Source organism: Undibacterium sp. GW821-FHT11H02 (assembly GCF_058808015.1).
Genome location: NZ_JBXARG010000012.1, coordinates 1 through 57,671 on the forward strand (window position 1 = coordinate 1; position 57,671 = coordinate 57,671).

44 protein-coding genes and 1 tRNA gene (1 of these 45 running past the window's edge) are annotated in these 57,671 nt (G+C 46.0%); 22 read left to right on the forward strand and 23 right to left on the reverse strand.

Translation table 11 applies throughout. From position 1 onward, the window contains the following. Positions 1–506 precede the first annotated feature (506 nt). The 4 genes from pgmB (at position 507) to AC1RR2_RS12920 (ending at position 6,496) form a co-directional block, all read left to right on the forward strand. Positions 507–1,229: a beta-phosphoglucomutase gene (gene pgmB / locus AC1RR2_RS12905; RefSeq protein ID WP_493222672.1), complete on the forward strand. Its 723-nt coding sequence runs from the start codon at positions 507–509 to the stop codon at positions 1,227–1,229. Between the two features lie 47 nt (positions 1,230–1,276). Next, positions 1,277–3,589: a family 65 glycosyl hydrolase domain-containing protein gene (locus AC1RR2_RS12910; RefSeq protein WP_493222673.1), complete on the forward strand. Its 2,313-nt coding sequence runs from the start codon at positions 1,277–1,279 to the stop codon at positions 3,587–3,589. A gap of 385 nt (positions 3,590–3,974) precedes the next feature. Next, positions 3,975–5,609 carry an alpha-amylase family glycosyl hydrolase gene (locus tag AC1RR2_RS12915; protein ID WP_493222674.1) on the forward strand — a complete coding sequence of 545 codons (1,635 nt, stop codon included), beginning with the start codon at positions 3,975–3,977 and terminating at the stop codon, positions 5,607–5,609. Positions 5,610–5,806: 197 nt separating this feature from the next. Then, complete coding sequence (locus AC1RR2_RS12920) at positions 5,807–6,496, forward strand: thiol:disulfide interchange protein DsbA/DsbL (RefSeq protein WP_493222675.1); 690 nt, start codon at positions 5,807–5,809, stop codon at positions 6,494–6,496. 188 nt (positions 6,497–6,684) lie between these two features. Here the strand turns inward: AC1RR2_RS12920 and AC1RR2_RS12925 are convergent, their stop codons facing one another. Genes AC1RR2_RS12925 through glk form a run of 3 tightly spaced genes read right to left on the reverse strand, consistent with a single transcriptional unit; the run spans position 6,685 to position 11,085 of the window. After that, positions 6,685–8,049 carry an alpha-amylase family glycosyl hydrolase gene (locus AC1RR2_RS12925; protein ID WP_493222676.1) on the reverse strand — a complete coding sequence of 455 codons (1,365 nt, stop codon included), beginning with the start codon at positions 8,047–8,049 and terminating at the stop codon, positions 6,685–6,687. A gap of 56 nt (positions 8,050–8,105) precedes the next feature. After that, complete coding sequence (locus AC1RR2_RS12930; protein WP_493222677.1) at positions 8,106–10,064, reverse strand: glycoside hydrolase family 13 protein; 1,959 nt, start codon at positions 10,062–10,064, stop codon at positions 8,106–8,108. A gap of 4 nt (positions 10,065–10,068) precedes the next feature. Next, entirely contained in the window at positions 10,069–11,085 is a 1,017-nt protein-coding gene (glk, locus tag AC1RR2_RS12935; protein WP_493222678.1) for a glucokinase, read from the reverse strand. A gap of 781 nt (positions 11,086–11,866) precedes the next feature. On the opposite strand from glk, the gene AC1RR2_RS12940 reads away from it, so the two are divergent. The 3 genes from AC1RR2_RS12940 to AC1RR2_RS12950 all read left to right on the forward strand — a co-directional run bounded on the left by AC1RR2_RS12940 (position 11,867) and on the right by AC1RR2_RS12950 (position 15,281). Beyond that, complete coding sequence (locus AC1RR2_RS12940; protein WP_493222679.1) at positions 11,867–13,825, forward strand: glucokinase; 1,959 nt, start codon at positions 11,867–11,869, stop codon at positions 13,823–13,825. 307 nt (positions 13,826–14,132) lie between these two features. Further along, a complete protein-coding gene (locus AC1RR2_RS12945) occupies positions 14,133–14,405 on the forward strand; it encodes a hypothetical protein (RefSeq protein WP_493222680.1) in 273 nt (90 codons plus the stop codon). A 612-nt stretch (positions 14,406–15,017) separates the two neighbouring features. Further along, a complete protein-coding gene (locus AC1RR2_RS12950; protein WP_493222681.1) occupies positions 15,018–15,281 on the forward strand; it encodes a hypothetical protein in 264 nt (87 codons plus the stop codon). Positions 15,282–15,535: 254 nt separating this feature from the next. Here AC1RR2_RS12950 and AC1RR2_RS12955 read toward each other — a convergent pair whose 3' ends face one another. From AC1RR2_RS12955 to mutL, 11 genes are all read right to left on the reverse strand, one after another. Continuing rightward, complete coding sequence (locus tag AC1RR2_RS12955; RefSeq protein ID WP_493222682.1) at positions 15,536–16,426, reverse strand: hypothetical protein; 891 nt, start codon at positions 16,424–16,426, stop codon at positions 15,536–15,538. Between the two features lie 222 nt (positions 16,427–16,648). Continuing rightward, positions 16,649–19,768, reverse strand: coding sequence for a bifunctional diguanylate cyclase/phosphodiesterase (locus AC1RR2_RS12960; RefSeq protein WP_493222683.1), 3,120 nt, complete (start codon positions 19,766–19,768; stop codon positions 16,649–16,651). A gap of 206 nt (positions 19,769–19,974) precedes the next feature. Beyond that, complete coding sequence (locus tag AC1RR2_RS12965) at positions 19,975–23,154, reverse strand: type I restriction endonuclease subunit R (RefSeq protein ID WP_493222806.1); 3,180 nt, start codon at positions 23,152–23,154, stop codon at positions 19,975–19,977. A 106-nt stretch (positions 23,155–23,260) separates the two neighbouring features. Continuing rightward, positions 23,261–23,950: an RloB family protein gene (locus AC1RR2_RS12970; protein WP_493222684.1), complete on the reverse strand. Its 690-nt coding sequence runs from the start codon at positions 23,948–23,950 to the stop codon at positions 23,261–23,263. Further along, a complete protein-coding gene (locus AC1RR2_RS12975; protein ID WP_493222685.1) occupies positions 23,940–25,220 on the reverse strand; it encodes an AAA family ATPase in 1,281 nt (426 codons plus the stop codon). Before AC1RR2_RS12975 ends, AC1RR2_RS12970 begins: the two co-directional genes overlap by 11 nt. 289 nt (positions 25,221–25,509) lie before the next feature. Beyond that, positions 25,510–26,982: a hypothetical protein gene (locus AC1RR2_RS12980; RefSeq protein WP_493222686.1), complete on the reverse strand. Its 1,473-nt coding sequence runs from the start codon at positions 26,980–26,982 to the stop codon at positions 25,510–25,512. Then, on the reverse strand, positions 26,975–28,363 hold the full coding sequence (locus tag AC1RR2_RS12985) for a restriction endonuclease subunit S (protein WP_493222687.1): 1,389 nt from the start codon (positions 28,361–28,363) through the stop codon (positions 26,975–26,977). The genes AC1RR2_RS12980 and AC1RR2_RS12985 overlap by 8 nt, the downstream gene beginning before the upstream one ends. Next, positions 28,353–30,035, reverse strand: coding sequence for a class I SAM-dependent DNA methyltransferase (locus tag AC1RR2_RS12990; RefSeq protein ID WP_493222688.1), 1,683 nt, complete (start codon positions 30,033–30,035; stop codon positions 28,353–28,355). Before AC1RR2_RS12990 ends, AC1RR2_RS12985 begins: the two co-directional genes overlap by 11 nt. Positions 30,036–30,364: 329 nt before the next feature. Beyond that, positions 30,365–30,441, reverse strand: a tRNA-Met gene (locus tag AC1RR2_RS12995). A 101-nt stretch (positions 30,442–30,542) separates the two neighbouring features. Continuing rightward, entirely contained in the window at positions 30,543–31,481 is a 939-nt protein-coding gene (gene miaA, locus AC1RR2_RS13000; protein WP_493222689.1) for a tRNA (adenosine(37)-N6)-dimethylallyltransferase MiaA, read from the reverse strand. Between the two features lie 166 nt (positions 31,482–31,647). Continuing rightward, positions 31,648–33,543 (reverse strand): DNA mismatch repair endonuclease MutL, encoded by a 1,896-nt coding sequence (gene mutL / locus AC1RR2_RS13005; protein ID WP_493222690.1) that lies wholly within the window; start codon positions 33,541–33,543, stop codon positions 31,648–31,650. Between the two features lie 99 nt (positions 33,544–33,642). Here mutL and AC1RR2_RS13010 point away from each other — a divergent pair, with 99 nt between their 5' ends. The 5 genes from AC1RR2_RS13010 (at position 33,643) to AC1RR2_RS13030 (ending at position 37,423) form a co-directional block, all read left to right on the forward strand. Then, complete coding sequence (locus tag AC1RR2_RS13010; RefSeq protein ID WP_493222691.1) at positions 33,643–34,293, forward strand: VTT domain-containing protein; 651 nt, start codon at positions 33,643–33,645, stop codon at positions 34,291–34,293. A gap of 28 nt (positions 34,294–34,321) precedes the next feature. Beyond that, the gene (locus AC1RR2_RS13015; RefSeq protein WP_493222692.1) at positions 34,322–34,651 is read left to right on the forward strand and encodes a hypothetical protein; all 330 of its coding nucleotides are present in this window, start codon (positions 34,322–34,324) and stop codon (positions 34,649–34,651) included. A gap of 176 nt (positions 34,652–34,827) precedes the next feature. Beyond that, complete coding sequence (locus AC1RR2_RS13020) at positions 34,828–35,916, forward strand: methionine ABC transporter ATP-binding protein (protein ID WP_493222693.1); 1,089 nt, start codon at positions 34,828–34,830, stop codon at positions 35,914–35,916. 1 nt (position 35,917) lies between these two features. After that, on the forward strand, positions 35,918–36,577 hold the full coding sequence (locus AC1RR2_RS13025; RefSeq protein WP_493222694.1) for a methionine ABC transporter permease: 660 nt from the start codon (positions 35,918–35,920) through the stop codon (positions 36,575–36,577). 24 nt (positions 36,578–36,601) lie between these two features. Next, positions 36,602–37,423: a MetQ/NlpA family ABC transporter substrate-binding protein gene (locus AC1RR2_RS13030; protein ID WP_493222695.1), complete on the forward strand. Its 822-nt coding sequence runs from the start codon at positions 36,602–36,604 to the stop codon at positions 37,421–37,423. 284 nt (positions 37,424–37,707) lie between these two features. Here the strand turns inward: AC1RR2_RS13030 and AC1RR2_RS13035 are convergent, their stop codons facing one another. Together AC1RR2_RS13035 and tsaE are read right to left on the reverse strand one after the other, a co-directional pair. Continuing rightward, on the reverse strand, positions 37,708–39,060 hold the full coding sequence (locus AC1RR2_RS13035) for an N-acetylmuramoyl-L-alanine amidase (protein ID WP_493222696.1): 1,353 nt from the start codon (positions 39,058–39,060) through the stop codon (positions 37,708–37,710). Next, positions 39,060–39,545: a tRNA (adenosine(37)-N6)-threonylcarbamoyltransferase complex ATPase subunit type 1 TsaE gene (gene tsaE, locus AC1RR2_RS13040; RefSeq protein WP_493222697.1), complete on the reverse strand. Its 486-nt coding sequence runs from the start codon at positions 39,543–39,545 to the stop codon at positions 39,060–39,062. The genes AC1RR2_RS13035 and tsaE overlap by 1 nt, the downstream gene beginning before the upstream one ends. A 164-nt stretch (positions 39,546–39,709) precedes the next feature. Between tsaE and queG the strand changes: the two genes are divergently transcribed. Next, positions 39,710–40,792, forward strand: coding sequence for a tRNA epoxyqueuosine(34) reductase QueG (gene queG / locus AC1RR2_RS13045; RefSeq protein ID WP_493222698.1), 1,083 nt, complete (start codon positions 39,710–39,712; stop codon positions 40,790–40,792). 2 nt (positions 40,793–40,794) lie between these two features. Here the strand turns inward: queG and AC1RR2_RS13050 are convergent, their stop codons facing one another. Together AC1RR2_RS13050 and AC1RR2_RS13055 are read right to left on the reverse strand one after the other, a co-directional pair. Beyond that, complete coding sequence (locus AC1RR2_RS13050; RefSeq protein ID WP_493222699.1) at positions 40,795–41,385, reverse strand: response regulator transcription factor; 591 nt, start codon at positions 41,383–41,385, stop codon at positions 40,795–40,797. Between the two features lie 26 nt (positions 41,386–41,411). Continuing rightward, positions 41,412–43,478, reverse strand: a complete 2,067-nt coding sequence (locus tag AC1RR2_RS13055; protein WP_493222700.1) for a two-component system sensor histidine kinase NtrB — start codon at positions 43,476–43,478, stop codon at positions 41,412–41,414. Between the two features lie 243 nt (positions 43,479–43,721). Between AC1RR2_RS13055 and AC1RR2_RS13060 the strand changes: the two genes are divergently transcribed. The 5 genes from AC1RR2_RS13060 (at position 43,722) to xerD (ending at position 48,745) form a co-directional block, all read left to right on the forward strand. Continuing rightward, positions 43,722–44,681, forward strand: a complete 960-nt coding sequence (locus tag AC1RR2_RS13060; RefSeq protein ID WP_493222807.1) for a TRAP transporter substrate-binding protein — start codon at positions 43,722–43,724, stop codon at positions 44,679–44,681. A gap of 108 nt (positions 44,682–44,789) precedes the next feature. Continuing rightward, entirely contained in the window at positions 44,790–45,341 is a 552-nt protein-coding gene (locus AC1RR2_RS13065; protein WP_493222701.1) for a TRAP transporter small permease, read from the forward strand. Continuing rightward, positions 45,338–46,618 (forward strand): TRAP transporter large permease, encoded by a 1,281-nt coding sequence (locus AC1RR2_RS13070; protein WP_493222702.1) that lies wholly within the window; start codon positions 45,338–45,340, stop codon positions 46,616–46,618. The genes AC1RR2_RS13065 and AC1RR2_RS13070 overlap by 4 nt, the downstream gene beginning before the upstream one ends. A gap of 568 nt (positions 46,619–47,186) precedes the next feature. Further along, positions 47,187–47,756, forward strand: a complete 570-nt coding sequence (locus tag AC1RR2_RS13075) for a methylated-DNA--[protein]-cysteine S-methyltransferase (protein WP_493222703.1) — start codon at positions 47,187–47,189, stop codon at positions 47,754–47,756. 74 nt (positions 47,757–47,830) lie between these two features. Beyond that, positions 47,831–48,745, forward strand: a complete 915-nt coding sequence (xerD, locus tag AC1RR2_RS13080; RefSeq protein ID WP_493222808.1) for a site-specific tyrosine recombinase XerD — start codon at positions 47,831–47,833, stop codon at positions 48,743–48,745. Between the two features lie 123 nt (positions 48,746–48,868). Here xerD and AC1RR2_RS13085 read toward each other — a convergent pair whose 3' ends face one another. Together AC1RR2_RS13085 and AC1RR2_RS13090 are read right to left on the reverse strand one after the other, a co-directional pair. After that, positions 48,869–49,780, reverse strand: a complete 912-nt coding sequence (locus tag AC1RR2_RS13085; RefSeq protein WP_493222704.1) for an aspartyl protease family protein — start codon at positions 49,778–49,780, stop codon at positions 48,869–48,871. Between the two features lie 111 nt (positions 49,781–49,891). Further along, a complete protein-coding gene (locus AC1RR2_RS13090; protein WP_493222705.1) occupies positions 49,892–50,278 on the reverse strand; it encodes a hypothetical protein in 387 nt (128 codons plus the stop codon). 485 nt (positions 50,279–50,763) lie between these two features. Here AC1RR2_RS13090 and AC1RR2_RS13095 point away from each other — a divergent pair, with 485 nt between their 5' ends. Together AC1RR2_RS13095 and plsY are read left to right on the forward strand one after the other, a co-directional pair. Then, positions 50,764–51,267, forward strand: a complete 504-nt coding sequence (locus AC1RR2_RS13095) for an aminoacyl-tRNA deacylase (RefSeq protein ID WP_493222706.1) — start codon at positions 50,764–50,766, stop codon at positions 51,265–51,267. A 91-nt stretch (positions 51,268–51,358) separates the two neighbouring features. Further along, positions 51,359–51,973 (forward strand): glycerol-3-phosphate 1-O-acyltransferase PlsY, encoded by a 615-nt coding sequence (gene plsY, locus AC1RR2_RS13100; RefSeq protein ID WP_493222707.1) that lies wholly within the window; start codon positions 51,359–51,361, stop codon positions 51,971–51,973. A 77-nt stretch (positions 51,974–52,050) separates the two neighbouring features. On the opposite strand, the gene tsaD is transcribed toward plsY, so the two are convergent. Beyond that, positions 52,051–53,091, reverse strand: a complete 1,041-nt coding sequence (tsaD, locus tag AC1RR2_RS13105) for a tRNA (adenosine(37)-N6)-threonylcarbamoyltransferase complex transferase subunit TsaD (RefSeq protein ID WP_493222708.1) — start codon at positions 53,089–53,091, stop codon at positions 52,051–52,053. Positions 53,092–53,191: 100 nt separating this feature from the next. Then, complete coding sequence (locus AC1RR2_RS13110; protein ID WP_493222709.1) at positions 53,192–55,321, reverse strand: bifunctional diguanylate cyclase/phosphodiesterase; 2,130 nt, start codon at positions 55,319–55,321, stop codon at positions 53,192–53,194. Positions 55,322–55,603: 282 nt separating this feature from the next. Between AC1RR2_RS13110 and AC1RR2_RS13115 the strand changes: the two genes are divergently transcribed. Then, entirely contained in the window at positions 55,604–55,915 is a 312-nt protein-coding gene (locus tag AC1RR2_RS13115) for a hypothetical protein (RefSeq protein ID WP_493222710.1), read from the forward strand. A 272-nt stretch (positions 55,916–56,187) separates the two neighbouring features. On the opposite strand, the gene AC1RR2_RS13120 is transcribed toward AC1RR2_RS13115, so the two are convergent. Continuing rightward, positions 56,188–56,868 carry a MarC family protein gene (locus AC1RR2_RS13120; RefSeq protein ID WP_493222711.1) on the reverse strand — a complete coding sequence of 227 codons (681 nt, stop codon included), beginning with the start codon at positions 56,866–56,868 and terminating at the stop codon, positions 56,188–56,190. A gap of 246 nt (positions 56,869–57,114) precedes the next feature. On the opposite strand from AC1RR2_RS13120, the gene AC1RR2_RS13125 reads away from it, so the two are divergent. Continuing rightward, positions 57,115–57,671, forward strand: partial view of a GNAT family N-acetyltransferase gene (locus AC1RR2_RS13125; protein ID WP_493222712.1) — the 5' portion only. Its footprint extends 211 nt past the window's final position; 557 of the gene's 768 nt are visible here — the first part of the coding sequence; its start codon is at positions 57,115–57,117; its stop codon lies beyond the right edge, outside the window.

Below are 57,671 nucleotides of genomic sequence, written 5' to 3' on the forward strand. Positions count from 1 at the left end.
GACCGATGGCTACATTTCTGAAACAGCACCCACCGCTAACCAATTGAATTTATTCGATTTTTAACCGGACACTAGTGAGCAAGAACATATGTTCACATGCGTAGCACCAAGCTTGAAGATCGCGAGGTTCAGAGCTGCTCTCGACAAAACCAAGTGGCGCTCCATTGTTATTAACCAAATGACAGCACACAGTAGCGCCAAATCCTTTCCCGTGCTTCTCACAATCCATGCCCAATTCGTCGCTTTTCATACGTGAAGACACCTAGTTTGATTTATTGTGGAACGAGCCGAAGTTAACATATAAGTATAAAGATAACAATGATATTTCGAATAGTGGGTAAGCCTTATTAAACTTATGTTTATGGTTTCAATAGTGTATTGGTATTGTCCATGGCCGAAGGCGAACATCATCCCTCCAATCCCACAAAACAACAAAACTTCACGTTTTTTGCTTTACTTTTCAAAGCGCTTTGAATTAAACTAAAAACCAATCCAAAGCGCTTTGAATGAATCAATTAAAAAGTAATAAAAAGTCATTCAATACGCGCTTTTTAAATTTTCTGAATATGAGTAAGCCTATGAAACCAGCCTGCATTTTTGACCTCGATGGTGTGATTGTGGATACCGCGAAGTACCACTATCTGGCTTGGAAGCGCTTGGCGAATAGTTTGGGTTTCGATTTTACTGAGCATGACAATGAGCAGCTTAAAGGCGTCAGTCGGATTGAGTCTTTGAAGTTGATTTTGCGTTTGGGTGGCAAGCAACTTGATGATGCGGAATTTGATGCGGCCTTGGTGCGTAAGAACGGCTGGTATTTGGAATATATAAATCAAATCGGACCGGAAGAAATTTTGCCGGGTGCGGCAGCATTTTTGAGTTCAGTGCGCGCGCACGGCATCAAAGTAGCGTTGGGGTCGGCGAGTAAAAATGCGGTTTTGATTTTGCAGCGCATACAGTTGCTCGATCAATTCGATGCGATTGTCGATGGCAATAAAGTCAGTAAAGCCAAACCCGACCCTGAAGTCTTTTTGAAGGCGGCGGAAGAATTGGATGTACCTGTTAGCTCGTGCATCGTATTTGAAGATGCGGTGGCGGGTGTGCAGGCGGCGCGCAATGCGGGCATGAAGGTGGTGGGTATCGGTAGTGCAGCGGTGCTCGATCAGGCGCATTTTGTGTTGCCCAATTTCGCGGGTCTGGGCATTGAAGATGTGCTGGCGCGCTTTGCCTGATTAAAGAAAATATTGAATAAAACAAATTAAAGACGGACGAAACAGCAATGAGAGACTACATCAAAAAAGACCCGTGGAATATTATCGAAGAAGGCTTTGATCCTGCTTTGAATCGTATCTCGGAAAGTATTTTTTCCATCGGCAATGGCAAGATGGGCCAGCGTGCCAATTTTGAAGAAAAATACAGCGGCAGCAGTCTGCGCGGTAGCTATGTGGCTGGCGTTTACTACCCAGATAAAACGCGCGTGGGTTGGTGGAAAAATGGTTATCCCGAATATTTCGCTAAGGTACTCAATGCGACCAACTGGATAGGCATTAATGTCAACGTCGACGGCGAAGAACTCGATTTGGCAACGGCGAGCGTAGCGAATTTTAAGCGTGTGTTGAACATGCAAGAAGGCATTTTGCAACGCAGCTTTGTGGCGACCTTAGCTTCCGGTAAGCAAATTGAAGTACAGTCCACACGCTTTACCAGCATCGTCGATACCGACAATGCGGTGATTCGCTATTCTGTGAAGGCGTTGAACTTCAGCGGTAAGCTCACCTTCACACCTTTGCTTGATTTGAATGTGGTGAATCAAGACTCCAATTACGATGAACAATTTTGGGTAGAAATTTCGCGCACTTCGGAAGTCGGCAGCGCGGCGATTACGGGTGAAACGAAGAAGACGGCTTTCCACGTGGCGACAGCCTTTGCTCTGTCATTGGAAGTCGATGGCGCCCCACAGGCTTTGCAAGCAGAACCCGCGTCGAAAGAAAAATGGGTCGCGAATGTCGTGCATGTTGATATCGCGCAAGGACAATCTGTTAGCTTGATTAAGTACCTTGCGGTGGTTTCTTCGCTCTATGCTGAGAAGGCGACGATACAGGCGACCGCGCAAGCAAGTGCTGCTGCGGCGCAAACGAAGGGCTTTGAAAACATGCTGAGCGAGCAGCGCGCAGCATGGGCGAAAAAGTGGGCGGAATGCGATATCACGATTGATGGCGATGTCGCGGCACAGCAAGCAATCCGCTTCAATATTCTGCAGATGAATCAAACCTATACGGGTGAAGATGAACGTTTGAACATCGGTCCTAAAGGTTTCACTGGTGAGAAATATGGCGGCGTGACTTATTGGGATACCGAAGCCTATTGCTTACCGTTTTATCTGAAAACGGCTGATCCAAAAGTCGCTCGTCAGTTGCTAGTGTATCGCTACAAGCATCTGGGTCGTGCGATCGAGAATGCCGCCAAGTTGGGCTTTAAGCATGGCGCGGCTTTGTATCCTATGGTCACGATTAATGGCGAAGAATGTCACAACGAATGGGAAATCACCTTCGAAGAAATTCACCGCAACGGCGCGATGAGTTTTGCGATTTACAACTACATCAATCACACAGGTGATGTCGGCTACTTGGCCGAATACGGCTTGGAAGTCTTGATCGCGATTTCACGTTTTTGGCGTCAACGCGTGCAATGGTCAGATCGTCGCAATGGCTACATCATGTTGGGTGTGACGGGGCCGAATGAATACGAAAATAACGTCAACAACAATTGGTACACCAATTTGTTGGCGCAATGGACTTTGAATTACACCCGCGAATCTTTAGCGCAAGTGAAAGCCAGCGACCCTGTACGTTACGCCGAGATCGTCGCCAAAACGCAATTGGGCGGGCACGAAGACGAAGAAACGATTTGGGCCGATGTCGCCGCGAAAATCGTCTTGCCAGTCGATGCGCCAACCGGTGTATTTATCCAGCATGACGGTTTTATGGATAAAGAATTGTTGCCGATGACGGCGATTCCTAAGGGTGAATATCCGATTCATAAACACTGGTCTTGGGATAGGATTTTGCGTTCTTGCTACATTAAGCAAGCCGATGTCTTGCAAGGGATTTATACCTTTGAAGCCAACTATGATAAAGAAACGCTCAAGAAGAATTTTGATTTCTATGAGCCACTGACCGTGCATGAATCTTCGCTGTCGCCATGTATCCATTCCATCTTGGCATCGTCGCTCGGTTATGAAGATTTGGCGTACAAATTCTATTTGCGTACAGCACGTTTGGATTTGGATGATTACAACCACGATACGGACGATGGCTTACATATCACTTCGATGGCAGGCACCTGGATGTCCGTGGTGGAAGGCTTTGGCGGGGTGCGTGTGCGGCAAGGTGTGTTGCATTTGAATCCGAGTTTGCCTAAGCAGTGGCAAGGCTATTCTTTCCGTATCAGTTTCCGCGGTGCCTTGTTGAAAGTGGCGGTAACGCCCGCTGCAATCATCATAGAAAACGAATCGGATGTGGGTTTGTCATTGCAGCTGGCTGCAGTGGAGAAGCAGCTACCGGCTCGACAAATTTTGACCATAGCACGTTGAGTTCAAAGAGTTGGCGTGCTTAAAGTAAGTCAATTGGTGAATTAATTAATTTGGGAATTGATTTCTGTAGCATTGAGTGATATGGTAAAAGCGAAAGCACGGGATCGCCGTCAATTTATTGGGTATCGTGTTTTTTTCTAGCGAAATGAGGGAAATAGGTAGCCCGCAAAATGCGATGAATGTTGATTCTTAGTTAGAGTTTGGTATTGGATTTCTTGCTCACATCGGAGGGGTAATCAGCTCGGTGATGAGTTTCGGCTCCCTCCTTACGAGAGTAAGTGAGGGGCTTTTTTTGTCCTCATTTTTTCCACTATCTTTCGTCTAAGCTTGAACAAAGTCACATTTCGATGGTCTATCGTGTACCGAGTCTGAGTGTAATCATAAGATGAAAAACCCCGTTCTGAACCATCCTGGATGGTGGCGTGAAGCCGTCATTTATCAAATTTATCCACGTAGTTTTAAAGACAGTAATGGCGACGGAATTGGTGACCTGCCAGGTATTACTGAGAAACTTGATTACATCGCCAGTCTCGGCGTTGATATCGTTTGGATTTCTCCTTTCTTCACTTCACCGATGAAAGACTTTGGTTACGACGTCGCCGACTATTGTGATGTTGATCCCTTGTTTGGCAGCCTGTCTGATTTTGATGCCTTGGTCGCGCGCGCGCACGAACTCGGTTTGAAGATCATGATAGATCAGGTCTTGTCGCATACAGCGGAGTCACATCCCTGGTTTGTGGAAAGCCGCCGCAGTCGCGATAATGCCAAATCGGATTGGTATGTGTGGTCGGACCCTCAAGCAGATGGCACGCCGCCGAATAATTGGTTATCGATTTTTGGCGGCTCGGCCTGGCAGTGGGATACCAGTCGTCGTCAATATTATTTGCATAATTTTCTCACCAGTCAGCCGGATATGAATTTTCATCATCCCGACGTGCAAAGTGCCCACCTGGCGAATATGCGATTCTGGTTGGAGCGCGGCGTTGATGGCTTTCGTATGGACGCTTGTATTTACCATTTTCATGATCAGGCACTGCGCAATAATCCAGTCGCGGCGAAGCAAAATACGGTGAATGTAGCAGCGTCGAATCCCTACGGCATGCAGGCACATATTTACGATAATTCACGCCCTGAGAATTTAGCATTTTTAGAAAAAGTACGAAGCTTACTTGATGAATACCAAGCGATTTCTATTGGTGAAATTGGTGCCGACGATGCGCTGGAAGTGATGGCGCAATATACCGAAGGTGGTAAGCGTCTACACATGGCATATAGTTTTAATTTGCTGACGGCTGAATTTTCGGCGGCGCATATACGTGCCCAAGTTGAAGCTTTTGAGGCCAGAGTGAAAGAGGGCGGTGCCTCATGGTCGGTGGGAAATCACGATGTCGCACGAGTGATGACACGTTGGGGTGGGCAACAGGCCAGTCCGGCTTTTGCCAAGATGATACTGACCCTGCAATTGGCCTTAAAAGGAACGCCTTGTTTGTATCAGGGAGACGAGTTAGCTTTGACTGAAGCTCAATTAGCATATGAGGATTTGCAAGATCCTGTGGGTTTGACTTTTTGGCCTGAGTCGAAAGGACGTGATGGATGTCGTACTCCATTGCCATGGACCAGCGAATCTCCCTACGCCGGATTTTCTAGTGGCAAGCCTTGGTTGCCTGTGCCTGCGGAACATTTTTCTTTAGCTGTTAGTGAACAAGAAAAAAATCCAGATTCAGTTTTGCATTTTGCGCGTCGGGTTTTACACTGGCGCAAAAGTATTCCGCAATTATTGCGCGGCGATATACGTTTTTATGATTTACCAGATCCCTTACTCGGCTTAAGCCGGGATCTACCGGGGGCACCAAGTATGTTTGTCGTATTTAATTTAAGTGCTGAGGCGATTAATGTGGAATGGACGCAAGTTCAAGATGCGATAGCGCTTTCGGGTCATGGACTGCCCGGCCTGAAGGACGGTAGTCAGTTGCAATTGCCTGGCTATGGTGCCTGGTTTGGGCTGAAACGTCATAGTTGATGTAGCGATTTTATTATCGGTCTGCTTCCATAGGAATTAAGCAAAATAGACCTGGCCTTGTTGTGTTCGCCTCCATGCCTAGCCAGCGCCATTCTGCATAAGTCCTATTCGATATACGTCCTTGCTCAGAATTTTCTGTTTCCGTTTATACTGTTTTCTGAAGACTATTTTTCACGACAAATTTACGGACCAAAATCATGCAAATTAGTAAAAGACAGTTTGCCAAAATGCTAGTCGGAACTGGACTCGGTGCTTTAACGAATTCAGTCTTTGCCAGCCTTGCCGCTCCTGAGTTGGGCCATGAATATAGATTGCTAAGTCAACCGCAGCCGGTTGAGGCTGGCCCGAAAATTCAGGTCATAGAATTTTTTGCTTATTACTGCCCACACTGCTATGCATTAGAGCCTATCTTGTCCGATTGGGTGAGAAAGCAGGGCGATAAAATCGCGTTCAAACGTATACATGTTTTGAATCCAGGCGTTGAAACACAGCAAAAGCTATTTTTTGCTTTGGACGCGCTGGGAAAAGCAGAGGAGCTACATACCAAAATATTCGAGGCTTATCATTTGAATCGCAATCGTTTGATGACTGATCAGCAGGTCAGGGCTTTTATTGATACCACCACCGTAGATAAGGTGGCTTTCTACAACGCTTATAAATCTTTCACCGTCATCACTAAGCAAGGGCGTTCGCCGCGCGTGATGGCCGACTATGACATTGATTCATGGCCTACACTTGTGGTCGATGGGCGCTTGCAAACCTCGCCGAGTATGGCGGCACGCAGCATGGGACGAGTCACTGAACAGCAGCAGAATGAAGCGGTGCTGCCAGTCTTAGATTTTCTTGTTAGCAAAGCGCACAAAGAAAAGGCTGCCGCGCATAAATAATCACTGCGCTGGAAAACATCGTCGTAAGTGCGGTCGTGAATACATTAATGAAAGTAACACACATAAAAAATGCCAGGTCTTTGGAACCTGGCATTTTTTTATTTGCTTTTGTAGTTTCTTGGTAAGACTTACTTCATTGCACGTAATGATCGAACACTATGATGATAGCGCTTCATGGTGTTCTCTCATTATTGTACAAATACTTTATATTCCCAAGGTTTCAAGTCGAATTTCACCTTGTCGCCCCGAGGTGCTTTCGCTCCGCTGATGGCGTCGCGTAATTTTCCTTTTGCCAGCGCGGTTTGAATTTCAGCTGTCTGTGCTTGGTTGGAAAGATTGAATACAGCTACTACTTTATGGCCCGATTTTTCGCGGGTAAAAGCAAATACATGCTCATCACTGCCAGTATTCAGGCGTTGCATTTCGCCGCCTTCTACGCCATTCCATAAAGCCTTATTGGTTTTCTTCAATTGAAATAATTTGCTGTACAAGGCTTTGAAAGGATGGGCTTTCCATTCGATAGGATCGCGGTCGAAGAAATTCAATGCCTTGTTGTTGCCAGCTTCCTGACCGCTATACATTAAAGGCATACCCTTCATGATGTTTGATAGTACCAAAAACGCTTCCACGCCATCACCGAGGCGTTCAAACTCAGTACCCTCCCAGCTATTCAAATCGTGATTCGTGATGTGCAGCATACGATAGGAATTAGGATGATAGTGTTTCTCTTCGCCGTTCAAATAGGCGTCCAAATCTTTCACGCTTTTCTTTTGCTTCGCAATATCATTGAACAAGTCTTTGTATTGCCAGCCATAGGTCATATCGAAGGCTTTTTCATGTAATTCAAATTCATGCGCCTCGGCCAGCATGAATACTTTTTTTACTTTATCTAATTCCTTGCGCGCATCGTTCCAGAAATCGGTAGGCACCATAGCTGCAACGTCACAACGGAAACCGTCGATATTGTATTCAGTCAGCCAAAAGCGCATGGCGTCTATCATTTCTTTGCGTACTTGTTGATTGCTATAGTCGAGTGAAATCACGTCGGCCCAATCGGGTACCGGTGGTACGAACTTGCCGTCTTTATCCTTCTTGTAATAGTCAGGATGTTGTGTAGTCCACGCATGATCCCAAGACGTATGATTGGCGACCCAATCAATGATTACGTACATACCTTGCGCGTGTATTGCCTTGACCAGATTCTTAAAATCGGCTGGCGTACCAAATTCTGGGTTGACCGCTTTGTAATCGCGTACGGCGTAATAGCTGCCCAACTCACCTTTGCGATTTTTTTCGCCGATAGGATTGATGGGCATAATCCAGATTACTTTGACGCCCATTTTCTTTAGTTCAGGCAAGTAAGCTTGGAATTTTTGAAAGCTACCTTCTTTGGAATGCTGGCGAATATTGGCTTCATAAATTGTTGCATTTTTCGTCCAGGCTGGATGCACGACTTCTGACTTGGTTTGCGCTGATGCGGGCATGTTAATGCCGACGCTAACCGCGGTGCTTAGACTGGTGCTAATTAAGAGAGAAAAGAGTAGGTGTTTCATGGCATGACCTTGTGTTTTTCGGGGGGATATTTTCTAAACTAATTTCGGAATATTGACTATTTCAGTTCTAAGATCGAGGCCGTTTTTGCCTCGACCTTGAGCTTATCGCTGAGTGAAATAGTTCGATCACTCATCACGTCGTGCGCTGATGTTTTCTTTTGTATCACTTCCTGAAAACGCTGCAGATCGAGTTCCGTGGCTTGTTCATTGCGATTAATAATGACCATGACTTTGCGTTCGTCTTTGCCATTTTTGAGCAGGCGGAAATAGACATAGCAATTATTCTCAGGTAGGAAGTGAATCAATTTGCCTTGATGAATAGCGGTCTCGTTCTTGCGCCAGTTAAATAGTTTGCGTACAAAATTCTGCATTTCTTTTTGCGCGATATTCAAATTTTCAGCGGTAAATGCATTTGTCTTGTCGCCCGCCCAGCCACCTGGAAAATCGCCACGCACTTTGCCGTCATCGCGCTGTGTCGGACTGGTCATTAGAATTTCAGTACCGTAAAACATTTGCGGAATACCGCGCAGCGTGGCTAGCATGACCATAGCCAATTTGTTGAGAGCGAGATCTTGATTGAGGGCAGAAAAAATTCGCGGTGTATCGTGATTACCTTCAAAAATAGTCAGATTCTCCGGCTGCGGATAGATGAAGTCGTTGGCGATTGCTTCATACATCGTCATCATGTCTGCGGGTTTGCCATTTTCACCAATCAGGCTGGTATGCAAAGCCTGATACACAGAAAAATCCATCATGCTCGGCATATAAGAACGATAGCCATCATGGTTCTGTCTGCCTCGCTGCCAATAAGCGACGATATTGGGATTCATGCTCCATTCTTCGCCGACTATGTTTAAGTTGGGATATTCCTCGGTGATGCGTTGTGACCAACGTGCCAGAAAATCTCTATCGGAGTAAGAATAAGTATCGACGCGCAATCCAGATAGATCGGCGTACTCTATCCACCATAAAGTATTTTGAATTAAATAGTTTGCCAAGAAAGGATTGCGTTGATTCATATCTGGCATGGTTTTGACAAACCAGCCATCCGCGAATTTTTGCTTGTCGCTTTGTGCTGCATGGATATCTTGCAAAGTGCTGCGTATGTGATTGGTCTCGGTATATTTCTCAGGGAAATTTAACCAGTCACTACTGGGTACATCCTTCATCCACCAGTGATTTGAGCCTATATGATTTAAGACGATATCTTGAATCATGCCCACACCTTTTTGTTTCGCCGATGCCACCAAGTCTTTATAGGCGAGGTTGCTGCCAAAACGCGGATCTATTTTATAAAAATCGGTTGCTGCGTAGCCGTGATACGAATTGACCGGCATCGCATTTTCCATTAATGGCGTTGGCCACAGCATGGTAAAGCCCATGTTGGCAATGTAGTCCAGATGTTGTTGCATGCCTCGTATATCGCCACCGTGGCGACCACCAGCGATATCACGCGCCAGTTTGTCGCTGTAATCTGCATGACTATCATTACTAGGATCACCATTCGCAAAGCGGTCTGGCACCACCAGATAAATCGCGTCACGAGGTGTAAAGCTAGCTCTTTGAGCTGAGTGAGGGCGACGATTTTCTAATCTAAAATCATGTGTTAAGACGAATTTATCACCTCGTTTAAACATGATTTTGACGGTACCTGCGATGCTGCTTTCAGCGATGTGCAGATCGATAAATAAGTAATTGGGATTGTCACTGCGTTTCACTTGGCGAATGCTGACGCCGGGATAGTCTATGTGTGGTGTAAGTTCGCTGATGCTTTGTCCGTGCACCATGAGCTGAACGTCGGGCTGCTTCATGCCTATCCACCATGAGGATGGCTCCAAATGTTGGATTTGATGCGTACTATTTTGCCCCGAAGCTGATGCTGATTGTGCGCCGTGAGCCAAGCTTAAAATATCGCCCATGACGGTGGCAACGAAAAAAAATACAGCGCCACCTAACAAACTACTTCGTGGCGTAAGTAGTTTGTGAGTTCTTGGGGAAAGTAGGCGGCGCTGCATAGGGTTAAGCTTCGCTTTGTTCAATTGCGAAAGCCGCGCCGTTAAGGGCGGCTAAGGTATCGGTAATCAGTGCTGTAGGAATTTGCTGCAAATAAGGCTGCAGACGACCCTTGGCTTCAAATTTTTCGCGGAAACGTGAGGCAAAAAAGAAATCACCGAAACGTGGGACTATGCCGCCGCCTATATACACGCCGCTACGAGCCCCAACCGTCAATGCAATCGAACCGCAGAAACTACCGAGTAGCGCACAAAATGACTCTAAAGTCTGACGGCAAACCACATCTTGATTTTGCAGACCACGTTCCACAATTAATTCTGTACTGAGTTCTTCTGCTGTCTTGCCCATAGTGTGTGCCACGGCGCGGTAAAGTACCGGTAAGCCTATGCCCGATAACAGTCGCTCCGCAGAGACGTGCGAGAATTCTTGGCGTACCCGACTCAGGACTGCAGATTCAAAATCGTCGGTAGCGGCCAGGCTGGCATGACCGCCTTCTCCCGGAATCGCGATCCAACCATGGCGCGTTTCTATGACGGAACCAACGCCTAAGCCGGTACCGGGTCCAACTACGGCCAGCGTGCCGTGATGTTCTGGCAATTTGCCATGAGCGCGAATTTGTCCGGCTTGCAAGCGTGGAAGCGATAGTGCCAGTGCTTCAAAGTCATTAATCACCAGGAAGCGATCTAATTGTAAGGCCGCTTGTACATGAGCTTTTGAAAAACCCCAATGACTATTTGTAAAATTAATCTGATCCTGACCCGCTGCAGTGGCCACTGCGAAAGCAGCACAGCGTGGTGCTTGGTAGGCGCTTCCTAGCTGTTCTTGCAGGCGTGCCAGATAATTTTCGCTGGCTGCAATCGGGGTGTCGAATTTACTTACTGCCAGTGTATGCACGTGGGTAATCGCCTGATTTTCCCCAGCAACCCAGCCAAAGCGCGCATTACTACCGCCTATGTCAGCTACCAGCCAAGGGTAGGGCGCGCTCGCTGGTGTGTGTGAACTTGAAGAAATGGCGTTGGTCATCAGAGTTAAATCCTGTAGTGCAAATCATACAAAACAGCCAAACAGGGCAGGTGATTGGTAATCACACGCTGTCCCAGCGCTTTGTATAACTCTTGGTAATTAAGTTTTTGTAGGGCTATTTATCGACAAATGTAGCAAAACTACAGAATAGTAGCAACGTATTTGTTATTAAGTTTCAGGATTTTTTTTGATTTGTGGTTTTCCATGAAAAATAGTGGTAAAAAGTTTATCGAAATATTTTTTAGTCTGTTTTGTTTTGCTTGTATGGCTTACAAACGGCAAGCATGCTTGCAAAGAAACTGTGCCAAGAGTGGGTGAGGGTTCCTGGCGCTTAGCACTTGAGTCAATAGTTTTGTGCTGCTACAAAGGGCACAACGCGAGGTGGGGCCTGCATATCAGCTACCCAAGTTCAAAGGTGTCCGATACCAATAGTTCGGCGATGCTGAGGTCGCGGTCGGAATGAGCGGCGCTCTTAGTTCATTTGAAAATCAGATGTGCTTCGATAAAATCGGCATAAACCGTGGATAGACTACGGTCTTTTTTTGTAGTCTAGTTACAAATTCGACTTTCTCTGCGACATTGGATTTGCCATTTTTTAAATGGCTAGGCCTAATTTGTAATCAAACGCTTGATATATCCGTAGTGCGTCTAGTCAGACTACAATACCCATTTATATTTTTGATGCCGACTTATGTTGGCATTTGACAATCTTGCGGAACAGTCGCAGCGCAGCATGGACGTGAATAAAGTCAGCTGACGAGCACCTTCTATTTGGAACACTATGGAAAACCAGTCATTACCACGCCCAGTAAACGCCAGCGCACAATATGCCTCACCGCATTTGTTGGCAGATATAGGCGGCACTTATGCCCGTTTTGCTTTGGAAATGGGGCGCGGTGATTTTCAGTATGTTACTTCTTTGCTGTGTGCTGATTATTCCGACTTCTACGCGGCGATGCGTGCCTATCTGGCGACTTTGCCTGATTTTCAAATCGAACATGCGGCGGTCGCCATCGCCAATCCTGTCGACGGTGACATGGTCAGTATGACCAATTATCACTGGCATTTTTCTATAGAAGAAATGCGCCAAAAACTGGGCTTAGACACCTTACTGATCGTCAACGACTTTACCGCGCTGGCGATGGCATTGCCACGTTTGGGGCCGAATGATGTACGGCAAATCGGCGGCGGTAGTCCACGCAAACAAAGTGTCATTGGTTTACTAGGGCCAGGTAGTGGTTTGGGCACATCGGGTTTAATTCCTGCAGGCGACGGGTGGATCTCCCTGGGTTCGGAAGGTGGTCATACCAGCTTTGCGCCCCGTGATGAACGGGAGATTGTGATCTTGCGCTATGTCTGGAAGCATTTTGAACACGTTTCCTTCGAACGTCTGGTTTCTGGTCCCGGCTTGGAATTAATTTATCGTGCTTTGGTCGAGCATGGACAGGGCTTGATGCGTGAACTGAATGCCCCAGAAATCACACAGATGGCGCTCGATCAAAGTGATCCCTATTGCATACAAGCGCTCGATGTATTTTGTTCATTACTTGGTACGGCAGCGGCTAATTTGGCCGTGACTTTGGGGGCCATGGGGGGGATTTATATCGGTGGCGGTATCGTGCCACGTCTGGGTGAGTATTTTGAACAATCGAGCTTCCGCGCGCGCTTTGAACAAAAAGGACGCTTTAGCCGCTATGTCGCGGCGATTCCGACTTTCGTGATCACGGCTGAACAAGCCACATTTATCGGCGCCTCCGCCATCTTAGATGCGCAACTGAGAACTTTAAACACCGACCCCGGCTCAGCGATACTGGGGCAAATACGTCGTATCCGTGCTGATTTGTCACCCGCTGAGTTACGAGTTGCCGAGCACGTTCTGGCTCATGCCCGTGCCGTCGTCAACGATCCTATTGCCGAAATCGCTCGAGCGGCCGATGTCAGTCAGCCTACCGTGATTCGTTTCTGTCGTTCATTGGGGTGTGAGGGACTATCCGATTTCAAATTGCGCTTGGCCTCGGGTTTAACGGGCACAGTCCCTGTCACCCATATTCAAGTGACGGATGATGATTCGGCCTTGGAGCTGGGGGCCAAAGTCTTGGGTAATACCGCGTCAGCCATTCTGCAGGTACGCAGTCAGCTCAATCGCGACATGATAGAGCGCGCGATTGCCTTAATTAATCGCGCCAATCGGGTTGAGTTTTATGCGATCGGTCATTACGGTGTGGTCGCACAAGATGCGCAGTTCAAATTCTTGCGCTTGGGTATTCCTAGCATTGCGCACACTGATTCACGTCTGCAATTATTGTCAGCCAGTGTCTTGAGTGATCAAGACGTGGTCGTGATCAGCAGTAGCAGTGGTCGCTTGCCAGAACTTTTAGAGGTGGCCGAAAAAGCCCGTGAGCGGGGCGCTAAGATTATTGCGATTGCCGCCAGTCATTCGCCGCTCATCCGCAAAGCCGATGTCGCCTTGATCGTGGATCACGTCGAAGACGTCACGACCCATTTACCCATGGTCAGTCGTATTTTGCATTTATTAGTGATAGACATGCTAGCGGTCGGCGTGGCGATGGGACGTAACCCCGGTAGTACGTCCTTGATGCGTGGTGAGGCAGATGAGCGTTTGGACGAAGCCAAAGTAGAAAGCCCCACCGTTAGCGCGAAAAAGACTGGCGCACGTAATCAGGCACCCGGTGTCAGCCTGGCCTCGCCTCTGGCAAAGCTGACTTCGCATAGCCGCTAGTAGCCAATAATAGCCAATAATAGCCAATAATAGCCAAAGGTAACGATTAATAAGGTGCTAAGTGCGACCTATATCTGGCGCACTTAGCACCTTATCGACTTCCTATCCGCAAAATCGCACCACAAATCTTAGCTGGTCGCGCATTTCTACGCTTAAATCCTCGCTTCCTGCACTTCGTCGCATGGCGCTAGTGCTTGACCTTCGGTTTCTTTAAAGTACACCCATCGACGAACCACACAAGGTGGAAATCGATAAAAACCAAACTTCATTCCATCGTGAATAAATCAATTAATTTAGGAGAAATACCATGAAAACAATTACCGCCACCGCCATCGTTTCTGCCGCTTCTGCTTGCGTCAGCTCATTACTTTTTGTAGGCATCGTGAATATGGCAACCAGCACCAATGTTGAAGCATCCGTAACGCCTATACAAACAGTCACTGTTAGCGCAAAACGTATGAGCGACGCTGAAAAACAAGCCTACGATTGGCAATTAGCACAGTCCACCGTGACACAAGTCATTGAAATTCGCGCAAAACGTTTGACTGCCGCAGAAAAAGCGCAGATGAGTGATGAATAAGCTTGTAAATTAGCTGATAAATTAGCTGATCAATTAGCTTGAGTAATTCAGATCTCAGTCGATATTTTCTGCAGTTCAGCTAGACAGTAGGCGCATCAAATTAGTCAAAAAAATTCTTCATGGTTTAGCCCGATTAGTGGTTAAACCCAGTGCTGGTGAGCACTGTCAGAGATTCAGTATTTCATATTCCCTTCGCCATTCCCCCTCGCGACTTTTTTTAATTTCTTCCCTTAGAAATTGAAATGTCATGCCCGCCTCCTTGCGCATTAATTTCCAAACTATTTGGCGAGTAGACCCTTTTTAAGATCAACTTTAGATTTCTGCGCAGCGACGTATCAGTAAGTAATTTGCATCCTACCAACCCGGGAAAAAAGCGCCAGAAAATTTTCACGGACTGTGTTCTCAGCATCGCTGCTGCTTACTCTTAGTCCTCACTTTTCTACACTTGATTCCCGTCATTTTGTATTTCGTCGCATATGACTCGCGCTTGACTAAATGCTTGGATAAAGTACACACATCGAAACACAAATCGATAAAAAAACGAAGTAAAGAAACAGCGAATTTAATGATCCACCAGATAAAAATCTAGTGAACAACTTTAGGAGAAACATCATGAAAACAATTACTGCCACCGCCCTCGTATCAGCCGCTTCTGCTTGCTTGAGCTCTTTGATTTTCGTCGGCATAGTCAACGTCGCAACGACATCGAATGTAGATGCTTCCGTCGCACCTATCCAAACCGTGACCGTCAGTGCAAAACGTATGACAGAGGCAGAAAAGCTCGCTTATGATCATGAAACATCGATGATGCAAACGGTCGTGATCAGCGCTAAACGCTTAACACCAGCGCAGAAAGCAGCAATGGCTGATGAATAAATCGATAAAACTCATTCACTATCTCGCTATCGCTGGTCGCCAGGCTGCATACGCTGAACACATTGAGTGAAGTTGAGTAGAATGAAAAAAAAGAGTTCGAGTGCCGACTCTTGAGGCAGTAAAAAGAGCAGTAAAACCAATCCGCCAGCGCTATCTTAAGCGCGGCAATGAAGAGAAATTAGCAAAGTAAAATCTCCTCAGGCACTCATTTCTTCTTTGTATCTGCGTGTAATCAAGTCTTCCTACGTATTTCCTTACAGGCTCTTACGCCAACCATTATCTAGCCAGTCGTACATCATCAAACTATAGTTGATGGCCAGAAGCAGCGATTTTTGAGTTGCAGGCAAATTTTTGTTTAACCAAATTTTGGGCGTAGCACCGTCGAACGAGGTGGCTGCAAGCGTTTGATTTTTTTGATGCATCTGTAGGCCAGTAAATTGTTGCGGGCCAAAAGTCATGGTTCTCCATTCCCCATTCACCAAGAAACTACTTTCTTTGACTAATTCAAAATGCATATCACTGGGTGTTTGCGAATTTTGTTCTTGCAATTCAATGTGAGGGGGAGCGGCGTCTTCTGTGCTTCCTGTATTGACGGTCAGACGCCATTGCAAGGCATTTTGTTGTAGCTCACAAGCTAAGTAACTATTTAAGCGTTGTCGATATTCTGTCTTGCTGGAGCGTTGATTGCGTGAGAAGCGAACTATATCTAAATGATCTGTCAATACCACACGACGACAGCGCACACGTATTTCCGCCTCTTTCTCGGTATTGACCGCAAATCCAAAATCTTGCTCGCTATTGTAAAGGTAGTGATGACGGGTTTGTTTCCGCATGTCGAGTAAGTCAAGAAACAGTAAACGTAAAAATTTGTCTTTGATTTCAATCCCATCTAGCAGACCTCCAGATTGAGAAAACCAAAGTTCCGTTCGGTCTCCCTTTGCCCATGTCGTTTCGGTGCTATGAATTTCGTAACCTGGCAAATGTTGTCGATAAACGGCATCGTTCAAGCGCCAGGTCGGGCGTTTTACTTCTAAGAGTTCGGCACTTTCGAGAAAATTTTTATGTAAGGGAATCGATTGATTTTGTACTGTCTGACAAGCACCGAGTAAGACGGCGGAGAAAATGAGTATGATTTTTAAACGCATGGTGACAATTTAAGGAGGGAGTGGAGGTTGGCTCTGGTATAGAAATTGGGCTCGGTTCGGCATTATTGGCGAACTAGATACGCATTCTCTGGATTTTAAAAAAAGTGGCGTATAGCTAGACTAAAGGCCTGCTCAGCAAGACTTCGGATTAAGAAAATTCTTGGAAGGAAACTTTCTATGCGTGGCAAATCTTCTAGATTTTAGAGCCACTATGTGTGATCGTTATGGCAGATCGATAGTCGATGTCGCCGCGATAAAGTCGACCAATTGCGCTGCAGGCATTGGTCTGGAGAATAAGTAACCTTGTCCAAAGTCACAGCCCATTTGCTTTAATAGTTGATGTTGCTCTTCGGTTTCTACGCCTTCAGCTATGACTTGAATGCCTAACTTATGTGCCATCACGATGATGGCCTCGCATAGTGCATATTCTGATGAATGCAGGGACAGATTTTGAGTAAATGACTGATCAATTTTGAGGTAGTCAACGTCAAATTTTTTCAAGTAGGATAGCGACGAATAACCAGTACCAAAATCGTCAATCGCGACTTGAATTTTTGCGTCACGGTATTGCAATAATCTTTGCGTCACACGGATATCGTTGTTAATTAAAATGCCTTCGGTAATCTCAATCACAATATTGTCGCCATCGATTCCTGAATCTAGAATTTGATCCAGCCATTGATCCTGGCTGCCTCGTTCGACTAGGAATTGGACCGGCGATTTATTCACACTGATTTGAAATTTTCGTTCTGATAGCGCCTGACAAATTTTCACTTGCTCGATAGCTTGCGAAAATACCCAATTGCCTATCTGATGTATGGTACCTGTGTCTTCCGCGATAGGAATAAAGCTGGCCGGAGAAATAAAGCCCAGCTCCGGATGTTGCCAGCGTATCAGCGCTTCTGCTTTATAGGTTTGACCATTCCTAAGATCGATAATCGGCTGGTAGTAAACCAGGAATTGATTTTGTTTTAGGGCATGGCGCAAGTCGTTTGCCAGGCGCATTCTGTGCGTGGCATCTTCTTGCATAGTTTTGGTGAAGAAGCGGAAGCATCGACGACCATTATCTTTGGCAGAGTACATCGCCTGGTCTGCGTGCCGCGTGAGTTCAATCACGGTCTGCGCATCATTCGGGTACAGTGCGATACCGACACTGGCAGAAACGTAAGACTCAACGCCCGAAATAATAAATGGCTGCGACAATTCGGCAATAATTTTTTCTGCGAGTTTGCCAACGTCGACCGTGTCATGGACATCAGTCAATATGACAGTAAATTCGTCGCCACCTATCCTTGCAACCGTGTCATAGGCACGGACTGTCGATTTAATGCGCATCGCTGCCTGTATCAGTAATTGATCGCCGACGTGGTGTCCCAAGGTGTCATTGACTTCTTTAAACCTATCGAGATCGATAAAAAGTAGAGCGATCGTTTCATGTTCTCGCTGCGCCTTTTTAATATTTTCTTCGACGCGATCATAAAACAAGCGACGATTTGGAAGTTTAGTTAGCGAATCATAATTTGCTTCTGTCCAAATCTTTTCTTCAGCATTTTTCATCGCAGAAATGTCGGTATGCGTACCCACCATTCTAAGTGATTGGCCTGCTTCGTTAACGCTCACCACCATGCCACGTCCAAAAATCCACTTATAACTGCCATCGGCACATTGCATTCTGTATTCTGCAGAAAATTGATTTGACAGGCCATTTCTATGGTTTGCCATTTCAGTGAGGAGATGTGCCCGATCTTCGGGATGTATGAGTGAAATGAGTTCGTGATAGTTGTCTTCGAAACGATGTTCGGGGTAGCCCAACATACTCAGATAAGTCTTAGAAAACCGTCCTTTCTTAGTAATGAGATTGATATCCCATACACCATCACCGGCGCCTTCTAGCGCAAACTGCCAGCGTAATTCAGCCTCTTTGCGTTCGGTAATATCGTTAAAGTTGACGATTATCTGGCGCAGCAGATGCTGTTCATCATTTTCCAAAAATGCACTCACTTGTACCCAGCGGATATCGTGGGCTTTGGGACTGCGAATTCCCAGCACCATTTCTGTGAAGGATTGCTTAGTGGTGAGCGCTCGTTGCACCGGATATTGATCCGGAGCTATCCGTTTCCCGCTTTCATCCACAAAACACCAATTAGGGTCGATGGCAACTTTGCCTATCAGTTGATCTTCAGATAGGCCTAATAATTCGGATGCCCGCGAATTGCTAAAAACGATGCTGGTATCGGGTGCATGTACGACGATCGCGGTGTGGAGTCGTTCTAAGATAGATCGGTGTTTGGCCTCGGAATTGATCAATAACTGGTGTTTGTGCGATAGTTGTTCTGCACTAAGTTTTAAGGTCAGAATCGCTTCATCATTTTTGCGCCAGGCCAGGTCGATTTTGCGCGTCAAATAGAGCAGGGTGATAGCGAATACGAGGAGAATCAGACTAACCACCGTGACTTGTTTTTCCCAAGCTTTAAGAGCCACTTCGGTGGCCAGGCCTATATTGGCCAAATAGCCATATTTGTCGCTGCGCTGATAGGAATAGATGCGTGTTGTGGCATCTGTGCTGCTCGCATCGCTAGTGTAAGTGCCGCGATTGGGACTTATTTTCAGCGTGTTTTTGAATGGATTGGAAACGGAATTGCTACCAATGGGAATGGTGTTATTGCGATCAAATGTTGAGCGTGCAATCAGCGCCAATTTTTGATCTCGCAAAGCAATCGAACCCCCTTCGCCTATATGAATTTTGTTAAAAATATCCTCGATTTCTCTTGTATAGACAGAGGCATACACCATGCCAGCGAAAGTACCATCAGCGCGATTGATGCGACGTGCGAAAGGCCACACCCATTTCTGCGCTATTTTGGCAAACACAGGTTGACTGACTATCAGTTGGGCTTGAGGATCGCTCGCTAACAGTTGAAAAAAAGCGCGATCATTCAGGTTGGTCGTCTTATCTTTATTTTCAACTCCATAAATGATATTGCCCTTATCGTCGGAAATGCGCATAAAGGCCAGATGTGGGACACGTTTAGCCTGCCTCAGCAAAAGCTTGTTAATACTCTCTGCATCTACTGTACCCTCAGTTTGTTGTCTGCTCACTTCATCGACCGCTGCTTGCAAAGCCACGTCTATGGTATCTATCATGCCATCGAAGGTCTGCACCAAAGAACTGGCCAGATTTTCAGACGAATGTTGAATTTGCTTGAGAGCCTCTTGCCGTAAATACAGCAAAGTAAGAAAAGCACTAGAGACAAAAAATAAGATGACAAAAACGACGCCACCATATAAAAGTGCGCGTTTATTGTTCAGAGTCAGTTGGTCTAAACTGTTAGTTATTCTCATTGCACTTGACTGTGTTAGTCGTTAACTGCAAATGTTCCTACAATCAGAAACGTTTGATTAGACGTGTTGAATTTCGTGCGTACTTCCACTGTGGATATTCACCGAAATTATAGAAATTATCCAGATAATTTTGTTGCTTTGAGTAAATTAAACGATATTTTCACAATGTATGTCAAAAAAAAGATCGCGTACAGAATTGTTCTTAGCTAATTTGACCAACTTTGACTCAAGACCTCAGCCTGTTTCAAGCACAAATCAATCGCTTCGTCGGTTTTATCTGGTGGATATTTCCACTTCTTTAAAGCGCGGCGTACCAGATTACGTAATTTTGCGCGCACACTGTCGCGCACTTGCCAATCGACTGTGGTTGATGCGCGCAATTGCTCGGTAACGTACTTCGCTAACTCACGTAAATTATTGTCGCCCAATTCTTTCACCGCCGATTCGTTTTGAATCAAAGCGCGATAGAAGGCGATCTCGTCGGAATTGAGTCCCAGCTTTGTGGCTTGTTCTGCATCGGCAGCCATCTCCTTCGCCATGTTGATCAATTCCTCGATCACTTGGGCGGTTTCAATCGCGCGGTTATGATATTTACGTAGCGTTTCTAAAATGCGATCAGAGTATTTTTTCTCAGACACGACATCGGTTTTCATACGCGCTTTGACTTCATCGCGCAGTAATTTTTCCAGCAGTTCCACCGCCAGATTTTTGTGCGGCATGCGCGCCACGTCTTCCATAAATTCAGGGGAGAGCAGGCCAATATTCGGTTTGTCTAAGCCCACCATTTTAAAAATATCATCCACGCCATCTGCAATGATCGCGTTATCGATGATTTGTTTCAGTGCACTGTTTTTTTCTTCATCGGTGCGGCGTTTATCAATGGTCGTGAACTTGGTGATCGCGTGTTTCACCGCACTTAAGAACGCGATCTCTTTTTTCAAAGGCTCAACTTCGCTCATGGTGCTGCACAGCGTATAGGCTTTGTTGAGCGCAGCCATTACGTCGAGAAAACGCTTCTTCCCATCGAGCTCGCCGCTCGCGCCTTTCATTCCCAATAAATGATTCATTGCCCCGGGCAATAGCTGTAAAGCCTTGGTCTCAAACTCGCTGTAATCAAAGCCATGAAACATCACATGAACGATATCCATTTTCTCCAACAAAATCGCGTAGGCTTCACGCGTATCGTGCGTTGGTTGGCCTTTGCCTTGAGAACCTGTGTAAGTGTGCAAAGCCTTTTTCAATTCGCTAGCGATGCCGATATAGTCCACCACCAAGCCGCCCGGCTTATCTTTGAAAACCCGATTCACCCGCGCAATCGCTTGCATCAAGTTATGGCCTTTCATCGGCTTGTCTATGTACATGGTGTGGCAATTCGGCGCATCAAAACCTGTCAGCCACATATCGCGCACGATCACTAATTGCAGAGGATCGTTCACATCTTTGAAGCGTTTTTCGAATAGTTTTTTCGTGTCTTTGTTGTAGATGTGCGGCTGCAATTTGGATTTGTCTGACGCCGAACCTGTCATCACAATTTTAATCACGCCCTTGTTCGGATCGGCATCGTGCCATTCTGGTTTGATCGCCACAATCGCGTCATACATATCGACGCAAATTTCGCGACTCATACACACAATCATGCCTTTGCCCGGCATGCTGGCGATGCGGTTTTCAAAGTGGGCGACTAAATCTTTGCCCACTTGCTTCATACGTGGTTCGCTGCCGACCAATTTTTCTAATGCCGCCCATTGCGATTTTGTGCTTTCACGCGAGGCGACATCTTCCTCATCTTCGATGACTTCATCGACTTCTTCATTCAGTGTTTCTATCTCATTCTGATTGATGTCGAGTTTTGCAAGGCGTGATTCGTAATAGATAGGCACGGTCGCGCCATCGTCCACCGCGTCTTGAATATCGTAAATAGAAACATAGTCACCAAACACCGCCTTGGTGTCTTTGTCTGCAGAATCAATCGGCGTACCTGTAAAGCCGATGAACGATGCCTCTGGCAAAGCATCGCGCATGTGCTTGGAATAGCCGAACGTGTATTGACCAGTCTTGGTATTGAATTTGGCCTTGTCGCCATATTGACTACGATGCGCTTCATCGCTGATCACCACGATATTGTGGCGCGTCGAGAGAATAGGGTGGCTAGTTTCTTCGCCCAACAAAGCAAACTTTTGCACCGTCGTAAAAATAATGCCGCCTGCCTGACGTGAGCTGAGCAATTCACGTAAATCATCTCTATCACCCGCTTGCACCGGGGTTTGCTTGAGCGCCTCTTGCGCCATGCAAAAGGTATTGTAGAGCTGACCGTCCAGATCATTTCTATCCGTCACCACCACGATGGTCGGATTATTCATCTCAGGCTGCGCCAGCAATTTCGCCGCATAGCACAGCATAGAAATTGACTTACCCGAACCTTGCGTATGCCATACCACGCCCGCTTTACCCGAGCCTGCTACAACTTCATTGGCGTAATTCGCACGCGGCTGCGCAATGCTGCGACTATCGGGACGCTGCGCCGCAATCACCGTCGCACGCACCGCCTCGCGCACGGCATGAAACTGATGATAGCCCGCAATTTTTTTAATGATGTTGTCGCCATCTAGTTCAAACAAAATGAAATAGCGTATGTAATCAAGGAACAAATCAGGTTTAAAAAATCCCTTCACCAAAGTCTCTAAATGAAACTCAAACAGCGGCTTGTCATGTTCATTCGCCACCGTGCGCCAAGGTAAAAAACGCTCTTTGTTTGACGTGAGCGATCCCACCCGTGCAATCAAACCATCACTCACCACGACCGCTTCATTAAAAATAAACAGATCAGGAATTTCTTCTTTATAGGTTTGTATCTGCTGAAAAGCTTGCCAGATATCCGCGTTTTGATCGGCGGGATTTTTCAATTCCAACACCGCCAGCGGAATGCCATTAATAAACACCAGCACATCAGGACGACGATTGCCTTTGCTGCCAGCCAAAGAATATTGATTGACCACTAAAAATTCATTGTTACGAGCGTTAGCAAAATCAATCAATTGCACATAGTCGATTTTGCTCTCAGCATTACCGTTCGCATCAACTTCCTGCGACTTAAATTCCACCTTCACGCCTTCCAGCAAAAGCTGATGAAAAGCTTTGTTATTCTTGATTAGGATAGGTGTTTCGGGTTTGCTAATTTGAAGCGCGACTTGTTCTAAGGTGGCAGTGGGGATGTGAGGATTAATCTTCTGAAGAGCCGACAATAAACGCGTAGACAAAATAATCTGGCGATAGTCACTGCGTTCGGGACTGCTGCCATCCGGCGCAATGTCATAACCGCAGACGTAGTCATAACCAATTTCTTGAAACCAGGTGAGGCAGAGTTGTTCTAGTTGGTCTTCAGTGATCATGCACAGCGTTCCTAGGTTGGCGCGACTTTTGCGTAATTCAAAAGCTTAACAAAAGGAAATGAGTATGATTTAAAAAGCACTTCTGCGCTAGTAGAGCGATCAACTATTTGTTGCTTGTTGTTAATTCTTGGATGTTTAGAACCAAGACATCCACATTCGTTGAAGGATTGGTTGTCCGATTTTTTACAGACTCTTCACGCAATTTCTGCGCATGTTTTATGGCATCCGGTAATTTAGGCTTTAACTGCACATAAATTCCTTGTATGCCTTTGGCGTAGGCAGCAAATCCCGGCTTCTTCTTTAATGCTGCAACGGCGTTATCGCCTACAGACTTTTTACCAGCTTGATGGAAGGCGGAATCGGTATAGCCAAAATGCAGCAATAACCAAAACTCAAAGCAAGGCGTGGATGTAATCGCCTCGAAAGGTTTGGACTTCCTCGAAGACTTTAAGTCCTTTATTCGTTGAAGGGTTTCATCAAAAGTGCTATGCGTATCTCGATCAAAAACGCAATACACCTTATCGTAAGCATCACCACTCACGGCGTCTTCATCATAAAGAGCCAATGCATGATCAAGGATGCGGTCTGGTGTGTTGCCATTATTTTTGGGAATGTAGACTTGTTTAGGATCAATCCCTAAATCGGCTCGCAAATCACGAAAATAATTGAATTCTGTTTTTGATCCTTCACAGATAATCAAGTAGCGCTGCTTACGCGCACGGAAATCTCTTCTACGCTTTAAATCAGCGTTCGTTTTTGCTTTCCGTTTATGGAATAAATCCTCACTCCCCATAAAAATCCAAGTCTTTCAAGAAGGGGATACCGCCATAACGTCCATTTAAATAACCGCGCTCCACAGCTTCATTATCTCTAGGGCTAAAGTCAGATAAAGGATAAAGCCGGGTAGCGCGGTTACTATCTTTTTCCATAAACCAAACCTGATCACGGCGTAAGAGTTTTTGGCTCAGCAAAGTTGTATCGTGGGTCGTAAAAATAAGCTGCGCTTTACTGCCTTCATGATGGAGCTTTTTCACAAGATGGTGCACGAGCAGTGGATGCAAACTTGTATCTAGTTCATCCACCACCAGCACGCGATCATGTTCAATCACATCAAGCCAAGGGCCAGCGAAGGCGAACAATGCGAGCGTGCCATCAGATTCTTCTTCCTCGGCGAATTCAATTAATTCTTGTGTGACCGCATCTTTATGAAAAAAACGAGGCTCTAAATTCTTCTTTCCAGCCAATTCCTTGATGAGTCCTTCGCGCATCGCTGAGGGTAAAGATGGATGCAAAGATTCTGCAGAGAACATGGATTCTTTGACTTGAATATCTGCGATAGATAAATCTGCGGCATTCATAAAGTCAATCACGCGTGTTCTATCTTGTTCATCTTGGCAGCGCATAAGCGTATAGCCTTGGCTAAATCCATGAACCGAGTCAACTACACGTAAACGAGATCGAAACCAATTGAAAGCTGGTTTTAACTGTTCATTATTGAGTTGAATGGCAGTTGAAAAAAACAAGGCATTTGGTCTGGTTTGGCTTTCCCAAATTTGTCGCTGGCGGCCACCCAAAAAATTCGGGCTGAATTTGTACACATCTTTACCCGCTGGCGCATCAAATACACGGTGAAACCATTTTTGTGGACGACCAGAAGGGTAGGCGAATAACCATTCCTCGGTAAAACGCTCCCGGTTGCAACGAAAGCCGTACTCGTAACGCACTTCGTTTTCGATAAAAGTAATTTCAAATTCGCTGTCAGTTTGACGCGATTGGGCAGTTAGCTTGAAAGGAACAACGTCGATAGGATCGTCCGCCTGGCTTTCTTTTTGCGAATTTAAAACCTGCTCTTTCATGAACCGTAAAGCTTGAATCAAGGTACTTTTACCTGATGCGTTAGGCCCATATAAAACAGTAGAGCGTAATAATTTAAGCTCGCTCCCATCTGCGATTGGTGCAAATGTGTTCAAAGATTCAAGCTCTTTGAAGGAAGACGCCGTCATATTGAGCGTTTGACGCTCAAGAATAGATCGGCAATTAGTGACTGAGAATTCGATTAGCATGGCGCTATCTTACACTTATCATTTGATTTTTGCATTTTATGTGCAAGAAAACGACTTAAAAGTGATTTTTATCAGTTTTTTTGGAGTTTATTCGCTATTCGCGAATAGCGAATATGCTGTTTTGTAGCTTAATAACGTACAGTCGAACTGCGCAGTGTTTCGACCGTATCGAGGCGTAAATTAAGCATAGCAGTTATTTAAACAGCTAATAAATGCTATGAAATACAAACAAGGATCTAGTCTGCACAAACGTCAAATTTGCGACTAATAGCATGAGACGGCGCTGAACCTACTTAGTCATGAACACATCTTTCAATTTGCCGATTGACGAAGTAATTGCATCGACTGATTCCTGAATTGGAGGTTTATCACCGTGTTTACCATCTAAAGTTTTCGACGCATTTTCAGCAAATGCATCTAGCGCCTTAGAAATCAAAGACTTCAATAAAACCTGATCTTCCTGCTGCAATTCTTCAATCTGTTTTTTGAAACTCTGATACGACTTAGCAATTGTCTCTTTGTGGGCGTACTCTTGCTGAAGACGCTGTGCTTCACTTCGACGTTTCGATGAAAATGCAGCCAACCAAACTGCTACCCCGATTAATGGCAACTTCCATCCAAGTGAGCTAGCAAATTCACCAAGGGTTTCATAGCGTACGAAGACCCATCCTGATGCGTCAATCTTTGCCACCATTGCCCAAAACCCGATCCCAATTATCGAAGTTAGGGATAAGTAGAACATTACTGTAAAACCTATGATTGAATTATTAAATGACCTTCTCATGTCGTAGAACGCCGTAGCTAAGCCAACACTCGTAGCGCCGGGAACCAATTCTTCAATCTCCTTAAATTGTGCGCCGAACTTCAACTTTTGTTCATCATAAAATTTGTCAAGCTGCGCGATGCGCTGATCAATTTCACCGCGCAAGCCATATTTCGTCTTTTCATCGCTCGAATTTTCATTGCCAAAGACTTTCAAATAAAGCTCTTCTAAATCCTTCCGCTCTTGCGAAATCGATTCAACATATTTCAAGGCCTTTTCTCGTTCAGCCTGAATTGATGCGAGTGAGTCAAGAATCCTTTTCCTTAATGAATTGTTGGATTCATCGCCCACTAATGCTTCATGGTAAAACTGTGTAATGTTATTCTTTTCTTCTTCGACAATTCTGACGAATTCCTGAATTTTGTATTTAATGCCTTCTTTATCAACCTCGTTTGCGAAGAGTTCACGCTCGTAAGCGTTTATACTAATCTTCGCTGTAGTAACCTCCTCTTCAATTCGCATCACAGAGGTCCTTTTACTTCTTAACTCTGTCAACAACTCACGACCGCTCGTACGATATGATTCGGCATATTCATTGACAGTAGTGTGGTATGCCTCAAGCGCATCTTTCAATGATTTGACTGCATCGGCAGGATTACTTACAACCCAGGGTCTAACGTAGGTTAATAAGTTATCTGCGTTTGCATTTGCATGTTGTAGATACTTAATGTTTCTATTTTGCTGATATTCACGAATTTGCTGAAGGCAGCTCGACAATTGCCCTTGGAAGTTATCCCAAGTACCTATTGGAACTAAGTCGGTATCTAGGGCATTCAATAATCCTTCAATGTACTTAATCACTTTCCTTAATCGAGCCAATTCTTCAACGGAAGTTAAAATTGATTCGTCGTCAATTTTCAATTCTGTAAGTAGCTTTAACAGCGTTTTCCATTCTGGTTGAAAAGAATGTTTTGTAAATGCATCGCTCCATCTAGACATTTATAGTCTCCTCATCATTTTGAAGTTGAATTTCGCCAGAAAGTAGCTTGGGGAGTAGGTTATCTCGTGCATTTGAAAGGCTCAAACTTTCAGAATTTAAATTCTCAATAATCGAATATGACGGCCTTACTATTTCGGAAAAATACAGTCGTGAAGCTTTGCTTGCGCAGACAAATTTCCAATTCGCGATCGCATCCTTATCACCTCGTGGCATTTTCGCGCCTTTCGACGTACGCATCATGAATTCGAAAAACTCGTCTTGATAAAGTAAGTTGTACAGAAATTCTTCACATCCTTTTTCTTTCGCGACAAAACCAAGTACATCGTTTGATCGACCACCATCAAATCGTGCAAGCCAGATTTTCTTAAAATAAGGTCGGATGTTGGAAATTAGAATGTGATTAGGTGAAAAGCTAGGCACCGTCGGTACCGATGGTAAGGATGTTGCAGCAGTTACTCCACCACGATTCTCAAGCATATTTTCGGTCGAGATATAGTTGCTGACGTTCAGTTTTGAGACTTCGATTTTGCCGTTCGCATATTGCGCGATGTCGGATAGAGATTTCACCTCCCACCCCTTCGGCACATCCCCCAACTCCGAATCCACCAAAGCATCTGGGAATAGGGCTGCGGTGGTTTTTAGGTTTTGTTGGGTTTCTGGTGGTAACTGGACTAGTTGGTCTGGGGTTTTGCCGCTGATGGCGCACATGGCGGCGCGTTCGATTTCTTCTGGCGTTGCGCCCACTTCTTTGGCGGCTATCTTGGCGCGTGTGGGTTCGAAATCGACAAACCAGCTTTTGAATAGGGCTTGTGCGATTTGTTCTAGGGTTTGGTTGGTTTTGTGGTTGAGTTCGATTTTTTTATCAAGGCTCTCTAACTTATCTGCAATCGTTTTTTGAACTGCAAGAGGCGGCTTTACTACCTCTAAACCTTCAATCATCCCTTTTGTGAGTGCATTTCTTGTAGCTCCGACAGCAGCGATGCCAAGCAGGAATGCTTGCATTTTTGGTGAGGACAGTTGGTAACATAAATATCTAGAATCGAAATCTCTTTCATCAGGACGAATAATCGCGACATGTTGGTTCACTCGCGCGGGCAAGTATTTCTTCTTCGCTAAGCAAACTCTTGCTACAGAATCGCCTGTAATGTTTAGTAAGACATCATTAGCCTCAACGATAACGTTTTTTAACTTATTGGCTGCATCTGCGCTTATGAAAACTAATCCATCACTTTTGAATCCACTGTTGTGGATGTTCTGACTGCGAATTAAGCATATCTCACCTTCGTCCGTATATACATTACTCCCGCCGGATGGGGTCGCGCCACTACCAATTTTTGTGCAATGTTCACCAAGTCGAACGAGCGTCCAATCAGAACTCATAACCCAACCCCGCCAAGTTCTTCTTAATCTCCGCTTCCAATCGATCACTCTCTTCAAACTGCGTTTTCAATTGCGCAGTCAAACGCGCCATCTTGTCGGCAAAAGCTTCGCCATCATCCGCCACATCTTCTGCACCAACATAGCGCCCCGGTGTTAGCACGTAGTCGTGTTTTTGTATGTCGGCTAGATTCGCGCTAGAACAAAAACCTTTTTGATCTTCGTAATCTTTCCCCGTTTGCCATGCGTGAAACACGTCGCAAATCTTATTCAGATCATCTTGCGTGAAGTCGCGCAACACGCGGTCTTTCATGTAGCCGAGATTGCGCGCATCGATGAACAGTACTTTGTTTCTGCGGTCGATTAATTGACGGCCACTTGCCGCCGTGCGGGCGTTTTTGTTTTTGGTGAGGAACCAGATACAAGCAGGGATTTGGGTGTTGGTGAAGAGTTGCCCCGGTAGTGCGACCATGCATTCGATTAAATCGTTGTCGATTAAGGCTTTGCGGATATCGCCTTCGCCGCTGGTGTTGGAACTCATGGAGCCGTTTGCCAGCAACAGACCGAGGCTGCCGTTGGGTGCCAAGTGATACAGCATGTGTTGCAACCATGCGAAGTTGGCATTGCCGGAAGGTGGCTTGCCATAGACCCAGCGCGGGTCGTTGTCATCGACACCGGTGTCCCATTCTTTCATATTGAAGGGCGGGTTCGCCATCACAAAGTCGGCGCGTAGATCGGGGTGTTGGTCGTTGGTGTAGGTGTTGGCGGGCTCTTTGCCGAAATTAAAATCAATACCACGGATCGCCATGTTCATGGCGGCGAGTTGCCATGTGGTGTGGTTGTATTCTTGGCCGTAAATAGAGACGTCACCGATCTTGCCTTTGTGGGCGGTGATGAATTGTTCCGACTGCACAAAGAAACCACCTGAACCCATGGCAGGGTCATACACGCGGCCTTTGTAGGGTTCTAACATTTGCACGATCAAACTCACGATGGCTTTAGGCGTGTAAAACTGGCCGCCTTTTTTGCCTTCGGCTAAGGCGAATTGGCCGAGAAAATATTCGTAGACGTGGCCGAGGATATCTTTGCTTGATAGCGATTCGTGTTTGAACGGAATGGTGGAAATTAAGTCGATCAATTCACCCAGTTTGGCTTGGTCGATTTGCAATTGCGTGTAGCGTTTGTTGAGGACGCCTTTGAGCTTGGGATTGTCGATTTCAATCGCGTCCAAGGCGTAATCGATGAGATGCCCGACGGAGCTGATTTTGATGTTTTTGATTTCGCCTTTACTTTGCACTGGCAGCTCTGCACCACCGATGACGACTTTGTTATTGTCACGCAAAAATTGCCAACGCGCGACGGGCGGCACCCAGAAGGTATTGGTTTCGAGATAGTAGTCGCGGCCTTCGAGTTCGCTGGCGATGTCGGCTTGGTAGTCGGCGTCGTCATCAAAATCGGCAGGGTCGATGAAGTAATCGTTGTCGGGATTGGTGAATTGCGCCTTGAGCTCGTCACGACGAATATCAAAGGCATCGGACACATATTTCAAAAACACCAGCCCCAACATGACGTGCTTGTATTGCGAGGCATCGAGCGAGGGCAGAAGTTTGTTGGCGCTGGTCCAGAGTTTTTTCTCTAGATTGTTGAGGAATTCTTGTTCGTTTTGATCGGTCATGGATTCTTTGAGTTCTTATGAAAACACGCATTGATGGCTAATGCAATTCCGCTAAGCTCAAAACATTGAGACGTCATCCCTGCGTAGGCAGGGATCCAGCGTCTTTAGGCTTTTACGCCACTGGATTCCCGCCTTCGCGGGAATGACGAGACATTAGGCAAGAGCTTGACTGAACTGCATTACGCATTGAAGGCAATACGTGTTTGGTGAATAGCGAGTATTTTGGATAACACAAGCGCGCTAGTCTAACTCAGCGATAGGGGAATGTGGGAGTAGGATGGAAGCAGAAAACAAAAAAGCCCTGTTATTGCTAACAGGGCTTTGTGTTCTGGTGGTGATAGGTGGATTTGAACCACCGACCCCAGCATTATGAGTGCTGTGCTCTAACCAACTGAGCTATATCACCAAGAAGCCCAAGATTATGCCAGTGGATGTGCAGTGCGTCAAGAATTAATCTGAATTGCTGATGTGGTGTCTGGAAAATTCATTAACGTCGCTTAAGTTCTATTAATTTGTTCCGAACGATGCGCGGGCATGCTGCAATACTTGTTCACTAACCTTGTCTTGTGTGCAATCTACGATTAGCCTTTCAGGAATGGAGCGACACCAAGTAAGTTGGCGTTTGGCTAGTTGTCTGGTGGCGATGATGCCGCGTTCGCGCATTTCCTGGTAGTCGATGCTGCCATCTAAATAATCCCAAGCTTGGCGATAGCCTACGCAGCGTATGGATGGTAAATCGGCATTCAAATCAGATCTGAGTTTGAGTTGGCGTACCTCGTCAATGAAGCCTTGTTCTAACATGATGTCGAAGCGTTTGGCGATGCGCTCGTGTAGGAAGCTGCGGTCGCTTGGTTCCAATGAAATCGGTAATAGGTCGAATGGCGCTGCAGCTCTTGGCTGCTGTGCGATGAGTGACGACATTGCTTGTCCTGTCAGTTGGTAGATTTCTAATGCGCGTTGTATGCGTTGGCTATCGTTGGGCTGTAAGCGCGCAGCGGTGATGGGATCGACTTGCGCCAGTCGTGCGTGTAAGCCAGGTGCGCCTATCTCTGCCATGTCGGCGTCGAGTTGGGCGCGGATGGTGGGATCAGCTGGGGGTAGGTCGTCGATGCCGTTGATCAGGGCTTTGTAATACATCATGGTGCCGCCAACCAAAATCGGGAGTTTGCCTCGCCCTTGAATTTCTTTTACTAGGCGCGCACTGTCGTTCAAAAATTGCGCGACGGAATAGGATTCACTCGGGTCAATAATATCTATCAGGTGATGCGGCGCAGCGGCTAACTCTTCTGCATTCGGTTTTGCTGTCCCAATATTCATCTCGCGATAGACGAGCGCTGAATCGACAGAAATGATTTCAGCAGGGACTTCACGCGCGATCGCCAGCGCTGCTGCGGTTTTGCCGGAAGCAGTCGGACCCATGATGGCGATGATTTTTTGTTGTGGCATATTATTAAATTAAAAGCTTAGAACCTCTCAACACAGAGGCACAGAGACACGGAGAAAGGCAAGAGTTTTTTATCAGAAGAACCAAAGAAGCATAGTGGATTCGTTGAATTCTTTTTAGGTTTCTCAGTGCCTCTGTGTCTCTGTGTTGAGGGGTTTTGATTTCGGTCTACTGCCCCCGCATAAACATCCTATCCAGATCATTCAATCCCATTTGTACCCAAGTCGGTCGACCATGATTACATTGGTCGGCTCGCTCAGTTTGTTCCATCTGGCGCAGCAGGGCGTTCATCTCGACTAATGTTAGACTGCGATTGGCACGTACTGCAGTGTGGCAGGCGAGGGTGCCTAGTAATTCATTACGTCGGTCGATTAGTACGCGTGAGCCGCCAAATTCTCTGACTTCGCGTAAGACGTCGCGAGCCAATGATTGTGCATCGGCATTTTTTAGTAAGGCCGGTACGGCACGGACTGCCAGGGTTGTTGGTGAAATCGCGGCGATATCAAAACCCAGTGACTTCAAGATATCTTGATTTTCTTCTGCGGTCGCGACTTCGATGCCGTCGGCGTGGAAAGTCATGGGAATCAATAAAGACTGCACAGGCATGGCGTTTTCATCCAAGGCATTTTTGAGCTGTTCATACAAAATGCGCTCGTGCGCTGCATGCATATCGACTAGGACCAAACCTTTGCTGTTTTGCGCCAGCACATAAATGCCATGTAACTGGGCGAGGGCAAAGCCGAGCGGATGGTCGTCGCTGGGTAAATTGGAGTCACCTGCTTGTGCCGCTTTGCTGCCAAAAAATGCGCCGTAACTCTCGGCCGATTGAGCGACTCCTGCACCCTGCGCACGTTGTTGCATGAAGCTGTAATCGTAGCTGCCGCTGTTGCCAGCATTGCCACCGTAGCTGCCACTTTGGTTCAGATCACTATCCTTGATGGCAAAAGCGGGCGAAGCAAATTGCGCTGAAAAGCTGGTTTGCTCGCCCCCTATCCACGGCAGCCGTCCTTTATTACTTTCGGTTTCGCCTATGCCCGCTGTGGCTGGTGCTGGCACAGTACCAAAAGCCGTCGCTGAAGTTTGCGCTAATGCGCGATTCACCGCATGAAAGACGAACTGATGCACGGCGCGGCTGTCGCGGAAACGTACTTCAATCTTGGAGGGATGGACATTGACGTCAACCAAAGCCGGATCGAGGTCTAATGCGATGACGTAGGAGGGGTAGCGATCGCCATGCAAAACATCTTGATAGGCAGCACGTACCGCATGCGTCAATAATTTATCGCGTACAAAGCGACCATTGACGTAAAAATATTGCGCATCAGCGCGGCCTTTAGAGGCCGTCGGTAGGCCAATGAAACCATGCAAACGCAAAGGTCCTGCGCATTCGTCGATCGGTAAGCGAGCATTGGCAAAGCCATCACCCAAAATCGTCGCGCTACGTTTGTCGATAGCACTGACATTCCAATGATCGACGGTCTTGCCGTTGTGCGATAAAGAAAACGACACATCAGGTCGTGCTAATGCAATACGACGCACGACTTCGGCGCAATGCCCAAATTCCGTTTGTTCCGATTTTAAAAATTTACGGCGAGCTGGCGTGTTGTAATACAAATCTTGCACATCGACCGTGGTGCCTTGCGCGCCGGATGCGGGGGTGATCTTGCCGCTTTCGATTTGCCAGGCATGTGGTGCTTCAGCCGTACGTGTCGTTAGCGTCAGAATCGCCACCGATGAAATCGAAGCCAAGGCCTCGCCACGGAAGCCTAATGTGGCAACGTTTTCTAATTCTTCTAGCGAGGTAATTTTGGATGTTGCGTGGCGTTGTACCGCAAGTGGCAATTGGTCGGCGGGGATGCCTCTGCCATTGTCGATAATGGCGATACGTTTCACGCCACCTTCCTCCAGCCTCACAGTAATATGAGTCGCGCCAGCATCTAATGCATTTTCGAGTAATTCTTTTACTACGGCGGACGGGCGTTCAACTACTTCGCCTGCGGCAATTTGAGAAATTAAATGATCGGGTAGCGCCTGAATTGGGCGGGGAGATAAGGATGTCGTCATGCTGTCATTATAACTGTGTTCGCATAGTGTATGATGACGCCGCGAGCGTCTGGCTAGCGAATTAAAAATAGAATTTGCCCTCAAAGAAAGTGGAGCATTATGGATTTTATGCAGTTTTTAGATATGGTGTTGCATGTCGATAAGATGGGGCAACTGATTGAACAATATGGCACATTGATTTACGTGGTGCTGTTTGCCATCATATTTTGTGAGACCGCCTTTGTTGTTTTTCCGTTTTTGCCTGGTGATTCTTTGCTGTTTATCGCGGGAACTTTCTGTGCCGCTGGTGCGATGGACCCCTGGTTTCTGATTGCGATTCTGTTATTCGCCTCTATCTCTGGTAACTCGATTAATTATTGGATAGGAAGCACCATAGGCCATCGAGTGATGGCCGGTAATTCGCGCTGGATTGATAAAGGCGCGCTGGAAAAGACGCATGCTTTCTATGAAAAACATGGTGGCAAAACGATCGTATTAGCGCGTTTCACGCCTATCGTGCGTACTTTCGCACCGTTCGTTGCAGGCTTCTCTGACATGAGTCATCGCAATTTTCAGTTTTACAACGTGCTTGGCGCCATCTTATGGATAGTGTCTTTGATATTGGCAGGATTCTATTTTGGTCACATTCCTTTGATCAAAAATAATCTCTCCATCATTGTGATGATAGGCGTCGGTGCCGCAATCGTGCCGATTATTCTAGGTTTGGTGTGGAAATTTGGACGTAAGCTTTTGCTTAAGAAATCGTCTTAAATTGTCCTTCATTTAGCCTCTCATCTTCATGCAAGCCTCTGGCAACGATAATCAAGTTATTTGGTTACAAGCAGAGGCGCCTGCTAAACCTACTACGGGACAAACGTGCAATGGCTGTGGCGTTTGTTGCGCCGCCGATCCTTGTCCTGTAGCGCGGGTCTTTCTATGGCAGTGGCGCGGCGCTTGTCGCGCTTTAGAATGGCATCCCGACATAGTGCAATATCGCTGCGGTATGTTGTTGCGTCCGGCGCATTACCTGTTTTTGCTTCCGCGTTTTCTTGAAACACGCTTTCAATCTTGGATACGGCGTTGGATTGCGGCGGGCGTAGCTTGCGATTCAGATGCGCATATAGAGTAGCTGCTGAGAACAAGTAATATTTGCTTGATAATTTGCTTCTAAATACTCGTGCAGCATAAGTAAAGCGTTTTAAAAGATTGGAAACGCAGGCTTGAGTTCTATAGAATGCCTTGATCTTTTGCCGACGTTTATCCAAGCTCGGGCAATCAGCGAATAACATGTAAGGACACCCCTCAGTGATAGAAATCGCTCAGTTAGAAAAAGATTATCAAGTACAAGGGCGCCAAATCAGTGCGCTGCGCAATATCAATCTTGATATCGCCCAAGGTGAAGTATTTGGCATTATTGGCCGTTCCGGTGCAGGCAAAAGTACTTTGCTACGTGCGCTGAATTTACTTGAACGACCAAGCCGCGGCAAGGTGGTGTTTGAAGGTGAGGACATCACACAATTTAATACCAAGCAGTTGCAGGAATTACGTCAGCGTATAGGCATGGTATTTCAACATTTCAATCTATTGAGTGCAAAGACTGTCGCGCAGAATATTGAATTTCCACTCAAGCTGACTGGTAAATATACAGCGCAGCAGCGCGCAGCCCGGGTCGCAGAGTTATTGGATTTGGTCGGCTTGCAAGAGCATGCGGCTAAATATCCGGCGCAATTATCGGGTGGACAAAAACAACGTGTAGGCATCGCTCGCGCTTTGGCTAATTATCCGCATTTACTCTTATGTGATGAAGCGACTTCAGCGCTCGATCCGGAGACTACCCAAGCGATTTTGCGTTTGCTACTCGACATCAATCAAAAGCTAGGTTTGACCATCGTTCTGATCACGCATGAAATGCAAGTGATACGCAGTATCTGTGATCGTGTCGCCGTGATTGATGGTGGCGAGATTGTGGAAACCGGTAATGTGGTCGAAGTATTTCTCCATCCACGTCACGCCGTGACGCAAAGCTTGGTGGCAGAAAACCAGGCTTTGGATTTGAGTTTGTTGCAGGAGTTGTCGCAACGCGGACAAGGCAGTTCGCTCAGTTATTTGCTGCGTCTGACTTATGTAGGTTCTGCGACGCATGAACCTATCTTAAGCCGTATCGCGTCGCAAACCAAGGCTGAGATTACGATCTTGCAAGGGGTGATAGCGCGAATTAAAAATACCCCTTACGGTCAATTAATCGTGGAGCTACTCGGTGAGGAAAATGAAATTGATGCAGTTTTGAAATTACTAGGACAAGCCGATATTCGTGTCGATGTGTTGAATCATTTACTCACGAATTCGCCTGCCTATTCGTCGAATCTATCGTCAAGCCAAGCGCAGGAGAAATAATATGGATTTTTCAGTGATAGATTGGGACGATATTTTACAAGCGACCTTGGATACCTTGACCATGACTGGTGTCTCCTTGGTGTTTACGATCTTGCTTGGTTTGCCTTTGGGTGTTTTATTATTTTTAACAGGTAAAAAACAATTACTGCAACAAGGTGCGCTGTACGCATTACTGTCTTTTGTCGTGAATATGCTGCGCTCAGTGCCGTTTATTATCTTGTTGATTGTCTTGATTCCGTTGACCTTATTTTTGGTTGGCACATCGCTGGGTGTGGCGGGTACGATTCCGCCTCTGGTGATCGGTACCACACCATTTTTTGCGCGCTTGGTAGAAAACGTTTTGCGTGAAGTTGATAAAGGCATCATAGAAGCTTGTCAGGCCATGGGTGCTAAGACCTATCAAATCATTTTGCATGCCTTATTGCCGGAAGCTTTGCCCGGATTATTGGCAGCAACGACAGTAACAACGATTGCACTGGTCTCGTATTCGGCGATGTCGGGTGTGATCGGGGGCGGTGGCTTGGGTGATCTGGCTTTGCGTTTTGGTTACCAGCGGTTTCAGACTGAAGTCATGATTGTGACCGTGGCCATCTTGGTGATTCTGGTTCAACTGTTTCAGTGGTTAGGCGACGCCTTGGTGGCGCGCTTTAGTCGTAAATAATTGTAGAAAAACGATAGCGATCTTATGTCCAAATTTATTCAAATTAAATTCAATCAAAAAAAACGTCAGCTTTTGTCCTTAGCAGGTGCAGGCCTTTTGTTATTGAGTAGTGCAAGTTATGCGCAAGAGACCATTACGATTGCCGCTAATCCAGTTCCCCATGCGGAGATTTTGGAATTTGTGAAACCGCAATTGGCTAAACAAGGTGTGATCTTGAAAATCAAAGTATTTACTGATTATATTCAACCAGGTGTGCAAGTTAACGAGAAACATCTGGATGGTAATTACTATCTGACGCAACCGTATTTGAACGAGTTTAAGAAAAGTCACAAGAATGATATCCAAGTGCCGCTGGTGAAAGTGCATGTAGAACCATTTGCGGGCTATTCGACTAAATACAAAAAACTTAGTGATTTACCGAATGGTGCGACGGTTGCGATTCCGAATGATCCGGCCAATTCTGGACGCGCGCTCATTTTGTTGGCGAAGCAGGGCTTATTGAAGCTCAAAGATATCAATAATATTTCAGCGACTAAAAAAGACATCGTCGAGAATCCTAAAAATTTGAAATTTAAAGAATTAGAAGCGGCCACTCTGCCACGTATTTTGGGACAAGTTGATCTGGCTTTAATTAATACCAATTACGCAATAGAAGCGAAATTGAATCCCTTAAAAGATTCTTTGTTTATAGAAGATGCGAATTCACCTTACGCCAATTTATTGGTTGCTCGTGAGGATAATAAGAATAGTCCGGCCTTCAAAAAACTCGCTGCTGCCTTGAATTCTCCTGAAGTGAAGAAATTCATACAAGAGCGTTATAAAGGTGCGGTGGTGCCAGCGTTTTAGAGATGTTTAATTTGTAGGGCGAGTGCAACCCCATAGGTGCTAAGCAGATGCCCAAAACCACTAAGCACAGGTAAGCAGCATGCTGCGCACGAGAAATTTAGAGAATACACAGAGGAAAATTTTTCTGAGTGAGTTGTGAGAATTTGAGCTATCTCTTGCCTTTCTCGATGTCTCTGTGTCTCTGTGTCTCTGTGTTGAGAGGTTTTGTTGTAGGGCGGGTGAAACCCGCGCCGCCAGTCAACCAAGCACCTAGGCAGCGCGGGTTTCATCCGCCCTACCAATTTCTATGCAATCTTGCCACGAGTCATGGGAGGATTTTTGGCAAAGTATTTTTTGATCCCTTTTACTATCGCCTCCGCTAATTCATCCTGATAGCCCTCATCGGTCAGGCGCGCTTCTTCTTCGGGATTTGAAATGAAGGCCGATTCGATCAAGATGCTAGGGATATCTGGTGCTTTCAGCACGGCAAAGCCAGCTTGTTCGACCGATGCTTTATGCAGGCGATTGACGCCGGCGATTTCTTTCAGAACGACTTTGCCCAGCTTCATACTATCGTTGATCTGTGCCGTCGTGGACAAATCTAGTAAGACTCCCGCCAGATGACGGTCTTGCGATTTGATATTAATACCGCCAATGAGATCAGCATCATTTTCTTTTTTTGCCAACCAGCGTGCAGCGGTCGAGCTTGCACCTTTTTCAGATAAGGCGAAGACTGAGGAACCGCGTGCAGTCGGCTCGACAAAAGCATCAGCATGGATAGATACAAACAAGTCAGCCTGCACGCCGCGTGCTTTACTGACGCGAGTTTGTAGTGGTACAAAATAGTCACCATCGCGGGTTAGCATGACGCGCATATTCGGGACTTGTTCCAGCTTAGATTTAAGTCGTTTGGCAATCGCCAAGACCACATCTTTTTCACGACTGCCAGCTCGGCCTAAAGCACCGGGATCTTCGCCGCCATGACCGGGATCAAGGGCGATGGTGATCATGCGTATTTGTGAGTTGGCGGGACTTGCTTCTTTCCCATCCTTATGGTCTTTGTTTTCTTTTGCTTCGCCAATCAAAGGTTTTTCTGTTTTAGAAGTCACATTGCTGGAAGTCAGGGCAGGCGTATCTTCCTTGTGCCATTCGCCTTTTTCTATCAATGCAGTAATCGGATCAACAGGGTTGGCTGGATATAAGTCAAAGACCAAGCGATGCTGATAATCACCGATAGGTTTGAGCGTAAATACCTGAGGATTGATCTCGGCTTTGAGATCAAACACCATGCGCACGACGTTGGGTCGATTTTGGCCTACCCGCACTTGTTTGATGTAGGGATCATTGGTCTGTATTTTGGCGACCAGCTCTTTGAGCGTCGCATTCAGACTTAAACCTTCAATTTCAACCACCAGTCGATTCGGGTCTTTGACTAGAAAATGCGTGGCTTTTAACTCAGCATCATTTTCTAAAGTGACGCGAGTATAGTCAGCGGCAGGCCACACCCGCACGGCTAAAATTTGCATCGCTTGTGCAGACTGTGGCGCGAAAACTGAGAGCAATAAGCAGCCACCTGCTTTTAAAAACGTACGACGATTTTTGCCTGGTGTGGGCGTCGTCATTGCATTGTCAGGTGATTGTTTAGCTAACTTGGACATCAGAGATTGGGGGCAAAGTGCAACTGGTTCAGGCATGCATTGCCTTTTTCGGAATTTGCCTGTAATTTTACCTCACGACCTACCGCGAGAATATCAATAAACACTTCGAGATCGGCGCGTGGCAACAAGCCCTCTGCTTTTTCTGGCCATTCTACGACGCAGATAGTTTCTGCATTAAATTCGTCACGAAAACCGGCATCGATAAATTCATCGGCACTGATCATGCGATATAGGTCAAAATGCATAAACTTGCATGTAAGGCTTTTTATTTGAACTTGGTAAGGCTCAGCTAGAGTGTAAGTCGGGCTTTTGACATTACCCTGATGCCCGGCAGCATGCAGGATGGCGCGAGTCAAGGCAGTTTTACCAGCACCCAGATCACCGTGTAAATAAATGACTAAGCCAGGTTGTAAGCAAAGCGCCAGGCTTTTACCCAAAGCCTGCGTGGCCGCTTCATCGTGCAGGCTTGTTTTATAATGTTGCATTGGTGATGACCTCGATCAATCTAGGTTCAGCCAGCTTGTTTTTTTATTGTTATGAAAGTTTACAAACTGGCTTGCTAATTGGTTTGATATTTAGCGCGAACCTTACCATAATCCGCCGAAACATTGCAAAAAGCACTGAATCTCAGCTTTTTTAAAGAAATTTTATGAGCGTTCCAGCCCACGATTACACCCAGCTTGCCTTAGAGATAAAGCAGCTCGGCCAGCAAATTGGCTTTGCCGATGTCAGAATTAGTGACGTCGATCTGTCGCGCGTGGCACCTGCTTATCAAGCGTGGATAAATGCTGGTTTTCATGGCGAGATGGCGTATATGGCCTCACATGGCAGTAAACGCTATCAGCCTGATGAATTGGTGCCGGGAACGATCAGAGTCATTACAGCACGCATGGATTATTTGCCGCGTGATACGCCTGAGAATTGGCGTGAACGTGAAAAGACATTTGCACCCGACGCAGCCGTCATTTCAATTTATGCGCGCGGTCGCGATTATCACAAGGTCTTGCGTCAGCGTTTGCAACGACTAGCGGATCTTATTGCTGAGCGTGTGGGTGAATTTGGCTATCGGGTGTTCACCGATTCAGCGCCAGTGATGGAGGTCGCCTTAGCGGAGAAAGCTGGCTTGGGATGGCGTGGCAAACATACATTGCTACTAACTCGTGAAGCCGGGTCCTTGTTTTTTTTGGGCGAAATATTGGTGGATATTCCCTTACCTGTCGATCCACCCACCAGCAATCATTGCGGTCAGTGCAGTTCTTGTATCGATGTTTGTCCAACTCAAGCGATCGTTGCGCCCTACAAGCTTGACGCACGTCGCTGTATTTCATATTTGACGATAGAGCTGCATGGCAGTATTCCAGTTGAGTTACGTCCCTTGATTGGCAATCGCGTCTATGGTTGTGACGATTGTCAGCTGTATTGTCCCTGGAATAAATTTGCCCAAGTCGCGCAAGTCGAGGACTTTGACGTGCGGCATGGCCTGGATTCACGCAGTATGCGGGAACTATTTGCTTGGGATGAAGCAGAGTTCTTACGCAGGATGGAAGGCAGCCCGATTCGTCGTATTGGCCATGAAAAATGGTTGCGCAATTTGGCAGTGGGATTAGGAAATGCCGCGACATCGATGAAAGGTGATGAGGCGATTGTGCAGGCTTTACAAGCGCGTTTGGCGCATCCCTCGGACTTAGTACGTGAGCATGTAGCGTGGGCTTTAGCGCAGCACAGCGTGTAAATTTACTTCAACAGTCCCGCCAGTTCCACCGCAGATTTGATCTGCATTTTATCAAAGATGTTGGCACGATGAACTTCTACCGTGCGCATGCTGATGCCCAATTCATCGGCGATATTCTTGTTCATCTTGCCGACCAAGATCAGTTCTAATACTTCGCGCTCTCGTTGCGATAAGCTATTTAGCCGGGTTTGCACGACGAAAGCCGCGCCTGCCTGTAAGGACATGTGCAAAGCTTCCTGCACTCTGTCCATCAAAGCATTGTCATTAAATGGTTTTTCGACAAAATCAAAAGCGCCGCGCTTTAGACTATCCACTGCCATAGGCACGTCGCCATGTCCGGTCAGGAAGATCACGGGCAAACGTTGCGTCAAGTGCCGGGCACTGAGAATATCGAATAGAGCGGTACCACTGAGTTCAGCCATACGTACGTCGAGTAATAAACAATCACCTTCTTTGGCGAAATGCCAGCCAGATTCCAAATACGCTAAGAATGCTTCACCACTCGCATAAGTTCTGGCAGCAATATTGCGTGATCTGGCTAGCCAGAGCAGGGCATCTCGCAAGACTTCTTCATCATCGACGATGTGTAGCATAGTGTCTCCCGCTTTTTGTTAAGGTATCAATTGCTATTTTTGCTGTGGCTGACATCGCAGGGAATCGTAAATTCAAAAACCGTTCCACCCGCCGGATTCTCGCGATACTTTAAACTGCCACCATGAAACTCTATCGCAGTCCGACAAATATTCAAACCCATACCCATACCAGTCGCTTTGGTTGAGAAGAAAGGTGAGAATAATTTTTCGGCTATGTCGGAGGCGATGCCGTGTCCCTGATCTATCACTTGAATTAAGACTAGCTGTGGATATTTGGGATTGTTGTCCGCACTCAAATGCGCATGGATTTGTAATTGGCGCTGCGGGTAGGCGACCTCTTGCATGGCTTCCATCGCATTCCGAGTCAGATTTAATAGAACTTGTTCTATCAAGACTTTATCGGCAAAGACATCTGGTAAGTCTGGATCAATTTGATAATGCACGTGAATATGGGCATTGTGGGCTTGCAGCTCGATCAAAGGCATGACGCTTTGTAGCAGGGCATTAATGCTCAACGGCGCGCGGCTGGCTTCGCGTTTTTTGACGAATTCATGCACGCTGCGAATGACTTGGGCTGCGCGTTGTGCCTGTTGTTTGGCTTTTTCTAAAGCCTCGCTTAAAGTCTGCCTCAGGTTTTTGGGAATTGCGTTTTGCGTGGTGTGCGATGGAGCTATTGCATCGTCTTCTTGCTGCAACATATTTAAAGCGCCCGTGGTATAGCTAGAAATCGCTGCCAAGGGTTGATTCAATTCATGCGCCAGCATGGACGCCATTTCGCCCATGGTCGCCAGCCTGGCATTTGCGTGCAGTTTTTCTTCCTGCTGCCGGGTCAATTCTTGAGCGCGTTTTAATTCAGACACATCGAGAATAGAACTCATCCAACCCGTTTGTTGACCGTGCTCGTCCACTAAAGGCGATTCATAGATCAATACTGGAAAACGTTCGCCATTGGCGCGTTGATAAATGATTTCGAAACCTTCGGGCTGCACGGTACCTGTCAAAATCTGCGCAAATCGGGTTTCATATTCGGCTCTTTCTTCGGGTGCCCAATACGGCATAGGTGGTAATCTGCCGACTAGTTCTTCCGCTGGAAAACCTATCATTTTGCAGAAAGAAGGATTGACATAGGTCAGGCGTCCTTCCATATCGCGCGCTCTTAAACCCGTGATAAGTGAGTTTTCCATCGCAGCACGAAAGGCCGCTTCTTTGCGTAGGGCGCCTTCTGCTTGCAGGCGGCGATGAATATCGCGCCATAAGGCAATCAAGCTCCAGACCAAGCCCAGCGATAATAAAACGACTGAAAGTACCAGTAAATTCGCTAATAATTTGGGGGCGCTCTTGGTGCTATTGGTGTGTAAGGTCAGCGTCAGTTGTGGTAACTCCAACGCCCGGTTGTGTGTGTAGATATTTTTTCCCGGTCCGCCTGCAACACGTTTGGCTAAGATTCTTTCGTCGCTGTCTAAAAGCGTGATGGCATTTTCCTGAGCAAACCACCACGGCACGGCCTCATCGAGTAAAGTTTGCAAACGATAACTGACCGTTATGCTCGCCAGATAAACTTGGTCGCGGAAAAGCGGAAAGCGGCACAGTACTATGCCCGCCTTTTGTGCGTGTTTCATGCACGAAGGTTTTTGAATTTTTTGCGTAAATAATGCGCTGGCCAAAATGGCTTGCCGGATCAATTCCCGATTATCGGATTGTGCTGAACCCTGCGTGTTATCTAAGGCACTGTCACTGTTAGCTGCGATCAATTTGTTCTGGCTATCCCACAACATCAAATCTTGAATTTCATGATTATTGTTGGTGTAGAGGCGCAGACGATCAATGAGTGCCTCATGATTGATTTTGTTATGTACAAAATCTTCACTCAATGCCACCAAACTCTCTTCATTGCGTTTTAATTGAAATTGGATTGCTTGTTCCACCCATAAAGTGTCAGCGATCAATTGTTCTTGTCGCTCGTTCGCTTCCATGCGTTGCGCTTGCCAAGGGAGCCAGATCAAAACCGCCAAAAATAGCAGTACCAACAGGATGGGCAGCATCCAGGGCAGAGCGACAGAAAAGGCGCGGGTAGGAGCGGGTTTTGTGGTCATGACAAAAGTGTAGCTGAAGTGCTGCGGCTAAAGTATCTGGTCATGATTTTGTGTAATTCAGGCGACATTGTGGTTAACCACAGTTGTACATTTGCGCTGGAGAAGCTAATAATGTTTGTACAATTTTAAAACCAGGAGACTTTAATGAAATCCCATTCTATTCAACAATCCGTTCTTCAACCGAAACGACGTAGTGTGTTGGCAGTCATCGCTGCGCTATCGACCGTTACACTAGCCCTGGGCATGAGTAGTCATGCCTTGGCGCAAAACCCTATCATTATCAAGTTTAGTCATGTAGTTGCCAATGACACACCTAAAGGCAAAGCGGCAGAGCGTTTTAAAGAATTAGCAGAAAAGGCGACCAAAGGCCGGGTCAAAGTCGAGTTGTATCCAAATAGTACTTTGTATAAAGATAAGGAAGAGCTGGAAGCATTACAACTGGGCGCAGTGCAAATGCTGGCACCGTCCTTAGCGAAATTTGGTCCGCTCGGCGTAAAAGAGTTTGAAGTCTTCGATCTGCCGTTTATTTTTCAGAATCGCGACGTCTTACATCGTGTCACGGAAGGACCCGTCGGCGCTAGCTTGATGGCAAAATTAGAGCCGAAAGGAATTACAGGGCTGGCATTTTGGGACAATGGTTTTAAAGTCATGTCATCTAATGTCCCCATGCGTGTACCGGCTGATTTGAAAGGTAAAAAATTACGCATACAGTCATCCAAAGTATTGGATGCACAGATGCGTGCTATGGGCGCAAATCCTCAAGTGATGGCCTTCTCCGAGGTTTATCAGGCATTGCAGACGGGCGTGGTCGATGGTACAGAAAATCCACCGTCTAACTTGTACACACAAAAAATGCATGAGGTACAAAAACACGTGACAGTGACCAATCACGGCTATTTAGGCTATGCCGTCATTGTGAATAAGAAATTTTGGGATGGACTGCCAGCCGATATCCGCGCCGAACTCAACACGGCGATGAAATCTGCCACCCAATATGCGAATGCTATCGCGCAGCTTGAAAATGATACGGCTTTAGAAGCGGTAAAGAAATCGGGCAAAACCACGGTCTATAATTTGACTGACAAAGAACGTGCCGAATGGGCGAAAGTATTGGTGCCGGTCCAGCGTGAAATGGAAGGCCGTATCGGTAAAGAACTGATACAAAGCGTCAATAAAGAAGCACAGGCTTTGGGATTTAAATAAAGTCACTCTCTCGCTTCATCGATCAATCTGAATGCAGCCTGTCTGAAATTTCATTCAGATTGATCTTCCCCACAAAACACCTTCTCATTTTTCTTACAGGGAGCTAGCATGAAATTGCTTGATCACTTGGAAGAGTATTTGATCGCCTTCCTGATGGCTATGGCGACGATCATTACTTTTGTTGCGGTACTGCATCGCTACTTATCGGGCTTTGATATTCCCGTGGTACAGGATGCCTTAATTAAATTGAATACCAGTTGGGCACAAGAGCTGACGATTTATTTATTCGTCTGGATGGCAAAATTTGGCGCTGCTTATGGCGTGCGTTCTGGTATTCATGTCGGTGTTGATGTGCTGGTCAATCGCTTGAGTGACAAGAATAAGAAGTTGTTTGTCTTGATTAGCTTGGGCGCGGGGGCTTTATTTACCGGCATTATCGGCACTCTGGGTGCGAACTTCGTTTACGGCATGGCGCAAACTGATCAAACTTCCGCCGACATGGAAATTCCTATGTGGTGGGTGTATCTGGCGATTCCTTTGGGCTCGTATCTGATGTCTTTCCGCTTCTTACAAGTAGCATGGAATTTTATCAAAACGGGTGAGTTACCCAAGCATGACCACGCTCACGTCGAAGGCTTGGAAGAAGAGGTGAAAGCATGAACGCACTGATTATTTTCACCTTACTGCTCCTGTTAATGATGACGGGGATGCCGATCTCGATTGCGCTTGGTCTAACCGTATTGACCTTCTTATTTACCATGACCACGGTGCCGATTGAATCGGTGGCTCTAAAACTGTTCACCGGTATTGAGAAGTTTGAAATCATGGCGATTCCTTTCTTCATTCTGGCGGGGAATTTTCTAACCCATGGCGGGGTCGCACGCCGCATGATTAATTTTGCCGTATCTATGGTAGGGCATTGGCATGGCGGTTTGGCGTTGGCGGGCGTGTTGGCGTGTGCCTTGTTTGCAGCGGTATCTGGCTCTTCTCCTGCAACGGTGGTGGCGATAGGCTCGATTATTTTGCCTGCGATGGTCAAGCAAGGCTATCCCAAGGGGTTTGGAGCTGGTGTGATTACCACATCCGGTGCTTTGGGCATTTTGATTCCGCCTTCGATTGTGATGGTGATGTATTCCGTATCGACCAATACCTCGGTGGGTAAGTTATTTATGGCAGGTGTGATTCCTGGCTTACTACTCGCGTTCTTCTTGGGATTAACGACTTGGTATTTGGCACGCAAGCATAACTATCCACGCATGAAAAAAGCCACTTGGACTGAACGTCTTGTTGCATTTAGAAAAAGCGCATGGGGCTTGTCCTTGATCGTGATTGTCATGGGCGGGATCTATTCCGGCATGTTCACACCGACAGAAGCAGCGGCAGTGGCAGCGGTCTACGCTTTTATCATCGCTGTGTTTGTGTACAAAGACATGAGCCTGAAAATGGTACCTAAGGTCTTGATAGACTCAGCCGCGATGTCTGCGATGCTGTTATACATCATCACTAATGCAGTTCTGTTTTCATTCCTGATGACCAGTGAAAATATCCCTCAAGCGATGGCAGGCTGGATACTTGATAGCGGCTTTGGCGTAATTAGTTTTTTATTGGTAGTCAACATTCTTTTGCTATTGGCCGGCAATGTGATGGAGCCTTCTTCTATCGTACTGATCATGGCACCGATTTTGTTTCCGGTAGCGATGAAGTTAGGTATTGATCCAGTCCATTTTGGCATCATCATGGTGGTGAATATGGAAGTCGGAATGTGTCATCCACCTGTAGGTTTAAATCTGTATGTGGCTTCTGGCATTACTAAAATGGGGATTACAGAATTAACTATTGCCGTCTTGCCGTGGCTATGTACTATGCTAGGGTTTTTATTATTGGTGACTTATGTCCCTATCATATCGACCTGGCTGCCGGATTTGATCTATAACTAAACGCGATCAAATTGATTTAAGGACTAGAATTTAAATTCGAAAAATGCCGCAAATCTGTCAGGAGTTGCGGCATTTTTTTATGTTGCTCTGAGCGCGTGTAGGCCTAAAATTTCTCTATGGAATGCCTCATGTTTCCTCGTGGAAAATTGACGACCTTAATTAACTAAATTATTTAGTCAAAACGTCAAAAAAAGACAAATTGAACTAACACATTTTTTTTAAACGTTGCGATCTTTCTCTGCTGCAGAAGCACAAATGCAACAAAGCTTTTTATATATCGAGTTGTCGATATTCTTGTCATAAAAGCCGTGCTATATTTCGCACACCTTAGATTTTTGCTGATGAATTGTGTCGCAATAATCAATAAGTCCAGAATACGGAAGTGCAATAATAGCGCTCTTCAGAGCGCAGTCAAAAAGGGGGGGAGATTCGCGTTTCAAGATAAGCTGAGTCCTGTTCTAAGAGACTAAACAGCCCGAACGTGAAAAATTTTAGAAGGCGCATCCACTGGATGCGCCTTTTTTCTTGCACGGTTACAATCACGTAAAACATTTTGAATGGACATGTGATGGCTACCCCAGAATCAAACTTAGAGTCCGCAATCTTTGCCGCTATCGTGCCAGCACCATTTGGTTATATTGGCGTACGTACTGAGAAAAAATCGGAACAAAATACAGAGTTAACACAGATCACCGAACTGATTTATTTACCGCCACGTTTCCAAGAAAAAGCGCCGGCAGATGCTGCAGCCGAATTGGCCGCGCAACAAATTGAGCGTTACTTTGCCGATCCTGACTTTCTGTTTAGCTTGCCTTTAAAAACCATAGGGTCGCCATTTCAACAAAAAGTCTGGCAAGCGATTTCCAGTATCCCTCGTGGCGAAGTCAGAACTTACGGGCAAATTGCCAAGCACATACAATCCGCGCCACGTGCGGTAGGGCAAGCTTGCGGTGCGAATTGGTATCCTTTAGTCATTCCCTGCCATCGCGTGACGGCATCGGGTGGCTTGGGTGGCTTTGCTCATCATGATGATGAGACAGGTTTTCATTTGGGCATTAAGCGTTATTTATTACGCCTGGAACGCGTGCCAGAGTATAGTAAGTTGGAATCTATTCAACAGCAGGAGTCTATGTGGTAAAGGCGGTGTCAAAAAAGATCGTGAAGCGCGCGGACGAATCAGGTGCGATTGCCGCGAAAAAGACCAAGGCGACAATTACGCCTTTAATAGAATTACCCGCACAAGTTCAGGCGCAAATAGATCAGTTTTGCGATAGCTTGTGGCTGGAGGATGGCTTAGCTAAAAATTCCTTAGATGCTTATCGACGTGATTTGCGTTTGTTTGCTGAATGGTTGTATGGCACCACTCAAAAGCATCTCTTGCAAGTAACGGAAGTTGATATTTTTTCCTATGTGGCGGCAAAGCATGGCAGCTCAAAAGCCACCTCGGCTAACCGTAGGATGACAGTCTTGAAGCGCTATTACCAGCAAGCTTTCCGCCAAAATCAGATCGCAATCAATCCCTGTACTAAGCTTAAATCTGCCAAGCAGGCAGATCGCCTCCCCAAAACGCTAAGCGAAGAACAAGTCGAGTCCTTATTGCAAGCACCCGATGATCAAACCCCCTTGGGTTTGCGTGACCGCACCATGTTAGAGCTGCTGTACGCTTGCGGTTTGCGCGTGACTGAATTAGTCTCACTCAAATCCTTTGAAGTCAGTCTGAATGATGGTGTCTTGCGCGTGACAGGCAAGGGCAGTAAAACTCGTTTGGTACCCTTCGGCGAAGTCGCCCGCATGTGGTTGCAACGCTATTTAAGTGAAGGCCGGCCTGCGATTTTGAATGGACAGATAGACGACGCCTTATTCGTCACCGCACGCGGTGGCGCAATGACAAGGCAAATGTTCTGGGTCGTCATCAAAAAATGCGCAGCGACCGCAGGCATCACTTCACCCTTGTCACCGCACACATTACGGCATGCCTTCGCCACCCATCTGTTAAATCACGGCGCAGATTTGCGCGTAGTGCAATTGCTGCTGGGACATGCGGATATCTCGACGACGCAAATTTACACCCACGTAGCGCGCGAACGTTTGAAGCAACTGCATGCGCAGCATCATCCGCGAGGGTGAATATAAACGTCGGTTTTTTTTGTTACGGTTTTGTCTTCAAAAACGACTCAGCGTGGACAGTTAAATTAAACCTTATTCTTTAGTTTCGCTTTGGTGGACAGTGTGAGTTTGGATCAGCATAGACTAATCCAGAAAAATGACATTGCGCCCGACCATGTCAAAAATCACTGCGTATTTTTTTAAGAAATCTAGTCCAAGCACAATGTCGTAACCATCGTTACTTTTCTTTGATCTCGTATCCTTAACTAAAAAATTAGTCTGCTTGATCTTTTGATTTTCAATACTTGCAGAGTCAACATAAGTTGATACTGCCTGAATTTGTCCTCCCACACCTGATATCCATTCGACATTCTGATTCGATTCAAAATTAATAGGGATACCGATTAATTTTGCTGCTTGAAATGTCATCGTAGAATGCGACGCTGCCGTGTCAATGATTGCAATGAATTCTTTTTGCTTGATGCTTAATTTAAATTTTGGACGTATATCATCTTCGGACGACACTTGAAATTTTGTAGAAAATCGTGCTTTTTTATCTTGGATGTAAGAAATCATGGGACATGTTTTATTGTTGATGATTTCAATTTTCGCGTTTTTTATATCGATCATCAGCGAACTTCTCAGTAAATGATCTACGCCAAATACTTGATCAAAATATGGTTTAAAGCCAATTTGATTGACAATGAAAAAATAAACTTTTTTATCTGAGCCACCAGGAAATTCAAATGTGTCCGCTTTAGTAATAGACGTACTTGATTCTCCTGCCGCACCTATGGTTTTTCGTTCTAAAGGCACTACGAATAGAGAAAACTTTTGGGAAGCGCTGGGTAAAAGCATAGTCCAAGATGAACCAGTATCCATCAACATTATGCTTTCTAACCCATTTATTTTCCCTTTTAAAGTGGGCAACGGGTGGCCTTGTTCATAGTTAATGCGGAATGACTGAGTTGATAACGGGGGGCATTTATCAAATGAGAAGGCTAAATTTGAGTTTGTGCAAAAACAAATAAATGCAATTAATAGACTACTTTTCATGTTCGCTTTCATTAAAGACATTAGATGTTCTCTTTTGGTATTAATATGTTTAATTTTTAATATGTTTAGAAGAGCATGTATTAAATCAACAGGCTCTCTATAAATTACAAATTATGGTATTTTAGGACAAGACGCCGTGAGACTTATGCCTGGATAATTAACAGTTATAGCGGCGTTGAGAGTCGTTTCAGTGCTTGGCGTCATAATTTTCGTGCCGCCACCACCTGTTACCGATGTTGCACTGCTTGAAACCGTTACGTTCACGTCTCGAAGCCCTTCTTTTGACGCTAAATCACATTGAAATTTGGCATCATATGCATTCTTTTCCATCGGGGTCATTTTGGTTGCAGAGATAGTTATTTCCTGAGGTCCCCCATCATCATAAAAATATGTTTCCCAGCCGGTAACATCCCCTAAGGCATTTACTATTGGACGTGTTCCCTCCTTAATTGCACCACCAGCTACAGCCATTAACTCATCATTTGAAATAATGCGCATTTTATGTTGCTCCTATACATGGTTAAGTTTGACCCTTCGATCCTATACAGAAGGATTTTGCTGCCCCCGTCCTAGGTGTCGACCACCTGTGTACGGTCTTTCGGCAAACGGATGTGTCTTGTTCACCCGTGTTGCGCGAATCTCTATTTGTTTGATTTTTTGTGTGCGCCCGCTAAGTCGAGTCTTGTTAATCACTTCCAAATACGGTGGCGGTTAGCTACCTCTGCTCCTAGCTTAGTTAGGCAAAAATGTTGCCAATAAATTGAATTTTAAAGAAGATTATTATTAATTAAATTAAGAAAAATATGTAATTAAAAATACATTTTATTGTTTTTAATTTTAATAATTTCCAAATATTTTCTTGTTTTCTCATCATTTAGGTTTACTTAAATTTGTGTGCAAAGACTTTAATTTCCTACAGCAATAGATATACTTTGCCTTCAAGTAATTTATTACTTGGACTATTCTTGTGAAGTAAAAAGGAAATGAAAGGAATGAATTCCTTGGCAAAAAAAGAACACGTTTCAGAAACCCCAGCGACGCAATTGCTGCGCAAGCGGGGGGCGGTATTTACCGAACATCCTTATGCCTATGAAGAGCATGGTGGTACCGCCGTGTCGGCGCGTGAGTTGGGTGTGGAAGAGCATGCGGTCGTTAAAACTTTGATTATGCAGGACGAACATGCCAAGCCTTTGGTGGTGTTAATGCATGGCGATAAAACCGTTTCGACCAAGAATCTGGCGCGGCAGATAGGTTGTAAGGCCGTCGAGCCTTGCAAGCCCGAAGTGGCGCAGCGACATTCGGGTTATATGATAGGTGGAACTTCTCCGTTTGGAACTAAGAAAGCTATGCCAGTCTATGTAGAAGCGAGTGTGTTGGAACTGGAGAAAATTTATTTGAATGGGGGGAGGCGCGGGTATTTGATCGGTATCGCTCCCGCACTGCTGATGGATATTTTGATAGCGAAGCCAGTACATTGTGCTTTATAGTAGCGTGCTTTAGCTCCTGTTGATTGGAAGTGTTACAGCAGCTGTATTGTTGAGAAATAATAAAAAATAAATTCAAAAAGGATGGATGAGGATGGATGCATTGATTGCAGTTGGTGCAGTGTTGGCCGCGTATTTAATTGGTTCTGTATCGTTTGCGGTGGTGGTGAGTCGTTTGTTCGGTTTGTCTGATCCACGGACTTATGGCTCTAAAAATCCGGGCGCAACGAATGTTCTGCGTAGTGGAAATAAAGCTGCTGCGGCTTTGACTTTACTAGGTGATGGTTTTAAAGGTTGGCTGGCGGTATGGCTGGCTTTGTTTTTTCAAGATAAGTTTCAATTCGGAAGTGGCACGATAGCCGCAGTCATTTTGGCGGTATTTCTTGGACATCTTTGGCCTGTGTTTTTTAAATTTGTGGGCGGCAAAGGCGTCGCGACAGCCCTAGGCATCTTATTGGCGGTCAATGTCTGGTTAGGTCTGGGCACATTGGTGACTTGGTTGGTGGTTGCTTATGCTTTCCGTTATTCTTCTTTGGCGGCATTGATTGCTTCTTTATTTGCACCGTTTTACTACGCACTGTTGTTTGGTGCTGATTTGAATTTGTTGGCGATTGCGATTATGAGCGGTTTATTGATTTATCGTCATGGTCAAAATATCGCTAACTTGATGAACGGTAAAGAGAGTCGTATTGGTAGCAAGAAAAAATAGTTCAGTCTGCTTAATGGTAAAGAAAAAGGCCTCGTATCATAAGATTGATACGAGGCCTTTTTGCTTCATTGTGACGATTAGGCTGCCGCCAATTCATTCAAAGGCCAGCGCGGTCGCACATTGAAGCTATAGTTTTTCGTCGCTAATTCAGGATTATTCTTTAAGCGCATCGCACCGGCGAAAGCGATCATTGCACCATTATCTGTGCAAAATTCTAGTTCTGGGTAATACACTTGAAATCGTTTTTTGGGATTGGACGAGTTGGCTGCGGCGTTAAGTGCTGCTCGCAATTGTTGATTGGCTCCGACGCCACCAGCGATCACTAATCGTTTTAATCCGGTTTGTTTCATCGCAGTCAGACATTTAGCAAGCAGTACCTCAATAATTGCATCAACAAAACCGCGCGCGACATTGGCTTTGTCACTGTCATTTAATGCTTGAGGATATTTTTTGACAGCGGTGAGCACGGCCGTTTTTAAACCAGAAAAGCTGAAATTTAAATCTTTGGAATGCAGCATGGGGCGCGGAAATAGGTGTATCGCCGGATCACCTGCTGTCGCAAGTTTGGAAATCGCAGGGCCGCCAGGATAATCAAGTCCTAATAATTTGGCTGATTTATCGAATGCCTCGCCTGCCGCATCATCCAGCGTTTCGCCCAATAATTCATAGCGACCCACGCCATCAACTCGCATTAATTGCGTATGTCCGCCGGAGACCAGTAAAGCGATAAAGGGAAATTCTGGCGGCTGACTTGCCAATAGCGGTGAGAGTAAATGGCCTTCCAGGTGATGTATGCCTATGATGGGTTTGTCCAATGCTAAACCTAAGCCGCAGGCTACGGAGGCACCGACTAAAAGCGCGCCAGCCAAACCTGGACCTTGGGTGTAGGCGATGGCATCAATCGAGGTTTTATTGATTTGTGCTCTCTCTAAGGCTTCACTCAGCAGCGGTAGGGCACGACGTACATGATCACGCGATGCCAACTCGGGTACGACGCCGCCATATTCTTGATGCATGGCGATTTGTGAGTGTAGGGCGTGTGACAACAAGCCGCGCTCGGTATCGTAGAGTGCAATACCGGTTTCATCGCAGGAGGATTCAATGCCGAGAACGATCATGCTTGAGCTTTTTATTTAATTTATGATAATAGAGCAAAATGACTTAAAGACGAGTCATTGAAGAGGGCGACATTATAAGCGATTACGAATGCGGCAAAAATCAAACTAACTTGGAAGTTCCCAGCCAGTTTTGCAATGCTGCACCATACAAGGGCTTGCTGGCAAAATAGCCTTGCATGGCGTCGCATCCCAGATCTATCAAAGTGTCACGTTCAGCCTGCGTTTCTATGCCTTCGGCGATCACATGTAAATTGAGCCCATGCCCCATTTCTATGATGGTTTTGACCAGACGTTGAGTGGACGATAATTGATCAATGTTGATCACGAAGCTGCGATCAATTTTCAATTCCGTGACCGGTAATTGTTGCAGATAGGCGAGCGATGAATGACCAGTGCCAAAGTCGTCAATCGATAAACCAATGCCAGTATCGCGCAGGCTACGCAGCAAGGGGATGGCGCTACTCGGGTCTTCCATAATACCGCTCTCTGTGAGTTCTAGTTTCAAACGGCTTGGATGAACTTGATGTTGTTGTAGCAGTTTGCTGACTCTTTCGGGAAAGTGTTGATCGCGCAGATCATTGGTGCTGACATTGACTGCGATACTTAGTTCTGGATAAGTCGTTTGCCAGTTCGCTAGGGTTTGTACCGCTTCTTGCAGCATCCATTCGGTGACATGGCTGATATAGCCAGTGCGTTCTGCAAATGGCACAAATTCTATCGGTGAGATGAAACCACGCTGGGGATGTTGCCAACGTACCAGTGCTTCAAATCCGTAGCAATTCATGTCGCTCAAGCGAACTTTGGGCTGTAACCACATTTGTAATTCATGATTGACTAAAGCCGAGCGCAAATCGGATAGCAGGCTGAGATGACTTAAGCGTGAGGCTTCTTGTGCATCGGAGTACCAGGCGCTGATTTGGGTATTGGCTTTTGCGGCATACAAAGCAACTTCGGCATTGCGTATCAAACTATTGAGATTTTGGGTTTCAGCGTTCGCTAAAGCGATACCGTATACCATGCTGACATCGACGCTATGGCTGCCGCTGAGGGTATTGCTAATAATAGGCGTACTTAAGTGATGATTGAGATGGCTAATAATTTGCACGACTAATTCGGTAATCGTTTGCGTGCTTGTACTTGAACAAAGTAAGGCGAACTGCCCTCCCGAAAATTTTGCCAAATAGAGGCTGCCATCGGGATAGTCGCGCAGTGCTTGTTGCAGGCGATTGCTGGTTTCGACGATGACGTTATCACCTATGCCAAAGCCTAAAGTCTCGTTGACGATTTTTAGTCGGGCCACGTCCATCAAAATCATGGCCCGGTTGGAGAGGTCAGTGTGTGCGAAAGATTTTAAAAGTAGTGTGCGATTCGGTAAGTGACTAAGTTGATCGTAGTACGCCAGTTGTTCGATTTCCGCTTCGCGGGTGGCGATCGCATCGGACATGGTGTTGAGGGCGGTGCCTACTTGCGCAATTTCAGTAGCACGTGTCAGAGGTACTTTGCTGTCATAATTACCTGCGGCGATTTGTAAGGCGCTTTGTTCCAAATCATTGAGTGGCCGCACGACGCTGCTCTGGGTGATGAATGCCAGTCCTAGGCCGCACAGCACAGCAAGGACAGAGATGGCAATCACTTGTAATTTGAGCTGGTCAAGGTCTTTCTTTTCTTCCTCTTGACGCAGCATGATATTCCGTTTTTCCAAATCTAATAAAGCGTTGCTTTCAGTTAAAAAGGCCTGGCGTGCCGGTGCCACTTGGTCTTCAAAAACTTTTTTTGCACTATCGGGATTATCGAGTTCGATTTCATCAAATAAATTCAAATACGATTGACGGAATTCTTGATGGGTACTAGCCACTCTTTCCAGACAGGCCAGTTCGATTTCGTCTTTGGACTCATTGGTTAAGGCTAGAATCAATTCGTCTATGTGTTTTTTCTTGGCATCGACGGCGTCGTAGGCGGGCTTGCGTTTATCTTGCGTAGTGCTGAAAATTAAGACCAGCGCGCTGGTCGAGCCTTCGATATCCAAGGCAAGATTCTGCACTTGTAATAGTTTTTGTAAGTCTTCTCTGGCGAATTGTTGACTGCGTTGAGTGACGTGTTGCACTTGTGCCACGGTCTTGATAACAACCAGAATGAACAGACAAAGAATTAAGAGATAGCTGAGCGCTAAACGGTAGCTGATTCTGCGTGGCAGTATCCGTTCAATAGCGATGTGGTACGCTTCATTCATAAATTTCCAAAGTATGGTGTGAGCATCAGGTAAAAAATGGTGGACAGCTCAAACAATATCTTAGCCCTTTTTTAGATAATTTAGCTAAATATGGCATCTACTTAAAGTGAAATCTTGTTTCTCTATATTGAACGTTGTAAGTAGCGCTGAATCCTGGATCAGTGGCGCAACAGCGCTGCAAATTTGCATGGGTTTGAACTAAGTTTAGAGGAAGTTTGACTTTAATCTCTGGCTATCAGCTAAAATGAATTTCTTCAATCTACTACTGTCGGGAGTCTGTCTATGTTTTTAGATCACGCCAAAATCTCTGCCACCCATAGCGAAACTGAACCAGATCGCATCGAACGATTGAATCGTGTCTATGGATATGCCATCGCCTTGGCAGATGCCGATGGTAATACTGAATGCATTACTAAACTGGCAAAAATTCATGATCACAAAGGCACACTCATGGTGATCTGGCATGCAGCACCAACTGAATTTGAACGCATCTATTTTGTCAAAGCCTGGAAGAGCAAAATTGGCGATGAATCGACCTCGGTCGAACATGCATTGATGTTGTTAGATTCGAATACAGAATCTGCGGCGGGATAAAAAGCGTCCTTGCACGAATATCCTTGCGTAGTTTTGTAGTTTATGTAAAAAAAAGCGGCTGCATTCCAATAATAGAATGCAGCCGTTTTTTAATGCGAATGCGCCGTTGGTGGTATTAACCGAGATTTTCCAATAGGCGCGCCGAGGGCGCATTTCCGGTCATTTTTGTTGCTCTTCGTTGCCAATAGCTCGCTATTGGCGCCTCATTCTCACCAAAATTGCCTCGAAAAGTGCATCCCTCGTCATCTCAAATCCTAACGGAAAATTTCTGATTAACGCATTTTTAAATCTTCAAGCAATTCAGCAAACCCGGTCCAGCCGATTTCTATGCCTATACATAAAAGTATGAAGGCAGATAAACGCATTAACACCGTGGCACCTACTTCACCGAGGAAACTCTCGAGGTTACGTGCAAAACGGTAGGATAAATAGATCGCAAAGGTGGTGAGTAAAACACCGATGGTTGCAGCCAGACCAGTGATTAACCAATCCACAGGCTTGGCCGGCAATTGCGCACCCAAAGTAATTGAAGTGGCAATGGCACCTGGACCTACCGTCAATGGAAAGCTAAACGGAAAAAAACTGTGCTTGCGCAATTCTTCCTTGGTCCATTTGTCGGCAGATGCCGCGACAGAAGTTCTTAATTTATCTTGCCCCTGATCGTTCAATAATTTCCAACCAGCCATGCCCACGACGATGCCGCCGGCGACACGGACTATTGGTAAAGAAATTCCGAAGAAATCGAGCACATACGAACCAACAAAGACCGCACCCATCAGTAAGAAGAAGCAATTGAATGCAATACGCTTGGCCAGCCGGTTGGCCATGACTTGATCCATGGGACCTGTCATTGACAAGAAAATAGGCGCAACGGCGATAGGATTGAGTATCGGTAATAAAGTTACCGGTACCACGACGAGGGCTTTGATGAACACGGTTAGTGCAATACTCATTTTGCCTCCTGTAATAATTGAATCTTGTGATTATGCAATATTTGAACGGCTACGTCACAAACTAAATAGCGGTGTTTCAGATTTGCTCTGATGTGCCAAGGATTCACCTTGAGTCAAAGTGATTTGCGACTTATGTGACAATCGCTAACGATGTCATAAAACAGACATGCAACTGTCACAATCTTGAAGTATTCCCTCTTTATTCTGCTTGCTAAATGCATATAAGTTGAATAAAGGAGAACCCGCATGAGAGTGTTGACCATACCTGGCGATGCCAATCCCAGTTTTTCTAAATTGAGCCTGAGTCTTGCGGCTAGTAAGAAAGAAGTGAAAGAGGTACAGCGCTTACGTTACAAAGTCTTTATTGAGGCGATGGGGCTATCGGCATTAGCCAATCCCGACTGTTTGGATAAAGATGAATTTGACGATCATTGCGATCACTTGATCGTACGTGATACGAAAACCTTGAAAGTCGTTGGTACTTATCGAATTCTCGGACCGAATGCCGCGCGCCAAATGGGACGTTATTATTCTGAAGGCGAATTTGACTTATCGCGCTTGCAAAATATTCGCGGCAGTATTGCGGAGGCAGGTCGTGCTTGCATCCATCCCGATTATCGCAGTGGCGCGGTGATTATGTTGTTATGGGCGGGATTAGCTGCCTACATGCGTCGTGAACGTTGTGAATATTTGATCGGTTGCGCCAGCATCAGCCTGGCTGATGGTGGTCATAATGCGGCGGCCATTTATCGCAATTTTACGGCTAATGATTTTGCTCCACTCGATTACCGCGTGACGCCCCA

Coding starts and splice junctions, on each gene's coding strand:
- pgmB (WP_493222672.1), top strand. CDS start 507: ATGAATCAATTAAAAAGTAATAAAAAGTCATTCAATACGCGCTTTTTA.
- AC1RR2_RS12910 (WP_493222673.1), top strand. CDS start 1,277: ATGAGAGACTACATCAAAAAAGACCCGTGGAATATTATCGAAGAAGGC.
- AC1RR2_RS12915 (WP_493222674.1), top strand. CDS start 3,975: ATGAAAAACCCCGTTCTGAACCATCCTGGATGGTGGCGTGAAGCCGTC.
- AC1RR2_RS12920 (WP_493222675.1), top strand. CDS start 5,807: ATGCAAATTAGTAAAAGACAGTTTGCCAAAATGCTAGTCGGAACTGGA.
- AC1RR2_RS12925 (WP_493222676.1), bottom strand. CDS start 8,049: ATGAAACACCTACTCTTTTCTCTCTTAATTAGCACCAGTCTAAGCACC.
- AC1RR2_RS12930 (WP_493222677.1), bottom strand. CDS start 10,064: ATGCAGCGCCGCCTACTTTCCCCAAGAACTCACAAACTACTTACGCCA.
- glk (WP_493222678.1), bottom strand. CDS start 11,085: ATGACCAACGCCATTTCTTCAAGTTCACACACACCAGCGAGCGCGCCC.
- AC1RR2_RS12940 (WP_493222679.1), top strand. CDS start 11,867: ATGGAAAACCAGTCATTACCACGCCCAGTAAACGCCAGCGCACAATAT.
- AC1RR2_RS12945 (WP_493222680.1), top strand. CDS start 14,133: ATGAAAACAATTACCGCCACCGCCATCGTTTCTGCCGCTTCTGCTTGC.
- AC1RR2_RS12950 (WP_493222681.1), top strand. CDS start 15,018: ATGAAAACAATTACTGCCACCGCCCTCGTATCAGCCGCTTCTGCTTGC.
- AC1RR2_RS12955 (WP_493222682.1), bottom strand. CDS start 16,426: ATGCGTTTAAAAATCATACTCATTTTCTCCGCCGTCTTACTCGGTGCT.
- AC1RR2_RS12960 (WP_493222683.1), bottom strand. CDS start 19,768: ATGAGAATAACTAACAGTTTAGACCAACTGACTCTGAACAATAAACGC.
- AC1RR2_RS12970 (WP_493222684.1), bottom strand. CDS start 23,950: ATGGGGAGTGAGGATTTATTCCATAAACGGAAAGCAAAAACGAACGCT.
- AC1RR2_RS12975 (WP_493222685.1), bottom strand. CDS start 25,220: ATGCTAATCGAATTCTCAGTCACTAATTGCCGATCTATTCTTGAGCGT.
- AC1RR2_RS12980 (WP_493222686.1), bottom strand. CDS start 26,982: ATGTCTAGATGGAGCGATGCATTTACAAAACATTCTTTTCAACCAGAA.
- AC1RR2_RS12985 (WP_493222687.1), bottom strand. CDS start 28,363: ATGAGTTCTGATTGGACGCTCGTTCGACTTGGTGAACATTGCACAAAA.
- AC1RR2_RS12990 (WP_493222688.1), bottom strand. CDS start 30,035: ATGACCGATCAAAACGAACAAGAATTCCTCAACAATCTAGAGAAAAAA.
- miaA (WP_493222689.1), bottom strand. CDS start 31,481: ATGCCACAACAAAAAATCATCGCCATCATGGGTCCGACTGCTTCCGGC.
- mutL (WP_493222690.1), bottom strand. CDS start 33,543: ATGACGACATCCTTATCTCCCCGCCCAATTCAGGCGCTACCCGATCAT.
- AC1RR2_RS13010 (WP_493222691.1), top strand. CDS start 33,643: ATGGATTTTATGCAGTTTTTAGATATGGTGTTGCATGTCGATAAGATG.
- AC1RR2_RS13015 (WP_493222692.1), top strand. CDS start 34,322: ATGCAAGCCTCTGGCAACGATAATCAAGTTATTTGGTTACAAGCAGAG.
- AC1RR2_RS13025 (WP_493222694.1), top strand. CDS start 35,918: ATGGATTTTTCAGTGATAGATTGGGACGATATTTTACAAGCGACCTTG.
- AC1RR2_RS13030 (WP_493222695.1), top strand. CDS start 36,602: ATGTCCAAATTTATTCAAATTAAATTCAATCAAAAAAAACGTCAGCTT.
- AC1RR2_RS13035 (WP_493222696.1), bottom strand. CDS start 39,060: ATGTCCAAGTTAGCTAAACAATCACCTGACAATGCAATGACGACGCCC.
- tsaE (WP_493222697.1), bottom strand. CDS start 39,545: ATGCAACATTATAAAACAAGCCTGCACGATGAAGCGGCCACGCAGGCT.
- queG (WP_493222698.1), top strand. CDS start 39,710: ATGAGCGTTCCAGCCCACGATTACACCCAGCTTGCCTTAGAGATAAAG.
- AC1RR2_RS13050 (WP_493222699.1), bottom strand. CDS start 41,385: ATGCTACACATCGTCGATGATGAAGAAGTCTTGCGAGATGCCCTGCTC.
- AC1RR2_RS13055 (WP_493222700.1), bottom strand. CDS start 43,478: ATGACCACAAAACCCGCTCCTACCCGCGCCTTTTCTGTCGCTCTGCCC.
- AC1RR2_RS13060 (WP_493222807.1), top strand. CDS start 43,722: ATGAGTAGTCATGCCTTGGCGCAAAACCCTATCATTATCAAGTTTAGT.
- AC1RR2_RS13065 (WP_493222701.1), top strand. CDS start 44,790: ATGAAATTGCTTGATCACTTGGAAGAGTATTTGATCGCCTTCCTGATG.
- AC1RR2_RS13070 (WP_493222702.1), top strand. CDS start 45,338: ATGAACGCACTGATTATTTTCACCTTACTGCTCCTGTTAATGATGACG.
- AC1RR2_RS13075 (WP_493222703.1), top strand. CDS start 47,187: ATGGCTACCCCAGAATCAAACTTAGAGTCCGCAATCTTTGCCGCTATC.
- AC1RR2_RS13085 (WP_493222704.1), bottom strand. CDS start 49,780: ATGAAAAGTAGTCTATTAATTGCATTTATTTGTTTTTGCACAAACTCA.
- AC1RR2_RS13090 (WP_493222705.1), bottom strand. CDS start 50,278: ATGCGCATTATTTCAAATGATGAGTTAATGGCTGTAGCTGGTGGTGCA.
- AC1RR2_RS13095 (WP_493222706.1), top strand. CDS start 50,764: ATGAAAGGAATGAATTCCTTGGCAAAAAAAGAACACGTTTCAGAAACC.
- plsY (WP_493222707.1), top strand. CDS start 51,359: ATGGATGCATTGATTGCAGTTGGTGCAGTGTTGGCCGCGTATTTAATT.
- tsaD (WP_493222708.1), bottom strand. CDS start 53,091: ATGATCGTTCTCGGCATTGAATCCTCCTGCGATGAAACCGGTATTGCA.
- AC1RR2_RS13110 (WP_493222709.1), bottom strand. CDS start 55,321: ATGAATGAAGCGTACCACATCGCTATTGAACGGATACTGCCACGCAGA.
- AC1RR2_RS13115 (WP_493222710.1), top strand. CDS start 55,604: ATGTTTTTAGATCACGCCAAAATCTCTGCCACCCATAGCGAAACTGAA.
- AC1RR2_RS13120 (WP_493222711.1), bottom strand. CDS start 56,868: ATGAGTATTGCACTAACCGTGTTCATCAAAGCCCTCGTCGTGGTACCG.